We start from the raw sequence: 56,515 nt of genomic DNA on the forward strand, positions 1-56,515 counted from the left end.
GGTGTGGCTGCCATGGTCCAGCGACGGGCCTTCGTCGTACGGCTGCGGGCCGTGGCGCAGGATCTTCACCAGGTACCAGATGCCCCAGCCGAACACGAAGGCATAGCCGACCACATAGACACCCAGCGACAGCGCGGTCATCCACGCACTCTGCGGGCCAACGGCATCGGCGGTACGCAGCACGCCATAGACCACCCACGGCTGCCGCCCCATCTCGGTGACGAACCAGCCCGACAGCAGCGCGACGAAGCCGCTGGGCAGCATCCAGTTCCAGCCACGCAGCAGCCACGGCGAGGCCAGCAGCTTCTTCCGCCACAGCTGGAAGGCCGAGACCCAGGCCAGCACCAGCATCAGCGTGCCCAGCCCGACCATGATGCGGAAGGCGAAGAACACCGGCGTCACCGGCGGCCGTTCGCTGGCCGGCACCGACGTCAGCGGATCGAACGTACCGTCCAGGGTGTGGGTGAGGATCACGCTGCCGAGCTTGGGAATGGCCACCTCGAAATCGTTGCGCTCCTCCTTCTCGTTGGGCAGCGCGAACACAACCAGCGGCACGCCCTCGCCTTCCTTGGTCTCATGCCAGTGCGCTTCCATCGCTGCGATCTTCATCGGCTGGTGCTTGAGCGTGTTCAGGCCATGCATGTCGCCGACGAAGATCTGCACCGGCACGGTCAGCGCGGCGAACACGACGGCCGCGATCAGCATCCGCCGCCCCGCTTCCACATGCGTTCCCCTGCGCAGATACCACGCGCCCACACCACCGATCACGAAACAGGTGGTGATGAACGAACCCAGCGCCATGTGCGCCAGCCGGTACGGGAAGGACGGGTTGAACACCACCTGCCACCAGTCGACGGGATGCACGATACCGTTGACCATCTCGTAGCCGGCCGGCGTATGCAGCCAGCTGTTGGACGAGAGGATCCAGAAGGTAGAGAACAGCGTGCCCAGCGCCACCATGCAGGTGGACAGGAAATGCAGGCGCGGCGACACCCGGCCCCAGCCGAACATCATCACGCCGAGGAAGCTGGCTTCCAGGAAGAACGCGGTCAGCACTTCGTAGGTCAGCAGCGGGCCGATCACCGTACCGGCCACTTCGCTCAGCCGCGGCCAGTTGGTGCCGAACTGGAAGGCCATGACGATGCCGCTGACCACGCCCATGCCGAAGGACACCGCGAAGATCTTCTGCCAGAAGAAATACAGCTCGCGCCATACGGGCAATTTCGTGCGCAGCCAGCGCCACTCGATGAAGGCCAGCCAGCTGGCCGTACCGATGGTGAAGGCCGGGAACAGTACGTGGAAACTGATGACGAATCCGAACTGGATCCGCGACAACAACAACGCGTCCAAGGGACGCCTCCTGCCAGGTGCCGGTGGGATACCAGACCACTTTAGGGGGATATCGTTAAGCCGGGATGCGACCGGGTGACGCGCTGCTTCACTTTGTCGCAGGGTGCGTGGAAGCCGCCGGGCATGGCCCGGCGCTACACGTCATTTCATCATTGGTGGCTCCGGGCCATGCCCGGCGGGGTGCTGATTCACGCGGTAGCGCCGGGCCATGCCCGGCGGGGCGTTCACCGCCAGAAATACCAGACGCCCATCGCCAGCAACGCGCCCAGCAACACGATCTGCACCACCGCATAGCCCACGCTGCTGTCGCGCGACTCGGACGCAATCCGCTTCTGCAGCGCTTCGCTCACATCCGGCACCTCGTCCTGCCTTACCTGTTCATGCAAGGCCTGCGAGAGCGCACGCTCGTCGGGTTCGCGGGAATCGGTTGGTCGGCTCACAACAGTTCTCCGGCGGTGGCGTGCTTCACCAGCTCCTGTTTCAGGACATGGCGCGCACGGTGCAGGTGGCTCTTGATGGTACCCCGGGCCAGCCCGGTCACCTGCTCGATCTCGGCCAGATCAAAATCCTCCAGATAATGCAGGCCCACGATCAGGCGCTGCGGCGCACTCAATCGCTCCAACGCCGCGCCCAGTTGGCGGCCGGCCTGCAGCGCCTCGCTGAGTTCGGCCGGGCCCGGCCCTTCATCGCCGATACCCAGCTCTTCAGGTACCTCCACCGCCACCATCCACTGCGCTTCCAGCCGCCGCCGCCGCAGGTGCTGCAGTGCGGTGGTGTAGGCCACGCGCGAAATCCAGGTCCGCAACGAAGATTCAAAACGGAACCGGTGCAGCTGGCGGAACACGGCCAGGAAGGTTTCCTGCAGCAGATCGGCCACCTGGTCGCGGTCGCCGACCATGCGCCCGATCACATGCGCGCAGGTGCGCTGATGTGTTTCCACCAACTGCGCGAAGGCCGCTTGCGAGCCGTCGATGATCGCGCCCACCAGGGCACGGTCATCCTCCCACGCAGAGGGCTCCTCCGCGGGGACATTGCGCCGCCGCCCCCGCAGTGCGGCCAGTGCTCCCCCCAGAAGGCTCATGCGGGGGGCGCCCCTTGTGCCCGCAGCATGCGCCGGCTCAGCCCTTGCGCACAGCAGGGCGGGTGAAGTGCCAAGCCAGCAGCTGGCCCAGCCCTGCGCTGCCGACCAGCGCGGCAGCTGCGCCGAACGTCAGGTCGCGTGCACCGATGGCCTCCAGCAGCGCCATGGCCAGCGCCAGGCAGACCAGGCTGATGCCCCAGCGCAGGGCACCCTGGCGGCGGCGTTCCTCCTCCAGCACCGCCAGCGAGCGGATGACTTCCTCCGGCACGTGCGGTGCCACCAGCTTGCTGCGCGCACGCGCATCGGCGATGGCATGGATCGCATAGGCGATGCAGATGAAGAGGGTGATCGGGATGAGTTCCTGCATGTCGTGCTCCTGTCCGGTAGATGATGCGGGTTCAGGAGATTGGATGCGCGACCCTGCCGACCGGTTGCACCGCTTTGCCGATTCCGCTGCCATGACCTGTGGCCCCTGCCCGGGGCCGGGACGGCTGCTACGCTTGCCCGGTTTCCTCTTCTGGTGCCGTCCGCCCATGTCCCGAGTGCTGCCCCTGTCCCTCCTGCTGTCTGCCGTGCTGGCCGCTCCGGCCGCGCAGGCTGCGCCGACACCGATCACCATCGAACAGGCCATGGCCGACCCGGACTGGATCGGTCCGCCGGTGGAGAAGGCCTGGTGGTCGTGGAACAGCCAGCAGGTGGAGTACCAGCTCAAGCGCAACGGCAGCCCGGTGCGCGACACCTTCCGCCAGCCGATCGCCGGTGGCGTGGCCGCGCAGGTGGCCGATGACCAGCGCGGCAGCCTGGACGTGGCCGATCCGGTGTACGACCGCAGCCGCACGCGTAGCGCGTTCGTGCGCAACGGCGACGTGTTCGTGCGCGACCTGCGCAGCGGCGCACTGACCCAGCTGACCCGCAGCAACGAGCGCGCCAGCGGTGTGAACTTCGCCGCCGACAACGGCGTGATCTGGCGGGTCGGCCAGAACTGGTTCCACTGGACCGCCGCCAGCGGCGTGCAGCAGGTGGCCAGCCTGAAGGCCGAAAAGGATCCCAGCACGCCGCCGAAGGCCGACGTGCTGCGCGACCAGCAGCTGCGCACGCTGGAAACCCTGCGCCGCGACCGCGAACAGCGCGAGGCGCTGAAGGACCAGGACCAGCGCTGGCGCCAGGCCGACCCGACCCGCGCACCGGGTCCGGTGTTCCTGGGTGCCGACGTGGAGATCGTCGACAGCGTGCTGTCGCCGGACCTGGGCCACCTGATCGTGACCACCAAGCCGAAGGACTTCGATGACGGCCGCGGCGGCAAGATGCCGCTGTACGTGACCGAGTCGGGCTACGAAGAAACCGAGGACACCCGTCCCCGCGTTGGCCGCAGCGGCTTCGAGCCGCACACCCTGTGGTTCGTGGATGTACGCAGCGGCAAGGCCGAGAAGCTGTCGCTGTCCAGCCTGCCGGGCATCGGCACCGATCCGCTGGCCGAGCTGCGTCGCAAGGCCGGCAAGGACGCGCTGAAGGGCGACCGCAGCGTGCAGGTGATGAGCGACTTCATGGGCGGTGGCATCCGCTGGAGCGCTGACGGCCAGCAGGCCGCGGTGATGCTGCGCGCCAACGACAACAAGGACCGCTGGATCGTCAGCGTTGCTGCCGCCGACGGCCGCGTGCAGAACCGCCACCGGCTGACCGACAACGCCTGGATCAACTGGGGCTTCAACGATTTCGGCTGGATGGCCGATGGCCGCACGCTGTGGCTGCTGTCCGAGGAATCCGGCTTCTCGCACCTGTACACCCAGGCCGGTGGCGGCAAGCCGCAGGCGCTGACCAGCGGCAAGTGGGAAACCTCGGCGCCGGTGCTGTCGGCCGACGGCAAGGGCTTCTACTTCCTGTGCAACCAGCAGGCCCCGCATGACTACGAAGTCTGCGCGGTCGATACCGCTGCCCGCCAGGTGCGCGAGCTGACCAACCTCAATGGCGTGGAAGATTTCTCGCTGTCGCCGGACGGCCAGCAGCTGCTGGTGCGCTATTCCGGCGCCTACCTGCCGGCGCAGCTGGCAGTGGTGCCCAGTACCGGTGCCGGCCAGGCCCGCGTGCTGACCGATACCCGCACCGCCGACTACAAGGCGCGCCAGTGGATCCAGCCGAAGCTGGTGGCGGTGCCGTCCAAACATGGCGCCGGCGTGGTCTGGGCCAAGTACTACGAGCCGGAAAACAAGGAACCCGGCAAGAAGTACCCGGTCGTGATGTTCGTGCACGGTGCCGGCTACCTGCAGAACGTGCACCAGCGCTACCCGGCCTACTTCCGCGAGCAGATGTTCCACAACCTGCTGGTGCAGAAGGGTTACCTCGTGCTGGACATGGACTACCGCGGCAGCGAAGGCTATGGCCGCGACTGGCGCACGGCGATCTACCGCAACATGGGCCACCCGGAGCTGGAAGACTACAAGGACGGCCTGGACTGGCTGGTCGACACCCAGCAGGGTGACCGTGACCACGCCGGCATCTACGGCGGCTCCTACGGCGGCTTCATGACCTTCATGGCCCTGTTCCGTTCGCCGGGCACGTTCAAGGCCGGCGCCGCGCTGCGCCCGGTGGTCGACTGGCACCAGTACAACCACGGCTACACCAGCAACATCCTCAACACCCCGGACATCGATCCGGAGGCGTACCGCGTGTCGTCGCCGATCGAGTACGCACAGAACCTGCAGGACAACCTGCTGATCGCCCACGGCATGATGGACGACAACGTGTTCTTCCAGGATTCGGTGAACCTGACCCAGCGTCTGATCGAGCTGCACAAGGACAACTGGTCGATCGCGCCGTACCCGCTGGAGCGCCACGGCTACGTGCGTGCTGATTCCTGGCTGGACCAGTACAAGCGCATCCTCAAGCTGTTCGAGCAGAACCTGAAGTGAGTGCTGCCGCGGCCACGATCTACATCGTGGCCGCGGTCATCCTCGATGACCGTGGCCAGGCATTGGTCGTGCGCAAGCACGGTGCCAGCCGCTTCATGCAGCCGGGCGGCAAGCCCGAGCCGGGCGAGGCGCCCCTGCAGGCACTGGCACGCGAACTGGACGAGGAACTGGGTGTACAGCTGCACACCGCTTCGGCCATCGCACTCGGGAGTTTCGAGGACTGGGCGGTGAACGAGCCCGGCCATCGCGTGCAGGCGCAGGCCTGGCGGGTGTGGATCGAAGGTGAGCCGTGCGCGCGTGCGGAGATCGCCGAACTGGCCTGGGTACCGCTGCAGCCGCCGCACGGCCAGCCCTTGGCACCCTTGAGCGAACACCATATCCTGCCGGCGGTCGCTGCCCTGGCGACGGCCCGCTGACCCGGCGGGCATCGCTCACCCGGACAACGGATGTCAGCTTCGATTCCCTCGATTCCCGCACCCGCCCCACCCCCACCCAACAACTGGGTCGGCGCGGTGGCGCAGGGCTCGTTTTGGCTGAGCCTGCTGGTCACCCTCTATTTCCTCGCGCAGGCGCTGATGGCCGCGGTACTGGCCCGCACCGGGTTCTGGACCACGCTGGTGACACTGGCATGGGAACAGCAGCTCGACGGCAGCCTGTGGTGGATGCTGAAACACCCGGCGGCCACCTCGCTGCTGGTTGCCCTGCTCTGCCTGGTCTCGACCCTGGCCAGCTGGGGCCTGTGGCGCGAGCGACGCTGGGGCCTGTGGGCCTATGTGTGGATGCTGGGCCTGAGCGCGCTGGCCAACTTCGTGATCGCCTGGTGGATGGACCGCCTGCTGCTGGTGTTGATCGCGCTGCTCGCCAGCGACCCCACGGCGCAGCATGAGCTGCAGGTGCAGCGTGTGCTGTTCACCCTGACACTGGTCGGTACCTCGGTGCTGTTCGCGGGGCTGCAGGGCTGGCTGGTTTGGCGCCTGCTGCGACCGGACATCCGCTGCCGCTTCCGCTGACTCCCCTCCCGCGTTCCGCCTTCGACAAGGATGTCGCATGCCTGCCCTGCTCCGAATGCTTCTGGTCGTCACTGCGCTGCTGGCCACCCCGCCGGCGCCGGCCGCAGCCTCCGCTTCCACGCCCGCGCCGCTGCGATGTGGCCGGTACGTCAATGCGCAGAATGATGCCGCGCTGGTGATCGATTCACACAACCGGGGCCGTCGCCTGGCGACGGGCTTTGATCTCGAATCGCTGCAGATCGAACGCGATGGCAACGGCCTGGTGCTGGTCAACCTGGATGACGGCGTGGCAACAGCGCTCACTGCCAGTGCTGATGGCAGACGCATCAACGACACGCTGCAGGACTACCAGCTGCGTGCACCGGCGGTCTGCCAGCCGGTGGCCGTGAACGCCGCCGGCAGCTGCCTGGCCGATGCGAACCGCTGCATGGCTCGCCTGCACGCGGCGACGCCGCCGCAGCTGCTGACCGCCTGCCAACAGGGCGTGGGCGCGGCCTGCAGCGGCCTGTTGCTGGGCTACGTGGACGATGCGCTCCTCGCCGCCGCGTCTGCCAAGGGCGTAGCGCTGGCTACCGCCGCACCGGCGCCCTGCACCACCGATGCGGAGCGCGAGGAGGTACTGACCTGCCGTGATGCCCGTCGTGACGCGTTGGCCGCCGCCGTGGCACAGGCCAGCGGCCAGGCGTTCGCCCGTGGCATCGATCCAGCGTGGGTGGAACTGCCGGCGGCGCAGCGCGACCAGCTGCAGCAGCTGTGCCTGCAGCAGCGTGCTGGCCGCTTCTGCACCGAAGTGGCCGAGCAGCAGTTGAATGCGCGCGATCCGCGGGCGGCCGTGCAGGCGTTGCAGGTGGTCTGCGATAGCGGTCGCTACAGCGCATGCGAACGGGTCGAGCCCCTGCAGGCACTCGGTGCTGCATTGCGCCTGGTCGATGCGACCGAGTCGCCCTGTGGCCTGTACCGGGCCGACGGCGGCACCCTCGATGCGGTTGCGTTCGGTGACGATGGCTACGCGACGATCGGTGGCCAGCGCTCGCAAGTACGCCTGTTGGACGGTGCCATCCACCTGCGCAATGACCACGGCAGCGATCATGTGCTGCGCCTGCTGGCCAATGGCGACCTGCTGGGCATGGATGCCTGGACCGGCTACCAGCGTTACCAGCGCCAGCCGGGCACGACGCAATGCGCAGCCAGCGAGGGCCCGCGCACGTCCCTGCGGTAAAGTACGCGCCATGAACGAATTCGAGCGCGTTCGCGCCTACCTCACCGACCTGCAGGACCGCATCTGTGCGGCGATCGAGTCCGCCGATGGCCGGGCACGCTTCCAGGAAGACCTGTGGCAGCGTGCCGAGGGCGGCGGCGGTCGCACCCGCGTGCTGCGCGATGGCGCAGTGTTCGAGCAGGCCGGCATCGGCTTTTCCGATGTGGCCGGCAGCCGCCTGCCGCCCTCGGCCTCCGCCAACCGGCCAGAGTTGGCCGGTGCCTCATGGCGCGCCACCGGGGTGTCGCTGGTGTTCCACCCGCTCAATCCCTACGTGCCGACCACCCACGCCAACGTGCGTTTCTTCCAGGCACAGCGCGATGGCGAAGTTGTGGCCAGCTGGTTCGGCGGTGGCTTCGACCTGACCCCGTTCTACCCGTTCGACGAGGACGTGCAGCACTGGCATCGGGTGGCACGCGATCTGTGTGCACCGTTCGGTGAAGAGCGCTACGCGGCGCACAAGCGCTGGTGCGATGAGTATTTCTTCCTGCGCCACCGCAATGAGACGCGCGGTGTGGGTGGTCTGTTCTTCGATGATCTGCACGGCGATTTCGAACGCGATTTCGCCTACCTGCGTGCGGTCGGCGATGGCTTCCTCGATGCCTACCTGCCGATCGTGCAGCAGCGCAAGGACACGCCCTACGGCGAACGCGAGCGCGAGTTCCAGCTGTACCGCCGTGGCCGCTACGTGGAGTTCAACCTGGTCTACGACCGCGGCACGCTGTTCGGCCTGCAGAGCGGCGGCCGCAGCGAGAGCATCCTGATGAGCCTGCCCCCGCGCGTGCGCTGGGAGTACGGCTTCAGCCCGGAAGACGGCAGCGCCGAAGCACGCCTGGCCGATTACCTGGTGCCCCGCGACTGGCTGTAGGCGCTTCGGGCACGGGACGCTGCACGCGTTGCCGCTGCGCAATCCCGGCACCGCCGCCCGCGCGGCGGTGGCCCCGCTGCGGCGTGCTCCGCTTCATTCCCCCTCTTGTTTTGAATCAAGGAAGACCGTGATGCCCGTTGTTGTTTCCCTACGCCGCCGGATGACCACCTGGCGCGCCATGCTGCTGCTCGCGCTGGCCGTGCCCAGCCTGCCGGTGGCTGCGCAGTCGATGGCCTGCGGCACTTACCTGCAGGACGATGGCAACGCCAGCCTGACCATCGAAAGCGAAGCCCACGGCTTCCTTTCGGGCCCCTACCAGGCCACGGAACGGCTGCGGCTGGTACGCCAGGACAACCTGCTGGGCACCGGCAACCTGTCCACCGGCCGCCTGGAGAACTGGGAGTTCAGCGACAACGACCGCACGGTCACCGGCGGATACCACACGTTCCACCTGAAAGCAGCGGCCGCCTGCAAGCCGGTACCGGAGATGGTCGAAGGCAGCTGCATGGCCGACACCAGCGACTGCCTGGAGGCACTTCCCGAGGCCGCGCCCATGCAGCTGCACGCCTGGTGCAGCGAGGGCGTGGAGGCGGCCTGCACCCAACTGCAGGAGACCTACCAGCGCCAGGCCGAGGAGGCGCAGCCGCAGCGTGCCCAGGCCGAGCCGCAGATGCCGCCCTACTGCCGCGATGACGCATCGCCCGAGGAGGGAGAAGCCTGCATGGCCGTCATGAAGGCCATGGCCGGCGAACTGATGGGCAGGGCAGTGATGGGCCTGGAGCGGACGCTGGACGCACCGCTGCCAGGAGCGCAGCTGGACGAACTGGCGGCGCTGTGCGCGCAGCAGCAGGGCGAGTCGTTCTGCAGCAACGTGGCCGAGGCGCTGTGGAACGGCGGACGCCTGCAGCAGGCGCAGCAGGCCCTGCAGCGCTCCTGCACGCAGCGCGAGGGCAGTTACGCCTGTGGCCCGGCCAAGGGCTTGGCGATGCTGACCCCGCTGGCGCCGGCGGCGCTGACCCCGGTCGCGGCTACCGCGCTTCCCTGCGGCCGCTTCGAGGCCGAGCTTGGCCTGCTGTCGCCGCTGCGGTTCCTGGATGCCGGCCTGGTCGAAGTGGAGGGTGTCGGCACCCGCCTGCGCGCACGCGTGCAGGACGGCAGGATCCTGATCAGTCGTGACGTCGGCAGCGATTTCGTACTGCAGCCACTGAGCAACGGAACCCTGGCCGGGATGGACAAGGACAACCGCTACGGCTACTACCAGCGCATGGACAAGTCCGCGACGAGCTGCCAGCCGCCGCCGGCATTCGTGGAGATTCCGCAGCCGCTGGACTGCCCGATCCTGGCCCGCAAGGGCGGTGCCGCGTCATGCTGCAACGACGGCAAGCTGCTCGGCTGCAAGGTCGCGGGTGAGGAACTGCACAGCGCGGAGAAGTGGGCGCAGGCCCAGCCCTATTTCATCAAGCTGTGCAGCGCCGGCGTGCGCGATGGCTGCCTGGGGCTCGCCGCAGGCTATGCACATACTGCCGACCCCAAGGTACCGCAGACGATGGCGGCGATCTGCGCCAAGGACGGCAAGGGCACCCATGTAGCCTGCGATGTGGACGCCACACGTGACTGGGCGGGCATGAAGGCGCAGGCCGCGGAGCAATAGCAGCAAGCGCAGCGCCACGACGGCCCACCGCACCCGCTCACTCGTCCTTGCGCTTGGGAATGATGGTGATGTGGCCGTTGGTTTCCAGCAGCGCCAGTTCCACCTCTTCCACGCCGATGCAGCTCTGCTGGCGCATGGCGACCTCGAAATCGGCGCGGCTGACCAGCTCGCGCCGCAGCACACTGTCGAAGAGCTTGCCGTTGCGCGCGATCACCACCGGTTCGCCCTCGATCAGCCGTTCCATGCGGCGGCTGCGGGCGGTGATCCAGCCTACGCCATAGTTCAGCAGGATCAGCGTGGCGGCCAGCAGCAGGCCGCCGGCCAGCGAGGTGTCGGTGCCCAGCAGTGCGTTCTGCACCGCGTTGCCCAGCAGCACGATCAGCAGCACGTCGAACGGGGTGACCTGACCCAGCGCGCGCTTGCCGCTGAGCCGGACCATGCCCAGCACGACTGCGTAGACCACCACCGCGCGCAGGATGAATTCCCACCACGGCATCGCCAAGTCGAACAGATCGGGCATTGCGGGTTTCCCTGCTGGGCGGTGGCCCAGCGTGGCGCAGCAGCGCAGAAATAAAAAGCCCCGCTGACCAGGGGGAGGTCAACGGGGCCGGGGAACGGGCGCTTGGGGAGGAGCCCCCGTTCCGAGATCTGCTCCAGGGGATGGGAGAGATCCACGACAGGCATTGCGCCTGTCGGGAGTTATAGAAGCACTCCGAACACTAACGGTTCGTGAAGGGGCCCAATTTAATAAACACCCATCAGGGAAACATTCATGTTTGAGTCAGAAACATCATGCAAATGAACGAATTCACGGCGTTTTCGGCCTGAATGCGACTCAGTGCGCCTCATCCCAATTACTGCCAGTACCGGTATCGACCACCAATGGCACCCGCAATTGTGCCGCTTGCGACATGCGCTGCACGACATTGCTACGCAGTTCTTCGATGAAACCGGCTTCGGCTTCGAACACCAGTTCATCGTGCACCTGCAGGATCATCCGCGCCGGTGCGCCGCTGTCACGCAGCCATTTGTCCACATCGACCATGGCGCGCTTGATGATGTCGGCGGCGGTGCCCTGCATCGGTGCATTGATCGCCGCACGTTCAGCGCCAGCACGCAGGCCCTGGTTACGTGCATGAATGTCGTTCAGGTACAGCCGGCGACCGAACAGGGTCTCCACGTAGCCCTGCTCGCGGGCCTGCTCGCGCATGCGCTCCATGAAGTCACGCACGCCCGGATAGCGGCTGAAGTACAGCGCCACGTAATCCTGCGCTTGGCCGCGGTCGATGCCGAGGTTGCGGGCCAGTCCGAACGCGCTCATGCCGTACATCAGGCCGAAGTTGATCGCCTTGGCCGCGCGGCGCTCGTTGCTGGTCACTTCTTCCAGGGTGCGGCCGAACACCTCGGCGGCGGTGGCGCGATGCACGTCGGCGCCCTGCTCGAAGGCCCGCACCAGGCCCGGGTCTCCGGACAGGTGGGCCATGATCCGCAGCTCGATCTGCGAATAGTCGGCCGCCAGCAGCTGGAAGCCTTCCGGGGCGATGAACGCACGGCGGATGCGGCGGCCATCCTCGGTGCGGATCGGGATGTTCTGCAGGTTCGGATCGGACGAGGACAGGCGGCCGGTGGCGGCACCGGACTGGTGGTAGCTGGTGTGCACCCGGCCGGTTTCTGAGTTGACCATCTCCGGCAGCTTGTCGGTATAGGTGCTGCGCAGTTTGGCCAGGCCACGGTACTCGAGGATCACCCGCGGCAGCTCGTGCTGCTCGGCAATCGCCTCCAGCGCCTCTTCGTTGGTGCTGGGCTGGCCCTTGGGGGTCTTCACCACCGCCGGCAACTTCAGTTCGTCGAACAGCACCGCCTGCAGCTGCTTGGGCGAATCCAGGTTGAAGCTGCGCCCGGCCAGTTCGGTGGCCTTCTGCTGCGCGGCCAGCATGCGCGAGGACAGGTCCTGGCTCTGCCGGCGCAGTTCGTCGGTGTCGATCCGCACGCCATTGGCTTCGATGCTGGCCAGCACCGGCACCAGCGGCATCTCGATGCTGCGGTACACGCTGTCCAGGGTCGGTTCGGCCAGCAGCTGCGGCTGCAGCGCGTGGTGCAGGCGCAGGGTGATGTCGGCGTCTTCGGCGGCGTAGCGGCCGGCCTCGTCGATGCCTACCTGCGAGAACGAAATCTGCTTGGCGCCCTTGCCTGCCACGTCCTCGAACTTGATGGTGTTGTAGCCCAGGTAACGCAGGGCCAGCGAATCCATGTCGTGGCGGGTGGCGGTGGAATTGAGCACGAAGCTCTCAAGCATGGTGTCGTCGTGGTAGCCCTGCACGTCCACGCCATGGCGGCGCAGCACGTGCAGGTCGTACTTGCCATGCTGGCCCAGCTTCTTCTTCGCCGGGTCCTGCAGCACCGGCCGCAGCGCATCGAGCACCTGTGCCAGCGGCAACTGTGCCGGCGCGCCGGGATAATCGTGGCCGACCGGGATGTAGGCGGCCTTGCCCGGCTCCACCGCCAGGCTGATGCCGACCAGGCGCGCACGCATCGCATCCAGTGCGTCGGTCTCGGTGTCGAAGCTGATCAGGTCAGCCTGCTGCACGCGCGCAACCCAGGCCTGCAGCTGCTCGGTGGTCAGCACGGTCTCGTACTCGCCGGGCGCCGACAGCGCCGGATCGAGCTCGCCGACGGGCGGCGCTTCGGCGCTGCCACGGGCAAAGCCGGCCGCGGTGCCACGCAGGCTCGGCGTCGCATCGTTGGCCACTGCAGGCGCCGGTACCGGCCCGCCCAGCTCCTTCAATGCCTGGGTGAAGCCGTAACGCAGGTACAGCTCGCCCAGGGTGGGCACATCCGGATCGCGCAGGGCCAGCGTGGTCGGGCTGGCGTCCAGCGCGACGTCGGTGCGGATGGTCACCAGCTCCTTGTTCAGCGGCAGGCGCTCCAGCGCGGCGCGCAGGTTTTCGCCGATCTTGCCCTTCATGGTCGGCGCCGCTGCCATCACCCCGTCCAGATACTGGTATTCGGCCAGCCACTTGGCGGCCGTCTTCGGCCCGCACTTCTCCACGCCGGGCACGTTGTCCACGGTATCGCCCATCAGCGCCAGCAGGTCGACGATCTGGTCGGCGCGCACGCCGAACTTGTCCATCACCGCCGCGTCCGAATCCATGCGGCTGCCGGTCATGGTATTTACCAGTTCGATGCCCGGGCGCACCAGCTGGGCGAAGTCCTTGTCGCCGGTCGAGATGGTGACCTTCAGGTCCTGTGCCACGCCCTGCAGGGCGAGGGTGCCGATCACATCATCGGCCTCCACGCCGTCGATGCGCAGGATGCTGATGCCCAGCGCTTCGACGATGCGGCACATCGGCTCGACCTGGCTGCGCAGTTCATCGGGCATCGGCGGGCGGTTGGCCTTGTACTGGTCGTACAGGTCATCGCGGAAGGTCTTGCCGGGGGCATCGACGACGAAGGCGACGTAGGCCGGGCGCTCCTTCAGCGTCGAGCGCAGCATGTTGACCACGCCGAACAGCGCGCCGGTGGGCTCGCCCTGTGCATTGGACAGGGGCGGCAGCGCGTGGAACGCGCGGTACAGGTAACTGGACCCGTCGATCAGGACTAATCTGCTCATGCGACGATTCTACGCGCCCATGCCTGCACCGCGGCGACACGGCAGCGACGCGACGATGGGGCATAATCAAGGCTCTTTCCAGGCAAAGGCCCCGCCGATGAAGACCCTGATGCTGGCTTCCCTGCTCCTGCTTGCTGGCTGCGCCAGCATGGGCGGTGCGGGCGCTCCCCCGGTGGACGTCAAGGGCGCCGATGTCTCCAAGCGGACCATGGACAACGGCGACACCATCGAGGAATACCGGGTGTCCGGCCAGTTGCGCATGGTCAAGGTGACGCCGGCACGTGGCGCCCCGTTCTACATGTATGACAAGAACGGCGATGGCCGCTTCGACAATGACAAGGATGGCGTGTCGCCGGTGTACTGGAAGCTGTACAGCTGGTGATGTGGCCGGGGTCGGATCCCTTTCCACGGGAAAGGGCTCTGACCCCATCAAGGCAATCGGCACGGCCCATCCACGCATGGCGTGGATCTACTGGGCATTGCGATGGCCCCATCCGCGCATGGCGTGGACCTTTGACGGTGAACTGGAGTAGATCCACGCCATGCGTGGATGCTCTTCGGGCCGTATAAAAAACAACGCCGGCGCGCATCCTGCGGCCGGCGTCGGGTCCCCTCCCCGGGAACGCTTCCGTATCAGCGGATGACCAGCACCGGCAGCGTGCTGCGCGCCAGCACCTCGGCGGTCTGGCTGCCCAGCAGCACGCGGGTGACGCCGCGGCGGCCGTGCGAGGTCATTACGATCAGATCGCTGTTGCGCTGGCCCGCCGTCTCGATGATGCCGTCGGCCGCGTAGCGGTCCAGCACATGCACCGGATTCGCGGTGATGCCCTGCTCGGCCGCCTTGGCCAGGGCCGGCTGCAGCACCTTCTGCGCGCCTTCCTCGCGGTCGGCCTTGTACTCCGGGCTGTTCATGTAGCCCACGCTCCAGCCCATGGCGTCGTACATGCCGACGGCCCAAGGCTCGGAGACGGTGACGATGTCGACCTCGGCGTTGAGGTCCTTGGCCAGCTCCAGGCCCTTGGCCAGGCCCTTGTCGGCCAGCTCCGAGCCATCGGTGGCGATCAGGATGCGCTTGTACATGGTGGGGCTCCGCGGTGATCCAGCCAGTGGGAACGACACCATTACACAGCCTGTGTGGAGATCGTGCCTTGCGCAGGATCAATCCGGCAGCGCGCAGCGATGCCTGCGCAGCGGGCGTTGATCAGCCGATGCGCCGCCGGGCATCGCCCGGCGCGACGCGCCCAGGATCGACAGGCGACTGGAATGCTCCGGTAGCGCCGGGCCACGCCCGGCGGGCACTCAGGCCTGCACCGTCACCCGCCAGCCACCGTCGTGCGGCTGCCAATCGAATTCCACCGGCAGGAACTTCTCGATCAACCGCGCATTGCTGACCAGGTGATCGCTCAGCACGTGGGTGGTGAACGCGCCGCCGCCTGCCAGCGCCATCGGCAGCAGCAACTGGTCGGACAGGTACTCGCCAACAGCACCGGTCCCGTCCAGGTATTGCTTGACCTGCCCGGCCAGGCGCGCCCCGACCTGCTCGGCGGAGACACTGCGCTCGCCGTGGCCGCTGAACACCTCCACGTGATCACCATGACGCACGCGCACCAGGGCGACGTTGCCCGGTCCCAGCGCCGGCCGTATCGACTGCACGTTGCGCGGGTGCGGGTCCACGCCCAGCGTCTCGGCCAGTACCTGCAGTTCGCGCAGGCCGATGCCGCTGGACAGGCCGGACATCAGCACCTGTGCCTCGATCGCCTGCAACGGTGCACGCACCTCCAACGACGGCGGCTGCAACGCCGCGCACGGCTGCACCTGCACCTCCATCACGCCGCCACCGGCTGGATGGAAGCCGTGCTGTAGCAGCTGCATCGACGCCTGCACGCCCATCCGGCCCAGCGCCGGCAGATAGCTTTGCGCGATGAAATCCGCGCTGGGTGCCAGCGGGTTGTGGGTACCGCCTTCCAGGCGCAGCTGCGAGGGCCCCTGCGCGCGCCACAGCGCGGGCAGCACGGTCTGCAGCACCAGCGTTGCCGAGCCGGCGCTGCCGGTCGCGAAGTGGTAGGTGCCGGCGCTCACCCGCCCCGGCTCGAAGCGCAACGAGGTAGCGCCCAGTTCTGCACCGTGCACACAGGCGTTGCCGACCCGCGCCGCAGCGTTTACCGCGGTCAGGTGCTGGCGCATCAACCCCGGCTTGCGCCGGATCGCGCGGATGTTGTGCAGCGTGAAGCCGGTGCCGGTACACAGGCTCAGGGTCAGTGCCGAGCGCAGCAGCTGTCCGCCTCCGTGCCCGCCATCCAGTTCAATCATGTCCATCTGTCTGTTCCTCCGTGCCCGTTGTTCGATGCCGGGCCTTGCTGCCGTGCGCGGCGCAGTGTACGCCGCGCACGGGTTGCCTCATCCCTTCACGCACACCACCTGGCGCAGCGTGTGCACGATCTCGACCAGATCGCGCTGGGCCTCCATCACTGCCTCGATCGGCTTGTAGGCCGCCGGCGATTCATCCACCACCTCCGCATCCTTGCGGCACTCCACGTGCGCGGTGGCCTTGGCGTGGTCATCCACCGTGATCAGCTTGCGTGCCTGGGTACGGCTCATCACACGGCCGGCACCGTGGCTGCAGCTGTGGAAGCTGTCCTCGTTGCCGAGGCCACGCACGATGAAGCTCTTGGCCCCCATGCTGCCCGGAATGATGCCCAGTTCGCCCTTGCGCGCACTCACCGCACCCTTGCGGGTCAGCATCACTTCCTTGCCGAAGTGGGTCTCGCGGTTCACGTAGTTGTGGTGGCAGTTCACCGCCTCGGCCTCGGCCTCGAACGGCTTGCTGATCACCGTGCGCACCGCAGCCACCACGTTGCGCATCATCACCTCGCGGTTCATGCGTGCGAAACGCTGCGCCCAGTCCACCGCGAACACATAGTCGCCGTAGTGCTGGCTGCCCTCGGGCAGGTAGGCCAGGTCCTGGTCGGGCAGGTTGATCATCCAGCGGCGCATTTCCTGCTTGGCCAGCTCGATGAAGTAGGTGCCGATGGCATTGCCTACGCCACGCGAACCGGAGTGCAGCATGAACCACACGCGCTGCTCCTGGTCCAGGCAGACCTCGACGAAGTGGTTGCCGGTACCCAGCGTTCCCAGGTGCTTGAGGTTGTTGGTGTTCTTCAGGCGCGGGTGACGCTCGCAGATCAATGCGAAGTCATCCACCAGCTGCGCCCAGCCTTCCACCGCCAGTTCGGGCGGCGTGTCCCAACTGCCCTTGTCACGGCCCCCGCGGGTGACGCTGCGGCCGTGCGGCACCGCCCGCTCGATCGCGCTGCGCACCGCCGACAGGTTGTCCGGCAGGTCGCTGGCGACCAGCGTGGTGCGCACCGCGATCATGCCGCAGCCGATGTCCACGCCCACCGCTGCAGGAATGATCGCGCCGATGGTCGGCACTACCGAACCCACGGTCGCGCCCTTGCCCAGGTGCACGTCGGGCATCACCGAGATCCACTTGTGGATGAAGGGCAGCTTGGCGATGTTCTGCAGCTGCTCGCGCGCCTGGTCTTCCAGCGGCACGCCGCGGGTCCACAGCTTGATCGGTGCAGCGCCCGGCTGCTGGATCACGTCGTAATTGAGGGTGGTCATGGTGATGTTTCCTTTCATCCAAAGCAAAAACAAGGAAGGTGCGGTGACAAAGGGGGTGGAACATTCCGTCGTCCGCGTTGCCGCGGAGGACGGCCGGGACTTGAACCCGACCCCGAAGGGCTTCCGATGTAGTTCCACCTGCATTCCCCGCGCAACGAAAGCGAAGGTGCCGGCAACACGACAAGAATCTGGAGGAACATCCTGCTCTACCACTGAGCTACCGCCGCGTTACCGCGGCAGGCGGGAGTCGAACCCGCGACCTGGAGCTTAAGGGGCTGTAGTTCCTCCGGCATTCGCGCTGCCGGCATTGAAGCGGTGGCACCGTTGCCGGTGCCGTTAGAAAAGGTGCGGTGACAAGGGAGGTGGAACGTCTGCTTCCTCACGACAGGCAGGAAACGCGGGACTCGAACCCGACCCCGAAGGGACAACCAATGTAGTTCCACCAGCATTCACCGCAAAAACGAATTCCTGGCCCTGCCCGGCTGGCCCCATTGCCAGCCGGGCGGTCCGTGCGGCCTCCCTGCCGCCTTACAACGCCATGTCCTGGATGCGCTCGACCCAGCTGCTGCCGTCCTCGGCCGCAGCGGCGTACTGCGCCATCAGGTCGAACACCGCATCGCTGAACCCACCGATGTGCAGCACGTCACCGCGCTGCACGGTCTGGCTGCTGGCCACCGGCTGCAGGTCGATGCACACCAGCCGCGCCTGTGGGCAACGACGCTTGAGTGCATCCCACTGCAGCATCGTGGCCGTCTGGCCGCCCTGGCGGGTGTCACGCCAACTCTCGTTGTCCGACACCATCACCACCAGGTCCACCGGCTCGCGCCGCAGGTTGAGGTAGTGCAGCGGCGCGCTGACCGACGTACCACCGCCGTTGATCGCCAACTGGCGGGCCAACGTCATCACGCTGTCGCGCGGGTTCAGACGCACGTGGCGCACCTCGGTATCGAACGGCAATACCTTGGCCTGCGGCTGCCCGCGCAGCACGCAGGCTGCAACCAGCGCCGCCACGTCCACACAGCGCGCCGCCGTACTGGCACCCTTGCGATAGCCGGTCACCGGCGACTGCATGGAACCGGACACGTCCACCGCCACCACCACCCGCCCGGGCAATGCCGGGGTCGACGCCGTGGCGATCTCCATCGCGTCCTGCAACGCTTCCAGGATCGGCGCCGGCAAGCCACCGCCGGCGTGAAAGGCCATCAGCAGCTGGTAGGGCAGTACGCGGGCACGACGCACCTGCTGCGGATCACGCAGGCGCTCTGCGATCACCTGCACCATCGCCGGATCGTCGAACACGCCATTGCGGGCGAACGTGTTGAGGTTCATCCGCATCGACTGCCACGATGCATTGCGGGCCAGTGCCGACCACTGCGCCGCGTCCAGCGGCAGCGTGCTGTAGTACTGGAACGGCAGGTCCGGCGGCAGTCCGCGCGGGTCACGCTTGAACGCCTCGTACGCCTGCACCACTGCCGGCAGCTGCGCCTCGTCGTACGGACGACCGATGATCCATGCATACAGCGCCTTGCGCTCGGCGTTGGCCGGCTTCGGGTGCACCATGCGGATCAGGTCGGCCAGCGACGGCTGCTGGCCGATCGCCGCACGCACCAGCGTTTCCGGCGACGCCTGCTGGATCCACTCACGCACCCTGCGCTTGGGCAGCGAGCCCAGCGAACGACGCCCCACCTGGCCACTGCGCATGATCTGCACGAAGGTGCGCAGCTGGCGACCGTTGTCGATCACCCGCGGGAACGCCAGGGCGAACGCCTCCGGATCGCGCAGGCTCAGCACCGCCAGCAGCAGTGCCGGCATGTCCTTCATGTGCGCAACCTGGCGGGCGTACAGGGCCGTGCGGGCGATGAAGCGCGGCTCGACCTGCGCGGTCAGCGCCAGCACCTGCTGCAGCTGTGCCTCGGCGTCGCTGTAGAAGGTGTTGTTCAGGCACCCGGTGGCCGCATACAGCGCCAGCGCCGCACGCGGGTCGCGGCGGTAGGCCAGGCCACCGGCTTCATTGACGGTGTCTGCCTGCGGCGGCTGCGGCGTGCGCATCCAGGAGAAGAGCGAAAGGTTGGCCATGCTGATGTCCTCGGCGGGAACAGCCCGCGTCGTGTCTTGCCGGATATAGAGCAATGGCCGTGCCAACTTTTGCGAAACCATCGCATGCTATTGATTTTTAAGTGATTTCAATAGAAGAAGGCCATCCTACCCAGCGGGCATTGGCGAAAAGATATATATTTCCCGCGCATCTTTTATAGGAATGGATATGGCGCGTCGGCAGGTGGTATTCGGCATGCTGGGCACCCAGCTCGACGCAGGCGAGGGTCCGGGCCGCTGGCAGAAGTGGCGCCCGACCGTTTCGCTGGGCATGCATGAGGATTTCCTGCCTGACCGCATCGAGCTGCTGCTGGATGAGCGCCGCTACAGCAAGCTGGCGCGCGTGGTCTGCGAGGACCTGGCGCAGGCCGCGCCGGGCATCAGCGTGCAGCGTCACGACACCTACCTGGCCGATCCATGGGAATTCGAGGGGGTCTACGCCTCCCTGCACGACTTTCTCGCGCGCTACCCGTTCCAGCCGGAGGAGGAGGACTACTACGTCCACATCACCACCGGCACGCACGTGGCGCAGATCTGCTGGTTCCTGTTGACCGAGAGCCGTCATTTCCCCGGACGGCTGCTGCAGACCTCGCCACCGCGCAAGCAGGACGGTGCCGCCGGCACGTACGCGATCATCGACCTGGATCTGTCGCGCTACGACCACATCGCCCAGCGCTTCGCCCAGCAGCAGCTGCTGGATCGCGACCTGCTGAAGGGCGGCATCGCCACCCGCAACGCCGCCTTCAACCGGATGATCGAGCAGATCGAAACGGTGGCGACCCGCTCGCGCGCGCCGATGCTGCTGATGGGACCGACCGGCGCCGGCAAGAGCCAGCTGGCCAAGCGCGTGTTCGAGCTGAAGAAGCTCAAGCACCAGCTGCCCGGTCGCTTCGTCGAAGTGAACTGCGCCACGCTGCGCGGCGACGGTGCGATGAGCACCCTGTTCGGTCACACCAAAGGCGCCTATACCGGCGCTTCCAGCGACCGTGCCGGCCTGCTGCGCTCAGCGCACCAAGGGCTTCTGTTCCTGGACGAGATCGGCGAACTCGGCCAGGACGAACAGGCGATGCTGCTGCGGGCGCTGGAAGAGAAGCGCTTCCTGCCGGTCGGCAGTGACCGCGAAGTGGAGAGCGATTTCCAGCTGATCGCCGGCACCAACCGCGATCTGCAGCAGTCGGTGCTGGAAGGCCGCTTCCGCGAAGACCTGCTGGCGCGCCTCAACCTGTGGACGTACCACCTGCCCGGGCTGGCGCAGCGCATGGAAGACATCGAGCCGAACATCGAGTTCGAGCTGGAGCGCTGGTCGCTGGACCAGCATGCGCGGGTGCGCTTCAACACCGAGGCGCGCACGCGCTATCTCGCATTCGCCACCAGCCCGGAAGCGGCGTGGCGTGGCAACTTCCGCGACCTGGGCGCGTCGATCATGCGCCTGGCCACGTTGGCCAGCGCCGGGCGCATCCAGATCGAGGGTGTGGAAGACGAGATCGCGCGCCTGCGGGCACAGTGGCGCGGCGGCGATGCGCCGTCTCCGCTGGATGCCCTGCTGGGCGAGGCCGTGGACGCGCTGGACCGTTTCGACCGCGTGCAGCTGGAAGAAGTGGTGCGGGTCTGTGCACGCTCGAAGTCGCTGTCCGCCGCCGGGCGCGAGCTGTTTGCGGTCTCGCGCACCCAGCGCGCCAGCACCAACGACGCCGACCGCCTGCGCAAGTACCTGGCGAAGTTCGGGCTGGACTGGGAGCAGGTGCGGGGGCCGGCCCGGTAGCGCGACGGCCCGGCTTGCGCGTGCACCGGTCACGGCGCATGCTCCGGCTGCGACCCCCTACCTGAACGGAGATTTCCCATGCAGGACCGCCCCCGCTCGACTTCCAAAACCGGCCTGATCATCGTGCTGGCCTGTGTCGCTGCCTTCGTCCTGCTCGTGGGTGGCTACGAGTTCGGCAAATCACTGGCCAAGGCCGACAACGCTCAGCAGGCTGCGGCCGCCCAGCCAGCACGCTGACCCCGCTCCGGTAGTGCCGGCCGCTGGCCGGCAGCCGCCGCTATCCCGGCACCTGGAGCAGCCGGCCCGCTCCACCCGAAACCGCAGCTTCAGGCGATCTGCACCACGCGTGCGTTCTGGCACAGCGGGTAGCTGCCGACGAATTCAGCGATCGCATCACGCATCGCCTCGAACGACTGGCCGTACATGTACAGCGCGGTCTCGCTCGGGCCCTGCCACCAGCTGCAGATCTCGCCCAGGCCATCGATGCGCTCGGACAGCTGTTCGAACACGTGGTTCGAATCGCACTGCTCGTACACCTCGTCTGGCAGGGTCAGGCCATCCAGATAGATGCCCAGGCCTTCGGTCACGCCGAAGCTGCGGTCGGCCTCGCCTGCGCCCTGCACCTGCGAACCCTTCGGTGCCCCCAGCTGCTCCAGCAGGTCGACCAGCTTGGGCACGCCCGCGGCATCGACCAGTGCCACTTCGATATCGCCGTACTCGACTTCGCCCTCGTCGGACATCGCAGTACCGCCTCCGGTGATCCCGCCCAGATCGGCCGCCTGCAACAGCGCGTCCAGCGGATCCTCGAACAGCTCATGGCGATGCTCGGGCTGCAGCCTGGCGTTCAACTTCACGGTGACATGCAGCGTGGGTTCGGTCATGAGGGCGTTCCTGGGAGATGTGGACGCCATTGTAGAGCCGTGCCATGCCCGGCTGCTTTGCGGCGTCGGCGCGTCGTCCTTTCAGGCGATGTGCAAGCGATAATGCGCGGCGCAAGGACACCATTCCAACAGGGGGAATACATGAAGTCGATCATTACGCTGGCACTGCTGCTGTTGCTCACCGGCTGTGGCATCCGCACCGAAGTGGTGCGCGTGAACGTGCCGGACATCCGGGTGAACCCGGAGCAGGGCCCGGTGGTGGTGGTGGCCCCGGTGCGTGACAACCGCCCCCAGTACTTCCCGCAGGTGCAATCGGCCGCGCGTGCGAAGAACATCGGTGGTGTCATCCGTGCCGGCAATGGCGTGCTGGTGGAGCTCGAAACGTCCACAGCCCCGGACAAGGCACGCGAGATCATGATCCAAGCGCTGCGCAACATGGGTTACAGGACTGCCGACAAGTGCGAGGCATCGTGTACGCATCTGGACGCCACGCTGAACGATTTTTCGGTAAGTGCTCCGGTGAATGTTTGGCGCGCCGCGACGTACACCCAGCAGATGCTTGCAGACATCGCGGTACAGGTGACGGCACGCAAGGATGGCCAGACGCGCACCTTCACGACTACCGGCCATGGCGCAAACATCTTCCAGGTAGCCTCGCGGGAGAACTGGGAGATCGCCCTGGAACGCGCGGTGAAGAGCTTCAGCAGCAGCCTGCAGCAGTCCATGTCCGAACAGGACACGGCCGCGCAACCGCAGGCGCAGGACTGATCGCCGCCCGGGTCAGCGCAGGAACGGGATCACTTTGCGCTTGAGCAGTTCCACCAGCACCGGATCCATGTACTCGTAGTCATCGGGAATATCCAGGCAGATCACCCGCTTGCCGTTCAACCATGCCTTGTAGCGGCTGGAAAGCCGGTTGCGGTGCGCCCGCTCCATCACGAACACCAGATCGGCCCATTGCAGCAGCTCGGGGCTGAGCACTTCCTCAGCGTCGGCGAGCAACCCGGCCGAGGCGGTTTCGACGCTCGGCCAATCGGCGAACACCTGCTCGGCCGTCGGGCTGCGCAGACGGTTCTGGCTGCAGAGGAAGAGCACGTTGCGGGTCATCAGCACTCGCCTTTGTAGAGCCGAGCCCGTGCTCGGCTGCTTTCCATCGCGTCGGGGTCAGGGCCCTCCCTACGGGAGGGATCCGACCCCGGCGGTGATCAGATCACCGTCAGGTTGGCATACGCCATCACCAGCCACTTGCTGCCGGCGTCGGCGAACTCGATCTGCACGCGTGCGTGGGCACCGCTGCCTTCGTAGTCGGTCACCATGCCTTCGCCGAACTTGGGATGGTTGACCAGCGCACCCAGCTTGATCGGCGGCGCTTCGATGGCGGCATGTCCCATCACCCGGCTTGCGCCCATCGACGCCGGCCGCGAGACCTGCACCTTCGGCCGCACTTCGTGCAGCAGCTCGCGCGGGATCTCGCGCAGGAAACGCGAAGGAAGGCTGTAGTTGTCCTGGCCGTGGATGCGCCGCGATTCGGCGTAGCTGAGCACCAGCTTCTGCCGCGCGCGGGTGATGCCGACGTAGGCCAGCCGACGCTCTTCTTCCAGCCGCCCGCTTTCCTCCAGCGACCGTGCACTGGGGAACAACCCCTCTTCCACGCCGGCCAGGAACACCAGCGGGAATTCCAGGCCCTTGGCCGAGTGCAGCGTCATCAGCTGCACGCCTTCCTCGCCGGCCTGCGCCTGGCCCTCACCGGCCTCCAGCGCCGCGTAGGCCAGGAACGCGACCAGCTCGTCCATGTCCTCGCCCACTTCCTCGATGTCGTCGGCACGGCGCACGAAGCGCGAGGCCACCGACACCAGTTCGTCGAGGTTGTCGGTGCGCGATTCCGAATCCAGCGCGTTGCGGCTTTCCTTGCTCCAGTGCTCGCGCAGCTGCGAGCGCACCAGTACATGGTCCACGCGCTCGGCAAGGGTCATCTGCAGGGTCTGCGCCTGCAGTTCGTTGACCAGCACCAGGAAGCCGGCCAGCGCATTGCGCGCACGCGCCGCCAGTGCGCTGCCTTGGGTCACCAGCATGGTGGCTTCCCACAACGAGATGCCCTGGGCGCGGGCTTCGCGGCGCACTTCGTCCAGCGTGCGGTCACCGATGCCACGCGTGGGCGTGTTCACCGCGCGCTCGAATGCAGCGTCGTCGTTGCGGTTGGACAGCAGGCGCAGGTAGGCCAGCGCATCCTTCACTTCGGCGCGCTCGAAGAAGCGCATGCCGCCATACACGCGGTACGGCACCTGTTCGCTCAGCAGCGCTTCTTCCAGCGCGCGCGACTGCGCGTTGCTGCGGTAGAGCACGGCCACTTCGGTGTAGCTGCCGCCGTCGCGCACCCACTGCCGTGCGCGCTCGACGATGTAGCGCGCCTCGTCCATCTCGTTGTACGCCGCGTACAGATCGATCGGCTCGCCGTCACCACTGTCGGTCCACAGCTGCTTGCCGATGCGGTCCGGATTGTGCGCGATCACTGCGTTGGCGGCGCTGAGGATGTTGGCGGTGGAACGGTAGTTCTGCTCCAGACGGATGGTCTGCGCGCCCGGGAAATCGCGCAGGAAGCCCTGCACGTTCTCGACCTTGGCACCGCGCCAGCCGTAGATGGCCTGGTCATCATCACCGACCACGAACACGTGGCCCTCGTGCCCGGCCAGTACCCGCACGAAGGCGTACTGGATGGCGTTGGTATCCTGGAATTCGTCCACCAGGATCTCGCGGAACCGCGCGCGGTAGTGCGACAGCAACGGCGGATTGTCGCGCAGCAGTTCGTGCGCGCGCAGCAGCAACTCGGCGAAATCGACCAGGCCGGCACGGTCACACCGCGCCTGGTACTCGGCGTAGGCCTGGCGCATCGTTTCCAGCCACGCATCGTTCGGTTCGGGCTGGATGTGCTGCGGGCGGCGGCCCTCATCCTTCTGCGCGTTGATCCACCAGGCAATCTGCTTGGGCGGGTACTTGCCGTCATCCAGCTCCAGCGCCTGCACCACGCGCTTGACCAGCCGCAGCTGGTCGTCCGAATCCATCACCTGGAAGCTTTCAGGCAGCTTGGCGTCCTGCCAGTGCAGGCGCAGCAGGCGGTTGGCCAGGCCGTGGAAGGTGCCGATCCACATGCCGCGGCTGCCATGCGGCAGCTGCGCGTCGATGCGATGGCGCATCTCGCCGGCGGCCTTGTTGGTGAAGGTCACCGCGAAGATGCCGTGGGTCGGCACGCCTTCGACTTCATGCAGCCAGGCAATGCGGTGGGTGAGTACGCGCGTCTTGCCCGACCCGGCACCGGCCAGCACCAGGTGGTGACCGAGGGGAGCGGAGACGGCTTCGCGCTGGGCCGGGTTCAGGCCATCAAGCAAGTGGGAGACATCCATGCCTCCATTTTACGGCATCGACGTCGCAGCTCCTGCGACCACCTGCGTGGCCAGTGCCTGCGCCTGCTGACGCAGTTCAGGCACCGCCAGGCTTTCCCACAGGCTGCCGATGCGCAGGCTGCCGAGTACCCCCAGGCGCGCCTGTGGCTGGCCACCCGCTGCACACAACCGGTCGCCCGGCACGCTGCTGTCCAGGCCCAGCCCATGCGGGCCGGGGCGGGCCAGCCCATCGGCCTGCAGCTGCTGCAGCAAGGGATTGCGCAGTGCAGAGGCACGGGTTTCCACACCGGTGGCATTGACCACCGCAGCGATCGTCCACTGCACGTTGCCGCCGCCCGCCTCGCGGCCCGACAGCCGCAGGGTGTCGCCCTCGCGCCACACGCGTTGCAGGCGGGCGCGGTGAACGCGCAGCTGGCCGCTGGCCTGCAGCGCCTGCAACTGCTCGGCCACCGGTTCAGCAATGCGATGGCGGTGCACGTCCCAGTAGCGCACCACGTGGCGCAGGAAGCGGCGCTGATCGGCGGCGTCCAGGCTGCACCAGAGCGCTTGCCCATGCGGGCGGATGCGATCCATCACGCCTTGCCAGGGAATGCCGTCGGCCTGTGCCTGCCGCGCGTGCTGGCGCAGTGCACGCAGACGCCGGCGCAGGGTCATCGTCAGCAGCTCCTGCGGGTCGAACGCCGGCAGACCGCCGTGGGCGTGCGGCAACGGCAGCAGCCCGTGGCGCGAGATCACGTGCAGGGGCCCGCTATGGCCGCCGGCCACCAACGCCAGCACGGTGTCGGCCATGCTCAGCCCGGAGCCGACGATGGCCAGGGCATGGTCACTGGCCAGCGTGCGCACACCGTCATAATCCCAGGCTTCGACCACGTCATCGGCGGGCAGCGCATCGGCGCCGCCCACCGGCAGCGGCCGCATGCTGTTGCCGGTGGCGATCACCACCTGCGCTGCATGCAGCGTTTGGCCATCGCCCAGCTGCAGCTGGTAACCGTGGTCATCCGGCTGCATCGCCAGCACCGGTTGGGCGATGACCTGCAATCGCGCCGCGCTGGCCGCTTCGGCCTCGCGCAGGCGCTGCTGCAGGTAGGCAGCGAAGTAGTGGCGACACACATAGCGTTCGCCCAGCACCTCGCGTGCCTCGCCCGGGTAGGCGTTGGCGTCCTGCAGGAAATCGAGGAAGTCGCCGGGCTGGTCGGCAAAGGCGCTCATCTTCGCCGCCGGCACGTTCAGCAGGTGCTCCGGCCACGGCGTGGCATAGGCAATGCCCTGTGCCAGCTGCGAGGCCGGCTCGAAGATGGCCAGCGCCAGCGGCGCTCGGGCCTGGCGCAACACCTGGATCGCCACCAGCACCCCGGCCGCACCACCACCGATGATCGCCAGGTCCAGTTCGCCACTACGCGGTGAATCAGTCATGCGCCGATTGTAGGCCATCGGCCCTGCCCGGCTGGCGCTGGCCTACATCAAGGCATCGGCCAGGCGCGCGATGCCCTCGCGGCTGCGCAGCCACGCGGGACGCTTGCGCCACTGCTCCAGGTCCAGCAGGCGCGACTGGCGCAGGTAGTCGTCCTCGATGGCACACAACTGCGTGACCAGTTGCCGGTCGTAGCAGATCAGGCCGATTTCGGCATTCAGCGCGAACGAGCGGATATCCATGTTGATCGACCCGAGCACGGCGATGTCCTCATCCACGCTCATGTGCTTGGCATGCAGGAACTGCGGCTCGTACAGCGCGATCTGCACCCCGCAGCGCAGCAGCTCATCGTAGTAGGCCTCCTGCGCCCACGAGGTCAGCCGCTGGTTGTTGCTGGCCGACAGGATCAGCTGCACCTGCACGCCGGACAGCGCGGCGATGCGCAGTGCACTCAGCGTTGCTTCGTCGGGCACGAAGTAGGGCGTGACCATCACCAGCCGGCGCCGGGCAAGATGGATCAGCGCGGCCACCGCATCGCGCGCGTTGCTGTACGGGTAGGCCGGGCCACTGGGCAGCAGCTGGGTGGCGATGTCCTCGCTGCACACCGGCACGTCGGCGATGACCTCCAGGCGCTGCCCGGTTTCGATGTACCAGTCGCTGGCGAACACCGCTTCAAGGTGCGCCACCGCAGGCCCGCGCACGCGCGCCACCAGCTCGCGGTTGGGGTGGCCGGCAACGAATTCAGGGCGCGCCAGGTTCTGCGAACCGACATAGCCCACTTCGTTGTCGATCACCGCGATCTTGCGATGGTTGCGCAGGTCCATGCGTCCGCTGCGGCGCCAGCGCAGGCCGCCGGGCAGCATCGCGCGCACTTCAATGTCACGTGACCGCAGCCGCTTGCTGTATGCGCGCAGGCCCCGCTTGGCGCCGACCGCATCCAGCAGCACGCGGCACTGCACGCCGCGCGCTGCGGCACGCTGCAGGGCTTCGACGATGGCCTCGCCCACCGTGTCATCGAACATCAGGTAGTACAGCAGGTGCACCCGGTCCTGGGCCTGGTCGATGTCAGCGATCAGGGTGTGCAGTGATTCGTCATAGTCGGTCAGCAGGTCGATCGCGTTGCCGTGCACCGGCATGAAATCGCCTTGGCGCTGCACCAGCGGCACCACTTCGGCGCTGGCCGAATCGGGCTTGGGCGTCCAGCGCAGGCGGCGCTGCAGCGCCTGTTCTTCACGGATGACCTGCGAGGCCTCGGCCTGCCGGCGGATGCGCTCGCGCGACAGCCACGGATGCCCGAACAGCAGATAGAGCGGCAGGCCCAGCAGCGGCACGAAGCCGACCAGCAGCAGCCAGCTGCGCGCCGCGCCCGGCGTAGTGCGGGTGGGGATCCAGCACAGCGCCACCAGCCGGATCAGCCAGTCGATCAACAGCAGGTACGAGCCCAGCAGCCACTCGAACAGCATCGCGTCGCCCGTTGGGAGGTGTGGGGCCATTCTGCCCAGCGGGATGTGCAGAGTCGAGCAGCGCTGGGAACAGCGTGCCGACCAACGGGCGGCACCCACGGGGTCGGAACGTGTCGACCAAGGTCGACACCTACCGGGGGCGGGGGAGGCACAAAAAAACCCGCCACGAGGGCGGGTTTTTTCGGAAGCGACCCGCAATCCTTGCGGATTACTTGATCTTGCCTTCCTTGTACGGGACGTGCTTGCGCACGACCGGATCGTACTTGGAGAATTCCATCTTCCCCGGGGTGTTCTTCTTGTTCTTGTCGGTCGTGTAGAAGTGACCGGTACCGGCGGTCGAAATCATACGGACCTTATCGCGCTTGCCTGCCATGATCGTCTACTCCTCAGACCTTTTCGCCGCGCGCACGCAGCTCAGCCAGAACGGAATCGATACCGTTCTTGTCGATGGTGCGCAGTGCATGCGCGGAAACACGAAGCTTCACCCAGCGGTTCTCACTGGCGACCCAGAAGCGGCGCTCGTGCAGGTTGGGCAGGAAACGACGACGGGTCTTGTTGTTGGCGTGCGAGACGTTGTTACCCGTCTGCACTCGCTTGCCGGAAACCTGGCATACGCGGGACATTGCGCACCTCGATAGTAAGTTGTGTCTCCCCGTAGCCCGGGGGACGGCGGCCTCGATGGTTGCCCACCACACGTCAAGAGAATCAAAGGGTTACGCTGGCGTTGGGCGGCCGGGGACGTGCTCCCGGGGGCGCCGCCCGATAGAAAACCGGACACAGCGAGCCGCGCATTATGCACGCAATCAAGACCTTGCGCAACTTACCCACAGGCCATGCCTGAATGCGATGGCGATGCCTGCCCTCAGCGCAGGTGCGGCACCACCTGGGCCAGCAGGTGCGCATCCTTCAGTGCGCCATGCAGGCCGCGGGTGCCGGGAATACGCAGGCGCTGCAGTACATCGTCGAGCTTGTTGGGCATGCCCGGCCAACGGCTGCGGGCCAGCTTCAGGCTGCAGGTCACGCGGCAGTGCTGGGCCAGCCCTTCGGCGATGCCGGCCAGGCGCAACTCGTTGTCGAGGAAGCCGACGTCGAAGGTGGCGTTGTGCGCGACCATCTCGCTGCCACGCAGGAACTCCAGCAGCTCGGCGGCCTTGCTGGCGAACAATGGCTTGCCCACCAGCATGGCATCGCTGATGCCGTGCACGCGCTGCGCGCCCCAGTCCACCTTCCGCTGCGGCTGCAGGTAGGTGTGGAACTGGCGGCCGCTGAGTTGTCCATCGACCAGTTCCACCGCCCCGATTTCAATCACCCGGTGGCCCAGACGATGCGAGATACCGGTGGTTTCGGTGTCCAGTGCAACGACGCGGCTCACGGCGCACGCCGGTATGCAGCGGCCGGCATGCGGCAGACAAGGGAAGGTAGGGATGGCAGTGCGGTCATGCGGTGCTGGATCCTGTTGCGCGCGCCCCGTGCGGCGGGGGCAGATGAGGCGGGATTGTCCCACGCGGTGCGTCGGCAGGAGCGCGGACGAACACAGCGATGTCGGCATACTGGTGATTCACTGCGGAGGCTCCAATGCGACTGCTGGCCCTCACCTACGGCACCGAAGGCGATACGCGCCCGCTGGCCATGCTCTGCCATGGGCTGATCGCGGCCGGTCACGAGGTCATGCTGCTGGCCGACGGCGGCACCCTCGACAGCGCGAAGGCCTTGGGCGTTCCGCACGCCGCGCTGGAAGGCGACATCCACGACGAAGTGGTGGCGCTGGTCTCACGCGGCAATGGCGTGGCCGCCGCCAGCACCGGGCTGGCACGGATGGCGCTGCAACACGTCGCCGGTTGGATGCGCCAGGCCGATGCTGCAGCCGACGGCTACGATGCGATCCTGAATGGTGGCCTGGCTGCGTTCGTCGGCATGAGCGTGGGCGAACGCCACGGCATTCCGGTGATCGGCGCCGGCATGATTCCGCTGACGCCGACGCGCGCGTTCCGCTCGCCCTTCCTGCCGCCCGGACGCTCGCCGGGCTGGTTGAACCGGGCCAGTTATGGCCTGGTCAACGGCCTGATCTGGCGACAGTTCCGCGGCCCGATCAACACGGCCCGCCAGCACGCCGGGCAGCCGCCTCGACGCTCGCTCTGGACCGGCTTGCCAATGCTGTACGGCATCTCGCCGCAGCTGTTGTCACCGCCTTCGGACTGGCCGGCCGACCACCTCGTGTGCGGCCAATGGTCGGCCCCTGCTGCGCCGTGGCAACCGTCGTGCGAACTGCAGGCTTTCCTCGATGCAGGACCGCCGCCGGTCTATCTGGGCTTCGGCAGCATGACCGGCTTCGAGCGCGAACGTGTGCTGCCGGCGCTGTTGTCGGCGCTGGCGCCACGCCGCGTGCTGCTGTTTCCCGGTTGGGTCGGCGTGCCCGACATAACGCTGCCCGACTCGGTACGGGTGATCGGCCCGACCCCGCATGAAGCGTTGCTGCCGCGCTGCGCACTGGCGATCCACCACGGCGGCGGCGGCACCACGCATTCGGCCTGCCGCGCCGGCATACCGTCGATGGTGATGCCGTTCGCCGCCGACCAGTTCTTCTGGGCCGATCGCCTGCAGCACCTGGGCGTGGCACCGGCGCCACTGTCACCCAAGCGGTTGCAGCCGCAGGTGTTGGCCGATGCACTGGCGTTCGCCGAGCATGCGGATACACGCGCACGGGCGGCCGCGCTGGGCGCTGCAATGGCGAACGAGGATGGAGTGGCATGCGGCGTGGCCGCACTCGAGCGGTGGCTCAGCCCAACGTCTCCACCACCCAATCAATGAACACCCGCAGCCGCTGGCTCATGTGCCGGTTCGGCGGGAACATCACGTGCATCGGCATCGGCGGCAACTGCCAGTCGTGCAGCACCGGCAGCAGCTCGCCGCGCGCCACATGCGGTTCGGCCATGTAGCTGGGCAACGCGACCACGCCGAGGCCGGCCAGACCCGCCGCCAGATAGGCATTGCCATCATCGAAACCGATTGAATAGCGCCCCTGCACCTCGATGCGCTCGGCGCCACGCTGCGCGGTGAACACGCGTGCGCGGCCGCTGCGCGGGCTTAGAAAACCTACCGTGCAGTGGTCTGGCCCTTCGAGCGCGCGCGGGTGTTCCGGCACACCGAATTGCTGCACATAGCCAGGGCTGGCATGGAAGCCGATCGGCAGGCTCGCCAACGGCCGCGCCACCAGCGCCGGGTCGGCCGGGGTGCCACCGCGGATCACGCAATCGACGTTGTCGGCGATGACATCGACCTCGCGGTCACTCACGCCGATGTCCAGCTGGATCTCCGGATAGCGCGCCTGGAAGCCGGGCAGCGCCGGCACCAGCAACAGCCGCGCGAACGGGCCGGGAACGTCGATGCGCAGGCGCCCACGTGGCTGTGCGGCGGCATCACCCAGACCACCCTCGACCTCTTCCAGCTCGGCCAGCAGGCGCACGATGCGCGGGTAGTAAGCCGCGCCATCGGCTGTGACACTGACCCGGCGCGTGGTGCGGTTGAGCAGGCGCAGCTGTAGATGCGCCTCCAGCTGCTGCACCAGCTGGGTGACCGTGGTGCGGCTGAGCTGCAGCGTGTGCGCGGCGCGGGTGAAGCTGCCGGTCTCCACCACCCGGGCGAACGCGCGCATCGCTTCGAAACGGTCCATGGCCGTGGCTGTGATTGTTTGGAATATGCAATCAATCTAGACCGATCATCACGGTTTATCCAGACAGCGACAGCGGGGAGGATGGTCCGCTCCCGTCTGGAATCCGTCCCATGTCCCACCGTGATGTTGTCTTTCCCGCCGGCCGGCAGGCGCTGTACGAGCGCAACCGCTATTCGCCGGCGATCCGATCCAATGGCTTCCTGTTCGTTTCCGGCCAGGTCGGCAGCCGCGAGGATGGCTCGCCCGAACCGGACTTCGAGACCCAGGTCCGCCGCGCCTTCGACAATCTCAACGCGGTGCTGGCCGCGGCCGGCTGCACGTTCGATGACGTGATCGACGTCACCGTGTTCCTGGTCGACCCGGAAACCAACTTCGAAAAGGCCTGGGCGATCGTGCCCGAGTACTGGGGCCAAGCGCCGCACCCGACCCTGACCGGCATCGGCGTGACCTGGCTGTATGGCTTCCAGTTCGAGATCAAGGTGATCGCCAAGCTGCCCGCAGACCGGTAGTGCCGGCCGCTGGCCGGCAGCGCATTGCGCCAGCAGGGTTCATAGGGATTGCCGGCCAGCGGCCGGCACTACCCCCGGACACTCGCCTGAACGGAACACGCCGACAAATTCCCGAGGTGGCCATTGATATTGTATCCACCGAAAACCGCTTGCTAGCCTCCCCTCCATGCGCCGGATCGCCCGCCACCTTCGTTCGTACCTGCTGATGCTGCTGATGGCGGCATTCGTGGTCGTGCCGGTGGCCGATGTTCTGGCGTGTGCGGTGGAACCGCACGACAGCACGGTGGTGCATGTGGAAGCCGGTGCCGAAGATGCCGACGGTGACACTGACAACGACGGCAAGCACGCCGCTGCCTGCAGCCACAACCACTGCCACCACTCCAACCTGAGCCTGCCGGCGAGCACCTTCGCCGCCTTTGGCACGCCGCAACCGGCGCGCTGGACGAATGCAGGCGACGCGGCGACCTATGCGGTCGCCCAGGACGAACTGGCACGTCCCCCCCGGGCGTGAGTTGAGCGCGTCCCGCAATCGCGGGCTCCCGTTTCACTCACAACCGGAATCCCCCTATGTCGATCCTGACACGTCGGTCGCCGCGCGCGGCCGGGCTGGTCGTCGCCGTGCTGCTGGGCCTGATCCCCGCCGCACAGGTCGCCGCACAAGCCGCACCTTCGTACGACACCCTGCTTGAACGCCTGGACCAGCTGCCCGGCGCCCGCGTCGGCGCGGCATTGGCCGAGGCGGCCGACGCCCGCGCCGACCAGGCGAGGGCGCTGCCCAATCCATCCCTTTCCTGGTCCGCCGAAAACGCCTGGGGTACAGGCTCCTACGGCGGCATGGGCAGGGCCGACACCGTGCTTACCCTGTCCCAGCCTCTGGAGGTCTGGGGCCAGCGCGGCGCGCGCGTCCGCGCCGCCCGCGCCGAGGCACAGGCCGCTGCCCTGCGTGGTTCGCAGAGCCGCAGCGATGTCGCCAGCCAGTTGGCGGCGATCTACGCACAGGCGGAAAGCGCCCTGCGTCGCTACACGCTGGCCGAAGAAGCGCTGAGCCTCACCCGCGACGATGCGGCGGCGGTCACCGCGATGGTCAAGCATGGCCGCGAGCCGCAGTTGCGTGCCGTGCAGGCACAGAGTGAAGTGGCCAATGCCAGCGCCGCGCTGGATGAGGCGCAGGCCTTCCGCGACGCCGCGCTGGCCCGCCTGGCCGGTGCGGCCCTGCTGGATGCACCGGTGCAGACCATCGACAACAGTCTGCTCGATCGCGCACCGCCAGCACCGCGTGGCGCCACCGATGTGGCTCTGGCCGTGCGTGTGGCCGAAGCCGAAGTTGATGCGGCCGGTCGTCTGGTCGACGTCGAGCGCAAGCGTGCCCTGCCCGACCTCAGCGTTACCGCCGCGCAGACGCGTTTCCGCGAGGACCGCGAACAGGCCTACACGCTCGGCGTCAGTCTCTCGATCCCGTTGTTCGACCGCAATCGTGGTGGCATCCGCGCCGCCAGTGCCGAACAGCGCGCGGCCGAGGCGCGGTTGGACCAGCAGCGGCGCGACAGCGAAGCCGAACGCTTGTCGGCAGTGGCTGGCCTGAAGGCCGCCGGCAGCCGCACCCGCGCGGCCGACGAAAGCGTGGTCGCCGCCGAGGAAGCCTATCGACTGGCGCGCATCGGCTTCGACGCCGGGCGCATCTCGCAGCTGGAATTGCGCAGCACACGCAGTGCCCTCATCGCCGCCCGCGGCACCGCCGTGGATGCGCGCCTGTCGCGCGTCGGCGCGGAAATCGATCTCGCCCGCCTCGAAGGGCGCGCACCCTTTGTGGAGGCCCGATGAACCTGTCCCGTACTTTCCCGCTGGTTGGCGGCTTGTTGCTGACTGCATTGCTGGCCGGTTGTTCCGGCAACGCAGAGGCCCCGGCAGTCTCGGAGCCCGCCGGCAAGGCAACGGCCGACGATGGCCATGGCCACGCCGCCGACAGCACCGATGCCAAGGCCGAAACCGGCAACGCGGCAGATGCCGATGAAGGCGTGGTGCAGCTGACGCCAGAGCAGATCAAGGCATCCGGCATCGACGTGGTGGCCGTCGGCCGCGGCGGGGGTGGTTCGACGCGGCTGTCGGGCCGGGTGGAACCGTCGATCGGTGCACGTGCCTCGGTCGCTTCCACCGTGACCGGTCGCGTGGAGCGCGTGCTGGTCGCACCGGGCACGGCAGTGAAGCAGAACCAGACGCTGGCGATCGTGGTCAGTGGCGAGGCGGCAGTGTTCCGCGCCAATGCGGTTGCCGCCGCCGCGGAGGCCGAGGCGGCGCGCTTGGCCCACGGCCGCGACAAGGCACTGGTCGAACAGGGCGTGGTCGCCCGCCAGGATCTGGAAACGTCGCGTGCGCGATCGCTGGCGGCGCAGGCGCAGGCCGCTGCCGCGCAGGCACAGGCCGCCGCCAACGGTTCGCCCGACAGCAGCGGCCGCGTGCGCATCACCAGCCCGGTGGCCGGCATCGTCGGCAACGTGCAGGTCACGCCCGGCGGCGTGGTGGCGGCCGGCAGCCCGGTGGCCGACGTCGCCGATCCGTCGATGAACGAGCTGGTGTTCACCGCGCCACCGGCGCTGGCCGCGCAGGTCACGCCGGGCATGACGCTGGAAGTGACCGTGCCGGGCGGCAGCTTCAGTGCCACCGTCACCGGTTCGGCCGCCGATGTGCGCCAGCAGGGTGGCGTGGCGGTGATCCGTGCCATGCCGGTGGATGCCGCATTGCCGCCGGCCGGTTCGCCGGTGTCGGCGGTGGTGGTCACCGACGGCAAGGACGGCGCGTTGAGCGTGCCGGCTGATGCGGTACAGAACGTCGGCGGCAGCAGCGCGGTATTCGTCGCCGTCCAGGGCGGCTTCAAGGTGCAGCCGGTACTGGCCGGCCGACGTGCCGGTGACCGCATCGAGATTCTCGGCGGCTTGAACGGCGACGAACGCATCGTCGGCGCCAATGCGTTCCTGCTCAAGGCCGAACTGGCCAAGGGCGAAGCCGAGCACGGGCACTGAGGACCTTCCATGTTCAAGCTCATCATTGAAACCGCGGTACGCCACCGCTGGCTGGTCGTGGCCCTGGCTGCACTCGTTGCCGCCGTGGGCCTGTTCCAGCTCGGCAAGCTGCCGATCGATGCGGTACCGGACATCACCAACCGCCAGGTGCAGATCAACACCGTGGCACCGGCACTGACGCCCGAGCAGATCGAGCGGCAGGTGACCTATCCGCTGGAAACCGCGCTGGCCGGCATCCCCGGCCTGACCACCACCCGTTCGCTGTCGCGCAATGGTTTCTCGCAGGTCACCGCGATCTTCACCGATGCCACCGACATCTACTTCGCCCGCCAGCAGGTGGCCGAACGCATGCGCGAGGCCGCCGAAGCGCTGCCCGAGGGTGCCTCGCCAATGCTGTCGCCGGTCACCACCGGCCTCGGCGAGGTATTGATGTGGACGGTGGACTTCACCGCGTTCGACCCTGCGAAGCTGGCCAAGCCGGGCGAAGCAGGCTGGCAGGCCGGCGAGGTCTACCGCACGCCGGAAGGCAACCTGCTGCGCACGCCGGAAGAACGCGCCACCTACCTGCGCACCGTGCAGGACTGGATCATCGCGCCACAGATGCGCTCCAGCCCCGGGCTGGCGGGCGTGGACACCGTCGGTGGCTACGTGAAGGAATACGGCGTGCATCCGGACAGCGCGCGGTTGGCCGCGCATGGCCTGGGCCTGGCCGATCTGGTGACGGCCCTGCAGCGCTCCAACGTGCAGGCCGGTGCCGGCTTCGTGCAGCGCGCCGGCGAAGGCCTGGTGGTGCGTGCCGACGGTCTGGCACTGACCACCGACGATCTGGCACAGGCGCCGGTAGCCACCCGCAACGGCGTGGTGGTGCGGGTGGCCGATGTGGCCGATGTCGGCCTAAGCCGCGCACCGCGCCTGGGGGCGGCCAGCCGCAACGGCCATGAAGCCGTGCTCGGTACCGCGCTGATGATCGCCGGCGGCAACAGCCGCACCGTGGCCCAGGCGGCCGCCACACGGCTGCAGCAGGTGAATGCCTCGCTGCCGGCCGACATCGTGGCCGCGCCGGTGCTGGACCGCAGCGTGCTGGTCAATTCCACCATCAAGACCGTGGCCAAGAACCTCACCGAGGGCGCGCTGCTGGTGGTGGTGGTGCTGTTCCTGCTGCTCGGCAACCTGCGCGCGGCGACGATCACCGCACTGGTGATCCCGCTGTCGTTCCTGTTCGCGGTGATCGGCATGAACCGCTTCGGCATCAGTGGCAACCTGATGAGCCTGGGTGCGCTGGACTTCGGCATCCTGGTGGACGGCGCGGTGATCGTGATCGAGTCGACGCTGCTGATGCTGGGCCAGCGTCGTGCCGAACTGGGCCGCGCGTTGACCGCGATGGAACGCCTGCGTGTAGCGGCCGATTCGGCGCGAAAGATGGCACGCCCGGCAGCGTTCGGCCAGCTGATCATCCTGCTGGTGTTCGCACCGATCCTCACCCTGGAAGGTGTGGAGGGCAAGACGTTTCACCCGATGGCCGCCACGTTCATGCTGGCCCTGGTGGGTGCCTTCATCTTCTCCTTCACCTTCGTGCCGGCGATGGCCGCGCTGATGGTGCGCGAGCCGAAGCCGAAGGAAGGCGAGGCACACAGTGATGATGGCGAGCACGAAACGAAGCTGATCCGCGTGCTGCGTGGGCGCATCGAACCGATCATCCGCCAGGCCGTCGCGCGGCCGCGCGCAGTGATCGCCGGCGCAGCGCTGATGCTGCTGGTCGGCATTGGTTCGTTCGGCCTGCTCGGCCGCGAGTTCATGCCTACCCTGGATGAAGGCAACGTGGCGATGCAGGCACTGCGCGTGCCATCCACTTCGCTGGAGCAGTCGCTGGCGATGCAGCTGGCACTGGAGAAGGCCATCGCCCAGCAACCGGAAGTGGAAACGGTGTTTTCGCGTACCGGTACCGCCGAAGCGGCAATCGACCCGATGCCGACCAACATTTCCGACAGCGTGATCGTGCTCAAGCCACGTGCGGACTGGCCCGATCCGAAGCTGGGCAAGGAGGCGCTGGTGGCCCGCTTCGAAGAACTGGCCGGCCAGCAGCTGGGCAACAGCTTCGAGTTCAGCCAGCCTATCGAGCTGCGCTTCAACGAGCTGATTTCCGGCGTACGCACCGATCTGGCGGTGATGATCTTCGGCGATGACTTCAGCCAGCTGCAGAAGGTGGCCGACCAGGTGGCGCTGAAGCTGCGCGCGGTGGAGGGCGCGGCGGATGTGCGGGTGGAGCAGATTTCCGGCCTGCCCACGCTCAACGTCAAGATCGACCATGTAGCGGCAGCGCAGTACGGGCTGACCGCCGCCGACGTCAGCGATGCGCTGTCCACCGGCATCGGCGGCACGGCAGCCGGCAAGATCTTCGAGGGCGACCGTCGATTCGATGTGGTGGTGCGTCTGGATGACAGCGCACGCAACGACCCGGATCAGCTGGCCTCGCTGCCGATCGCCACGCCGGCCGGCGTGGTGATTCCGCTGTCCTCGGTGGCACGCATCAGCGTCAGCGAAGGGCCGAACCAGATCAGCCGCAACAACGGCAGCCGCCGGGTGGTGGTGCAGGCCAACGTGCGCGGCCGCGACCTCGGCGGATTCGTTGGCCAAGCACAGGCCGCCGTGGCCGACGTGGCGCTGCCGCCCGGTGCGTACCTGACCTGGGGTGGCCAGTTCGAGAACCTGCAGCGCGCGGAAAAGCGCCTGGCCACGGTGGTGCCAGTGGTATTCCTGCTGATCGGCAGCCTGCTGTTCATGGCCCTGCGCAGCGGCAAGGAAGCGGTGCTGGTGTTCAGCTGCGTACCGCTGGCGCTGGTCGGCGGCATCCTCGCCCTGCTGCTGCGCGGCATGCCGTTCTCGGTGTCGGCCGCGGTGGGCTTCATCGCCGTGTCCGGCGTGGCCACGCTCAACGGCCTGGTGCTGATGCAGGCGATCCGCGAGCGCCTGGACGCCGGTGACGTGCCGATGATGGCCGCGATCAACGGTGCATCCAGCCGTATCCGCGCGGTGCTGACCACCGCACTGGTGGCCATCGTCGGCTTCATTCCGATGGCGATCGCCAGTGGTTCCGGTGCGGAAGTGCAGAAGCCGCTGGCAACGGTGGTGATCGGTGGCTTGATCACCGCCACGGTGCTGACCCTGCTGGTGCTGCCAACCTTCGCTGCGCGGGTGGCCAAGCCAAGGGCGGTGGGGTGAAACATGACGGGGTCGGATCCTGCGATCCGACCCTGTTTTCCGATCCCCGGTAGTGCCGGCCGCTGGCCGGCAATGTCGAACGATTGCGGTGCGTGCAGGTTGCCGGCCAGCGGCCGGCACTACCTTGGAACGGTCAGGCCTTCTTGCGCTCGGCAATGTACGCCTGGATCTGCTGCTCCAGCACCGGCAACGGCACCGAACCCTGCTTCAGCAGCGTGTCGTGGAAGCCCTTGATGTCGAACTTGTCGCCCAGCTCCTTCTCGGCCTGCGCACGCAGGCGCACGATGGCGATCTCGCCGAGCTTGTAGCTCAACGCCTGCCCCGGCCAGGAAATGTAGCGATCCACTTCGGTGGTCACTTCGTGCTCACTCAGCGCCGTGTGGTCACGCAGGTAGGCCAGCGCCTGCTCGCGGCTCCAGCCCTTGCTGTGCACGCCAGTGTCGATCACCAGGCGCGTGGCGCGCCACATCTCGTAGGTCAGGCGACCGAAATCCTCGTACGGGGTTTCATAGATGCCCATTTCCACGCCCAGCTTCTCGCAGTACAGCGCCCAACCTTCGCCATAGGCGGAGATGTAGGCATTGCGGCGGAACTCCGGCAGGTTCTTCTGCTCGGCAGCGATGGCACCCTGCAGTGCATGGCCAGGGTCGGATTCGTGCAGGGTCAACGCCGGCAGGTTGTACAGCGGGCGCGACGGCAGGTTGTAGGTGTTGAGCCAATAGGTGCCCATGCCACCACGGCCGGCGGTCCAGAACGGCGCGATGTCTGGCGGCACCGGCACGATGGTGAAGCGCGCGCGCGGCAATGTCATGTACTTGCCGAGCTGGCCATCGGCGCGCTTGGAGATCCATGCGGCACGCGACAGCAGTTCTTCCGGCGTCTTGGCATAAAACTGCGGGTCGGTACGCAGGAAGGTCAGGAACTCGGCAAAGCTGCCCTTGAACTTCACCTGCTTGATGATGTCGTTCATTTCCTTCTGGATGCGTGCCACTTCCTCCAGGCCGATGCGGTGGATCTCGTCCGGCGACAGGTCCAGCGTGGTGTATTCGTGGATCTGCTGCTTGTAGTACGCCTTGCCGTCAGGCATCGCTTCGGCGGCCAGGGTAGTACGTGCCTGTGGCACGTATTCGTTGACGAAGAAGGTGCGCAGTTGCTGGAACGCCGGCACCACCTTGCCGCTGATCGCCGCGCGGGCCTGTGCCTGCAACTTGGCCTGCTCGGCAGCCGGGACGGTGTTGGGCAGCTTCTTGAACGGCGCATACAACGGCGATTCGGTCGGGTCCTTCAGTTCGGCGACGGTGGCGATGGACACCTCGCGGCCATCGAGCACCGCACGCGGCACGCTGAAGCCGCGCTTCAGGCCGGCACGCATGTTCCCGGTCTGCTGGTCGAAGTAGCGCGGCACATCATTCAGGCGCGCGATGTAGTTCTGGTAGTCCTGCACGGTCTTCATTTCGCGCCGGGCCATGAAGGACAGGTTGGACCAGAACGAGGAATCGGCGTTGAACGGCATCTCGTAGCCGCGCAGGCGCACTTCTTCGGCCAGGTTGAACACCTGGTCGCGGTAGATCGCGTAGTTGACCTGGTTGTCGGGCGAAAGGGTCTTCGGGTCGATCTTCTTCAGCGCGGCCAGGGTCTCGTCCCATACCTCCAGGCGTGCCTGCTGCGCGGCCGGGCCGACGTCGGGCATGCGGGTGGCATTGGCCGGCGCGTCTTCGTCCTCGCTGGCCTCGCCGCCGCCTTGCTGGCGCCACTTCCATTCCTTCTCGTACAGCGCGCGGAAGGCGGCATCGGCGGGCGACTCAGTGGCCACGCTGGCCGGCGCGGTGGCGGTGGGCGGTGCGGCCAGGGCCACGGCAGGGGCAGACAGGGCGATCAGCAGGGCTACGGCAAGACGGGTTTTCACGAGCAAAGGTTCCCGGGAAGGCAGACCCCGATCATGGCACCCCGCACCGCGCATGGCATGGGACGAAGGTCCTGCCTCAGTAGATCCACGCCATGCGTGGATGCTCCTGCCGCGGACGCATCGGGCCAACCAAGGTCGGCATCACCCGGGCACGGCGGCGCCTGCGTGGCCGCTCTGGTAGCTGCCAACCTTGGTTGGCACCCGGAGAAAACCAGCGCCGACCAAGGTCGGCATCTACCAGGGCGTCAGTGACTGGCCTTGTCCCGCTTCCAGCCGCGATGCTTGATGTCCAGCTGCAGGCTGTACAACGCGGTGAACGCCGGGAACAGGTTCTGCAGCACGCCCACCGAGTCCTGCTTGGCCGAGAACAGGAAGTAGCTCAGCGTCATCAGGCTGCCGACCACGCTCATGTACCAGAACAGGCGCGGGATCACCGGCTTGCCGGCGCGCTTGGAGGCGACGAACTGGACCAGCCAGCGGCCACCGAACATCAACGCGCCGGTGTAGCCGATCAGCTTCCAGCCGGTCACATGCAGGCCGGTCCAGTACAACCAGGTCAGCGGCTGGTCCAGCCAGTGCAGCTCCAGATCCATCAACGCTCCTCCACCGCGGTGCGCTTGCTGCGGGTGATCAGCCAGGCCACGCCACGCAGGTCGCGGATGCCGACCAGCGCGCGGCCGAGGTTGTTGTACTTGGACACGCCGGCCGTACGGTGGCGATGGTTGACCGGCACGCTGGTGGTCTTCCAGCCGGCACGCTGCATCAGCGCCGGCAGATAGCGATGCATGTGGTCGAAGTACGGCAGATCGAGGAAGGCGTTGCGCTCGAACAGCTTGATGCCGCAGCCGGTATCGGGAGTGTCATCGCGCAGCATGCGCGCGCGGATGGCATTGGCCCACTTGCTGGCCCAGCGCTTGCTGCCGCTGTCCTGGCGGTTGACGCGCCAGCCGGCGAACAGCTTCACCTGGGCATCGGCCGCATCACGGGCCTCCAGCAGCTTGGGGATGTCGGCCGGATCGTTCTGGCCATCACCGTCGAGGGTGGCGATCCACGGCGCACGCGCGTGCTTGACGCCGGTACGTACCGCGGTGCTCTGCCCGCTCTGCGAGACGTGGTGCAGCACGCGCAGCTCCGGCGTGGTGGCCTTCAGGCCCTGCAGCACGGCCAGGGTGTCATCGCGCGAATGATCGTCGATGTAGACGATCTCGAACGGCAGCCGCCCGCGCAATGCAGCGGTGATTTCGGCCACCAGGGGCGCGACGTTGTCGCGCTCGTTGAATACGGGGACAACGACGGACAGCTCGGGTTGGCTCATGGGGGGACTCGGCCAAGGAGGGACAAAGACCGCGCATTTTCCGAAGCCGAGGTTATCCGAAGATGAATCCGGCGGCGTGAGGATCGGTTTTCAGGCGCGATCAGCAAAATACTCGCGGCACCACTGCACCACCGGCGGCAGGCCCTGTTCGATCGGCATGACCGGTTCGTAGCCAAATGCGTCATGTGCGCGCCGGGTATCGGCCATCGTGCGCACCATGTCGCCCGGCTGCATCGGCTTGTAGACCTTCTGCGCGGGGCGACCGGCGGCCTGCTCGATCACGCCGATGAAGCGCTCCAGCTCGACCGGCGTGTGGTTGCCGAGGTTGAACACCCGGTGCGGCACCGGACCATCAGCCGGATGCGCGAGGGCGCCGAGAATACCGGCCACGATGTCGGAGACATGTGTGAAATCGCGCTGCATGCGGCCTTCGTTGAACACATCGATCGAACGGCCAGCCAGTACCGCGCGCGAGAACAGCAGCGGCGCCATGTCCGGCCGGCCCCACGGGCCATACACGGTGAAGAAGCGCAGGCCGGTGGCACGCAGGCCATGCAGCTGTGCGTAGGTGTAGGCCATCAGTTCATTGGCGGCCTTGGTAGCGGCGTACAGCGAGCGCGGCTGGTCCACGCGCTGGTCTTCGGAAAACGGCGGCGTGGCCGAATCGCCGTACACCGAACTGCTGGACGCATACACCAGATGCTGCACGCCACGGTGGCGGCACTGCTCGAGCATGTTGACGAAGCCGACCAGGTTGCTGTCGACGTAGGCGTGCGGGTTTTCCAGCGAATAGCGCACGCCGGCCTGCGCGGCCAGGTGGATCACCGCGGTCGGCTGTACTTCCTCGAACAGCGCGGCCAGGCCGTCGCGGTCGGTCAGGTCCAGCGTGCGCAGATCCAGCGTCGGGCACAGCGCGGCCACGCGGTCGCGCTTGATCTGTGGGTCGTAGTAATCGTTGAAGTTGTCCAGGCCGACCACCGACTGGCCCGCATCAAGCAGGGCACGAGCGGTGTAGGCACCGATGAAGCCGGCAGCGCCGGTGAGCAGGATGGTCATTGCGGTGAGCCTGGAATTCAACGGTCAATTCAGTAGTGATGGCGTCTGATGGTACGCGCAGGGCCTAGAACAGGCCGAAACGCTTCTTGGCCACATTGGTGCGCCCCGGCTGGATGACATCCTGGATGTTCTTCGCATCGAAGCGATCCAGCAGGGTTTCCGAGTCCTTTTTCAGCTTCAGGTCCATCTCTTCCGGGTACAGCGGCACGATCGCCATGAACTCGATGGTGGTGCCGTCTTCCAGCGCCAGCGTGCCGAAGTCGTCCGGGGTCGTGACCGGCGGCAGCACGATGGCCCCATCGAACCCCACGCCCGGTGCATAGGGCTCGGACGGATGGCCGTTGGGAATGGTGTGGCCGAAGCCCAGCCAGGTGTCGTACTCGTGCGGCAGCCGCGCCAGGGTCTTCAGCAGGCGCACCGGCCAGTAGTTGCGCTCATCCTCAAAGGCATCCTGGGTGATCGGCCAATCCGCCGGCAGGGTCACCATCAGTTCCATGTGCCGGGGGGCGTCCACCTCGTCGGGCACGGCCATCGGCAGGTCGCTCATGCCCGAGGTCACCAGCCGCAGGTACGGGCACTCGTCGGTGGCGGGCACCACATGCACGTCGATGTGCACGATATCGGAGATGATTTCATGGAAGACGCCGGAGATCGGGCCAAGATGGCGCGCGATGTGCGCGCTGATCTCCTCGATGTGCGACTCGCCCTGGGCCGGGGTGAAGTCCTTCTCGCGGCTGTGTACGAGAATCGGGCTGCCGCCCGGGCTGACGTCGTCTACTTCAATGGTCATGTCCTGCTCCCTGGATGAGCCACGGGGCGGAGCGGCCCACCTGCGGTGGACGACGCGGCCTCCGGCACGCGCGGCGGTGCGTTCCCTGCAATCGACGGCACACGGCAGGAACGGGCCGTGCGCCCATGAAGATGCGCCGGGGTCAGCCCTGGCGCGTGCGCAGCCGCTCCAGCACGCCATCGAGCGTGTCCAGGTTGGCGTAATGGATGATCAGCTTGCCCTTGCCGCCGCGGCCATGATTGATGGCAACCGAGGTACCCAGCACTTCGGACAGCTCGGTTTCCAGCGAGGCGATATCGGCCTGCTGCACCTTGGCCACCGGCTGCGGACGGTTGCTCGGCACCTTGCCGGCGGCAAACGCCTGCGCGCGGCGCTCGACCTCGCGCACCGACCAGCCTTCGTCGGCCGCTTCCTGGGCCAGCTTGCTGGCCAGTTCCGGGGCCAGCGTCAGCAGCGCGCGGGCGTGCCCCATCTCCAGCCGGCGCGTTTCCAGCAGCAGGCGGATGGCGATCGGCAGCTCCAGCAGGCGCAGCAGGTTGGACACCGCCGCGCGCGAGCGACCGACGGCCTCGGCGGCCTCGGCATGGGTCAGGGTGAATTCGCTGATGAGGCGCTGCAGCGCTTCGGCTTCTTCCAGCGGGTTGAGGTCTTCGCGCTGGATATTCTCGATCAGCGCCATCGCGATGACGGTGCGGTCTTCCAGCTCGCGCACCACCACCGGCACTTCGTCCAGGCCGGCCAGCTGCGAGGCGCGCCAGCGACGTTCACCGGCAACGATCTCGAAGTTGCCTGCCGGCAGCTGGCGCACCAGGATCGGCTGGATCACGCCCTGCGACTTGATCGAGTCGGCCAGTTCGGACAGCTTGCCCTGGTCCATCTCGCGACGCGGCTGGTACTTGCCCGGCTGCAGCTGGCCTACCGGCAGCTTGCGCAGCACTTCACCGGGCAGCGGCTCGATCACCGCCGTACTGGCCTGCACCTGGCTGACCGCGCCCTTCGGACCGAGCAGTGCGTCCAGGCCGCGGCCGAGGCCTCGCTTCTTGGCTGCAGGCTTGCTGCTGGTCATCAGACGGTCTCCACGGCCTTGGTGGCCTTGTTGCGTTCGTTGTTGCGACGGATGATCTCGCCGGCCAGGCCGAGGTAGGCCACGCCGCCGCGCGAAGCACGATCGTAGCCGACGATGCTCTGGCCATGGCTGGGCGCCTCGGCCAGGCGCACGTTGCGCGGCACGATGGTGCGGAACACCCGGTCGCCGAAGTGCTCGGTGAGCTCGGCCGACACGGCGTTGGCCAGGTTGTTGCGCACGTCGAACATGGTGCGCAGCACGCCTTCGATCTCCAGCGCCGGGTTGAGGTTGGCACGCAGCGCTTCGATGGTTTCCACCAGCGCGCTCAGGCCTTCCAGTGCGTAGTACTCGCACTGCATCGGCACGATCACCGAATCGGCGGCGGCCAGTGCGTTGAGGGTCAGCAGCGAGAGCGCCGGCGGGCAGTCGATCAGGATGTAGTCGTACTCATCGCGGATCGGTGCCAGTGCGCGCTTCAGGCGCTGCTCGCGCTCGCTCTGCGCCATCAGCTGGATCTCGGCCGCGGTCAGGTCGATGTTGCCCGGCAGCAGGTCGTAGCCTTCGGCGGTCTGCACGCGCACGTCGGCGGCGCTGGACTCGCCCAGCAGCAGGTCGTAGGTGGAGGAGACCAGCTCGCGCTTGTCCACGCCACTGCCCATGGTCGCGTTGCCCTGGGAATCCAGGTCGACCAACAGCACGCGCTTGGGTGCGTTGGCCAGGGAAGCGGCCAGGTTGACGGCGGTCGTGGTCTTGCCGACGCCACCCTTCTGGTTGGCGATGGCGATGATGCGGGCCATGCGGGTGTGCCTCGTCGACGTGTGCTGGGACCGGTCATTATGCGTACAACCGGGCCCGTGCGGAAATCGTGGATCGCCAACCGCTTGTTCCACAAGGGGCGGGCGGCGGGGTTCAGGGACCTGTGACGGTGACCAGATGGCGTTCACCGGCCAGGCCGGGCACGCTCAGCGGGACCACCTCGCGCACCTGCCAACCGGCCGGCAGCGCTGCGATCTCCTCATGCGGGTAGACGCCTTTCATGGCCAGCAACACGCCACCGGGGCGCAGCAGGTGGCCACCGACGCGGACGATGCCGGCCAGGGTGTCCATCGCGCGCGCGGTCAACTGGTCGTAGCTGCCCGGCTCGGCCAGCGCTTCGGCGCGCGACTCGGCCACGCGGGCATTGCCCAGGCCCAGCTGGCGCACGGCCTCGCGCATGAAGCGGGCCTTCTTGCCGTTGCTTTCCACCAGGGTGACCTGCAGGCCCGGGCAGGCGATCGCCAGCGGGATGCCCGGCAACCCGGGGCCGGTACCGAGGTCGGCCAGGCTGCCATCGGCCACGAACGGCTGCATCGCCAGTGAATCGAGCAGATGGCGGGTGACCATTTCCTGCGGATCGCGGATGGCGGTGAGGTTGTAGGTGCCGTTCCAGCGGTGCAGCAGCGCCAGGTAGCGCAGCAGCGGCGGGGCCAGCTCGGCGGCCAGGCCCATGCTGGCCAGGCCCTGCTGCAGCGTGGTCGCTACGCCGGCGGGAAGATCGTGTTCGCTCATGCCGGCATTATCGCCGGTTTTCGCTGTTGATTCGCCGATTCACTGCGGATACCAGGCCAATGCGGCGCGGAACTGGCCACTGGCCTGCCATTCGTGCAGGTGCCAGCGCGCGGCCTCGCCCAGCTCCGGGTCACACCAGCGCAGGTGCAGGGCACCATCGTCGGCCGGGGCCAGCTGCAGGCGGTGCAGGCCGAAGGAAATGCCCTGCCCGTGCGCCTTCAGCATCGCTTCCTTGGCACACCAGACGCGGAAGAACCAATGTTCGCGGTCGGCCTCGTCCAGGCCCTGCAGCCAAGCCACTTCGTCGGGATGGAAGAAGCGCTGGATGATTTCCAGCATGCGCGGGCGCGGCCGCAGCAGTTCCAGGTCCACGCCCAGCCGCACGCCCTCGCCCAGCGCTACCAGCAGCACCTCGCCGCTGTGGCTCCAGCCGGTGCCGTAGTGGGCGAGCGCGCCGCTCAGTTCCGGCCGGCCCTTGTCGTCGCGCACCAGCGGCAGCGCATCCGGCTCGCCCCCCAGGGCCTGTGCCAGCACCTGCCGGGCCTGCGGCTCACCGCGCTGGCCGGGGACATGCGGGCAGCGCCAGACGGTAACCGGACCAAACCGCCAGGGGCCCTCAAGGGTGGCTGGCAGGCTCATCCGCACGCGCCCGTCACAGGATTGCACAGCGGGTTCACGGCACTGCGCGTCAACTGGACTCGGTTATCCACCGGAGAGTCGATCATGGGCATCATCATCTGGCTGATCGTCGGCGGCATCGTCGGCTGGCTGGCAAGCATCATCATGAAGCGCGATGGCCAGCAGGGCATCATCCTCAACATCGTGGTGGGCATCGTCGGCGCACTGATTTCCGGCTGGCTGTTCGGCGGCGGCATCAATGAAGCGATCACCCTGCGCACGTTCCTGTTCTCGCTGATCGGCGCGGTGATCCTGCTGGCGATCGTCAACCTGTTCACCCGCAAGAGCATACGCTGACGGCGTGGTGGTGTCGGCCGCAAGCCGGCAAACGCATCAGGACGGGGCCCGGCATCGCCGGGCCTCGTTGTTTCAGCCCAGCTGTACCCACGCCGGTGCATGATCGCTGGGGCGTTCCCAGGTGCGCGGCTCGCGGTCGATGCCCGAGGCCACCGCACTGCCCTTCAGCGCATCGGAAACCAGGGTGAGGTCGATGCGCAGGCCGAGGTTGCGGCGGAAACCCGCTGCGCGGTAGTCCCACCAGCTGAAGGTGCCGGCCTCGTCATTGTGCAGGCGGAAGCCATCGTGCAGGCCCAGCTGCAGCAGCTTGTTCAGCGCGCCGCGCTCGGCAGTGGAGGTCAGGATGTGGTTGTCGTTCCACACCTCCGGGTCATGCACGTCGCGCGCATCGGGGGCGATGTTGAAGTCGCCCATCACGATCAGCTTCGGATGCCGCTGCAGTTCTTCGGCGATCCACGCGTGCACCGCCTCCAGCCAGCGCAGCTTGTACTCGTACTTGTCGGTGCCCACGTCCTGGCCGTTGACCACGTACAGGTTGATCACCCGCAGGTCGCCGAAGGTGCCGGCGATGACCCGCTTCTGCTCGTCCTCGAAGCCGGGAATGCCGATCTGCACGTCCTGCGCCGGCTCGCGCGACACCAGCGCCACGCCGTTGTAGGTCTTCTGCCCGGCGAACACGCTGCGGTAACCGGCGGCGACCAGCGCCGAGTCCGGGAACTTGTGGTCCTCCAGCTTGGTTTCCTGGATGCCGACGATGTCCGGGCCGAAGTCCTTGAGCCACTGCTCCAGGTGCGGCAGGCGGACATTAAGCGAATTGACGTTCCACGAGGCGATTTTCATGCGGGCATTCTACCCGGGTGGGCTTTGGTAGAGGCCGACCTTGGTCGGCGCCATGCTTCCCGCTGTTGCCTTCGTAGAGGCCGACCTTGGTCGGCGCTTGGGGTTCACGCGTGCCAACCAAGGTTGGCACCTACCAGAACGGGTCGCGCGGGTTGGCACCTACCGGTAGTGCCGGCCGCTGGCCGGCAGGTGCAGGTCCCCGCCGGAGGGTCATGAAGTTGCCGGCCAGCGGCCGGCACTACCACTGGGTGCACGCCCTGCCTGGATTCACCGCAGCAGCAGTTTCAACAACCCCGCAATCTTCGAATACGGCGGCCGCAGCCGATCACTGGCCGCCCAGCGCGACTGCCACAGCACCGGCAACAGCTTGCTCATCGCATCAAACCCGGCCCGCCCGTGGTACGCCCCCATACCACTGGCGCCCACCCCACCAAACGGCAAGCCATCGGCGGCGAAATGCAGCAGGGTGTCGTTGACCGTGACCCCGCCGGCCACCACCTGGCCGAGAATGCGCTCCACCGTGGCCGTGTCGTGGCTGAAGGGATACAGCGCCAACGGCCGGTCGCGGGCCGCGATGTCGGCCAGCGCCGCATCCAGGTCCGGATAGGCACGCACCGGCAGGATCGGGCCGAAGATCTCATCGCGCATCAGGTCCAGGTCATCCGGCGGGTCCAGCACCACGGTCGGCACCAGCAGCCGCTCGCGATCGGCGCGCGCGTCATCCACCTGCGCCAGCGCAATCACCGGCACGCCGCGTTCGCGGGCCTGCGCCAGATAGCCCTGCAGGCGCCGGTACTGGCCCTCATTGATGATCCGCGTATAGTCGTCGGCATCGCTGAAATCACCATAGCGCTCGCGCACCTGCTGCTGCAGCGCCTGCACGAACTCACGCTGGCGCACGCTGTCGATCAGCACGTAATCCGGCGCGATGCAGGTTTGGCCGGCGTTGAACCACTTGCCGGTGGCCAACCGCGCGGCGGCTTTGTCCAACGGGAAATCGCGGCAGACGATCGCCGGCGACTTGCCGCCCAGTTCCAGCGTCAGCGGCACCAGATGCTCGGCCGCCGCCGCCATCACCTTGCGGCCGACCGCGGTGGAACCGGTGAACACGAGGTGGTCCAGCGGTAGCGAAGACACCGCCGCAGCCACGTCCGCGTCACCCTGCACCACCGACACACGATCGGGCGGGAACACGCTGGCCAGCAGATTGGCCAGGAACGCGCTGGTGCGCGGGGTGTGCTCCGAAGGCTTCAACAGCACATGGTTGCCAGCGGCAATCGCGGTGGCCAGCGGCACCAACGCCAGCGTGACCGGATAATTCCACGGCGAGATCACCCCGATCACACCCAGCGGCATCGGCCGCAGCTGCGCGCGCGCCGGCCATAGTCGCCAGCCGGCGCCCACCCGCTGCGGCTTCGACCAGCGCCGCAGGTGGCGACGCAGATGGTCGATGGCCGACAGCACACTCATGCCGTCGGCCAGCTTCGATTCGACGTGGGCGCGATGGCCGAAGTCCTCGGCGATGGCTTGGGCCATTTCGTCCATGCGTAGCTTCAGCGCCTCGCGCAGGCGGCGCAGGTCATTCTCGCGCTGGTCCAGCGACGGGCGCTGCGACTGCCAGGCGCTGCGCAGGGTGTGCAGGATGGCGGGGAGGTCGGCTGGGGTGACGGTGCTCATGGGCCGATTGTAGGGTCGAGCCGTGCTCGACTCGCAGGCCAACTTTCACGCCGTGGCGCATGGCCTCATTCGGGAACCTCGCCACCAACGTGCATGCGTGCACCCTTCCCAATGAACGCGTCGATCACTGGGCCTTCTGCTGGTCGGTACGTTCTGCCGGGCATGACTGCGGTTCTGGCAATTCAAGCGGGATCTTGATCGGGTACTCGGGGCTGCCATAGGCGTAACAGGAGGTGGTGACCTGAATCTCATCGCAGGGCAGGAAATGCACGGTGATGCCACAGACGTCCTGGCCGGTGTAATCCGGGACGGGGACGACTTTGCTGTGCCTGCGCTTTTGCGCGAGGATTTTTTCTCTCCAAGCCTCAAACTTCAGCCGATCTCCAAATCCAGGAAAGTCAATTGTGCTTCCGGCACCCCTTTCCCAGTCAACCCGCACCGTCAGGCCGGGATGCCAGTGTTCTGGTGCGCCGTAGCAGCAGGCTCCACCCCCGCCTTGATATGGGCCAATGATGTCAATGGCTGAACGGCCATCGACACTGAACCGGTTGATCGCCCAATGGGTGTGGTTGACGCCGTAGATCGCACTGGCATCCACAGCGTCAGCAGATAAGAGCAGAGGTGGGCCAGCAAGAAATGCCAGTGCCACGCGCTTCAAAACAAACATCACTGAAACTCCGGAATGTATAGCCCTCATACTTTGTCCGAGGGAACGAATGCGCTACTCAGGTGCAAACTTCCGCCTCCAGTCACGCAGCATCTCGACCTCCCGCGCGATCAGTGCTGATTCTGCTGCGGGCGCGTCGGAGAACTGTTCGCCCGGCATTGGAATCCTCTTCAGGGAGACATTCCGATCACCTACGAAGAAGTGGGGCGTAAAGCAGGAGGCCTCATCGCCCGAATCCTTGGGCTGCTTCACCAACGTCGCAAAGATCGCATTCATCGGCATGCTCGGTTTGGCGACTGAACACCACGGATGCGACGAGACGATGTCCTGAATCCGCACGCCAGCCCGACGGAACTCCGTGGGACTGAAGACCTTTCCGAGAGAGACGCGATGTACCCGATAGGTGTCGTCTTCCGGCTGTGCCTCGACAAGCCATCCTGAGTTGTCATGCGACGTGCAACTGCAATCGCAGCTCACCAATGTTGCGTTTGGTACTGCGTCGTTCCAGGACAGCCAGACCGTCTCTGTCTCGCATAGTTGCTTGATTACGGGCGATCTTTCCTCGACTCGCAGCCTGCCCTGCGGCGTCACGCCGTCGGCAGCAGCGTGCATTTCTGCGTCGGCCGCTGACGCTGAGACAGTGATGATCACTGCCAGAAGTACGCTGCGCATGCCCGATCCGATTCGATGATTCACTCATGCTATGGGACGCACTGACGAATAGAGAAAATTCGGGCCATTTGCGTCAGAGGTTGGCAGTTCTGGATAGGAATTCCAGTTTTCCGTGGGGCTGGGTACGTCACATCACACCCGCACGATCGAGTACTGGGCTGATATGTAGATTCGTACTTGTTTCATTGCCGCAGGACGTCAGCGCGCTGAAGGTAGTGTCCCCCCCTCCAATAGCATGCGTAGATGCGACGCGTATTTGCACTTCTGACCGGATGTCTTCTCATGGCCGGAGTTTCCGATGCCTGCGAGCAGTCCATTGATGTCGCGGCAATCGGCCTGAACGCCGAGCACGGACACATCCCATTGTTGGGCGACACCCTGGCCACCGTCGTCGGCGAGCTCGAGGGCGACGCCACACCCGGTGCCAGTACTGGCAGGGTACTCGAGGCGCTTGCCGAGAGGCTCGAGCGTACTACCTGCCGTGTACAGATTCCCGTCAATGGCAGCTCACGTTCGTCCGGCGTGACCTGCGGCGGACCCGATGTAGACAGCCTCTTCCCGTACTACACTGCCCTGCGGCGGGCAGAGACACCCGCAGAGCACGATCGTCGAGGACGTCGCCTTCTGTATGCCTATGCGACATTGCTCAGGGATGCGCCGGATGTCGCCCTCACGCGACCAAGTGAGGATGAGGCGGCAGATGGATTGTTACACGTGCTCTTTCCGCTCTAGGCCTGGGACGAGAAGCTGAACATTCCACGCCATGACGTGCACTTCCCCTTTGTTCCCGTGTGCAACCTCGTTGCCGCTCGTGTTGCGCATTGCCCCGGCGCCGATCAGTTGCTCAATCGGATCAGACCAGCGGGCGATGAGAGTGAACAGCGAGCGTTCTGCATCAAGGAATTTTCAAGACGACAGCTGGAGCAGGAAGGCGAATGCACAGAGAGGGCCGCCGCGAGCCCCTGATGCCCGTGGCGTCTTCCTCGCTTGCAAATGACAGTTTCCGAGAGGATGAATATGTTGAGCCTTGTCTTCACTTTGCTCGCATCACTGGCTTCACCGGTGGACGCAAAAGCTGGTAACGAGAAGTGGACACATGCTGGCAGTGACATCACGCTGCGGTATGACGGTGAGGAGAACGGTCGCTACCGGAACGTGTCGGTCATGAGGCATGGCAAGCTGGTGCGTCGGATAGAGCTGAGTGAGCGCTCTTACTCTCTGTTCGAACACGATGCCGATCCGGCGACGTCTCCTGACGGCCGGTATGTGCTTGTCACTGACGTGGAATCCGGTGAGGTCGCTTCTCCGGATGGAGACCGCTTCATGCATGAGGTTCCGTACTGTGGGTTCATGAACACGCGCAGCGGTTGCATGGTTACGCGACAGACAGGCCAGTTCTGTGGCGGGTCATTCAATGACATTGGCAACTGGGCACCTCCCGGCCTCCCACCTGTCACCCTCACCGAAGAAGGTGCTACCGCAGAGGATTATGCGTCAGGTCACCGGAGTCCATCGGATGCGCCCGATGGTTCCCTCGACAATCTGCTTCGTTGCGACCCGCCGGGTCCACGCAACAGAGACCACTACAGGAAGCTGATCGACGCGGGGATCTTTGACGTCACTCCCTCGCAGAGGCAAGCGCTGTACGGCGGTTAGCATCGATCGTTGGTCGACCGCTCTCGGCTCTACCTCGCACTGCCTCTGGAGGTAGAGGTCAGAGCCCTTTCGCGTGCGAAAGGGATCCGACCCCAGGCCCGGCCCCACAAACAGAAAGGCCGCGGTCTGCACCGCGGCCTCTCCTTCATTCGATGAACATCATTCTTACTTGGTGATGTCCACGTTCTTCGTCTCGCGCAGGAACAGGCCGCCAATCACCACCGACATCAGCGCGATGATGATCGGGTACCACAACCCGTAGTACAGGTTGCCGGTACCGGCCACCAGCGCGAACGAGATCGCCGGCAGGAAGCCACCGAACCAGCCGTTGCCGATGTGGTACGGCAGCGACATCGAGGTGTAGCGGATGCGGGTCGGGAACAGTTCGACCAGGTAGGCGGCGATCGGGCCGTAGACCATGGTCACGTACAGCACCAGCAACCACAGCATCAGGATCGTGCCTGCGTAGTTGATGCGCGAACCATCGGCCTTGGCGGGATAGCCGGCACCGGTCAGCGCAGTCTTCAGCTCGGCACCGAATGCATCGGCCTTGGCCTTGCCTTCTTCCTTGGTCAGGCCGGCGGCCTCGTACGAGGTGACGCTGGCGCTGCCCACGTTGACCATCGCCAGCGAACCGGCAGCGGCCGGCTGCACGTCATACGGCACACCGGCCTTGGTCAACGCAGCGGTAGCCACGTCACAGGAGCTGGTGAACTTGCGCAGGCCAACCGGATCGAACTGGAACGAGCAGGTGGTCGGGTCGGCCACGACCAGCGCCGGCGAGCTGCTGCGGGCTTCTTCGATGGCCGGGTTGGCGAAGTGGGTCAGGCCCTTGAAGATCGGGATGTAGGTGATGGCGGCCAGCAGGCAGCCGGCCAGGATGATCTTCTTGCGGCCGATACGGTCGGACAGCCAGCCGAAGAAGATGAAGAACGGCACGCCCAGCGCCAGCGCGGCGGCGATCAGCAGGTAGGAGGTGGTGGCATCGACCTTCAGCATGCTGCTGAGGAAGAACAGCGCGTAGAACTGGCCGCCATACCAGACCACCGCCTGGCCCGCTGCGGCGCCGAGCAGCACCAGCAGCATCAGCTTCAGGTTGCCGCCCTTCAGGCTGTCACGGAACGGCGTCTTGGAACCCTTGCCCTCGGACTTCATCTGCTGGAACAGCGGCGACTCGCTCAGTTGCAGGCGGATCCACACCGACACGCCCAGCAGCACGATCGAGACCAGGAACGGAATGCGCCAGCCCCAGGCTTCGAACGCTTCGTTGCCGAGGAAGTAGCGGCAGGCGAGGATGATCAGCAGCGACATGAACAGGCCGAGGGTGGCCGTGCACTGGATGAAGCTGGTGTACAGGCCACGCTTGTCGTCCGGCGCGTGTTCGGCCACGTAGGTCGCCGCACCACCGTACTCGCCGCCCATGGCCAGGCCCTGGGCCAGGCGCAGGATGATCAGGATCACCGGCGCGGCGAAGCCGATCGAGGCGTAGTTGGGCAGCACGCCGACCAGGAAGGTCGAGATGCCCATGATCAGGATGGTGACCAGGAAGGTGTACTTGCGGCCGATGCGATCGCCGAGGCTGCCGAAGAAGGCCGCACCGAACGGGCGCACGAAGAAGCCGGCCGCGAAGGCCAGCAGGGCAAAGATCATGCCCGTGGTTTCATTGACGCCACTGAAGAACTGCTTGGCGATGATCGCGGCAAGCGAGCCATACAGGAAGAAGTCGTACCACTCGAAAACGGTGCCCAGGCTGGACGCGAAGATGACCTTCTTGTGTCCCTGGGTTAGTTGGGCTTTCGCCGGTGCAGGTGTTGTGGACATGAGAAGCTTTCCCTCTGTAGGTGCCGACCTCGGTCGGCACGCAGTCTAGGTAGGTGCCGACACCGTTGGTCGGCACTCATTCTTGGTAGGTGCCGACCTTGGTCGGCGCTCCTTTAGAAGCTGTACTTCGTAGTGAACTGCAGACGGGTGATATCGCCCTTGTTGCCGTTCTCGATCTCGCGCTTGCCGTACATCAGCTCGGCACCGACATCGACCTTGGGCAGCGGCGAGTAGAAGATGTTGCCGCGGATGCTCTGCACGCTCTTGGTCACCAGCGGGCCGAGGATGCTGTCGTTGTCGTAGTCGCTGCGCGCATAGATCAGGTTGGTGCGCAGCTTCGGCGAGAACGCATGGCGCCAACCGACATAGCCGGCGATCACACCGGTCGGGTTGAGCTCGTCACGGGCCACGTCATAGGCCGAATCCGCAGTAATGCCCAGGCCGATGTAACGGGCGATGCCCTCGCCACCGGTGAACTGGTAGTGCAGCGAATCGCTGTCACCCATCACCCACTTGCCGCCCAGGGTCAGGCCACCGGCCACCTTGTCGGCCTTTGCGCCGGTGGCCTGGTTGTCGACCTTCAGCTGACGGACGATACCGCCAACACCGAACGTGCCCCAGTCACCCTTCCAGCCATAACGCAGGGTCAGGTCCGGTAGGCTGCCGCGATCGGAATTGGCGCTGGCATTGGTCCAGGCGCCGGTGACCGGATTGCGCGTACCGGTGAGGGTGGTCGTTTCCGGATTCTCCAGCGCGACGCTGAAGCCGCCCTGGGTGTAGCGCACCTGCGCCTGGCGCACGAAGATCACGCCATCGGTGGGACCGACGAAGTCGACCGCTTCCGGCAACGACGCCGCATCCATGAAGTTCGACCAGGTCTGGCCGGCCATCCAGTTGTTCCAGTACATGTACGCATGGCGCAGGGTCACGCCATAGGTGTTGGTGGCGGTCTGGTTGCCCAGCGAGTTGCCGAAGAAATCCATCTCGAAGAACGCGCCGGCCTTGTTGCCCGACTCGCTGACGTTGTCGATGCCCAGGTTGAAGCGCGAGAACTTGGCGTGGGCGTTGTAGTCCACGTCCGAGCGCTTGCCGCTGCCGCCGGCGCCTTCCACCGGGGTCTGCCCGGGCAGGTATAGCGAGCGGCCGGTGGCATCGTCGGCCAGCTGGCCATCGCTGGTCTGGGTGGCCAGGAAATCGGCCTTGATGAAACCGCCGATCTTGACCGTGGTGCCCGGCGCCGCGCCGGGGGTGATGGTGGTGACCTGGATCGGCTGCTTACCCGCAGGCACCGCCGGCTTCTGTTCGGCCTGCAGCGTGCGGACGTCGGTGACCGCCTGCTGGGTCTGCACGATCTGGGTCTGTTGCTGCTGCTGCGACGCCAGCAGCGCCTGCACCTGCCGCTCCAGTTCGGCGACGCGTGACTCCAGTGCCTTCTCTTTGGCGGTCTCGGCGAACGCCATGCCCGGTGCGACCAGGGCGACCAACAGGCAGGCCGCCAAAGGTGTGCGCACGGCTTTCAACGTACGGTGGCTCATGTTGCCCTCTCTCCCAAGTGGCAAGGTGATGCCGCGCGTGGGGCACGGTCGAGCCGAGACTGCGGGGCGTTTGCACGCACCGGCTATTGGCCATTGGTCGAACCCGGGCCTGCAGGGGCCCGACTTTCGACCAAGGTCTAACCGAAGTGGTGACGCGACCGGGGGTGGATGGGGCAAACTGAGGGGGAACGGCTGCTGCAATGCTGCGG

Annotated in this window: 53 protein-coding genes (1 of these 53 running past the window's edge); 19 read left to right on the plus strand and 34 right to left on the minus strand. The window is 66.7% G+C overall.

All coding sequences use genetic code 11. From position 1 onward, the window contains the following. The 4 genes from AC07UW_RS11240 to AC07UW_RS11255 form a co-directional block, all read right to left on the minus strand. A protein-coding gene (locus tag AC07UW_RS11240) for a cytochrome ubiquinol oxidase subunit I (RefSeq protein ID WP_495212068.1) crosses the window boundary here: on the minus strand, positions 1 to 1,350 show its 5' portion. 48 nt of this gene lie to the left of the window's left edge; the window shows 1,350 of its 1,398 coding nt (coding positions 1-1,350); its start codon is at positions 1,348 to 1,350; its stop codon lies off the left edge, out of view. A 224-nt stretch (positions 1,351 to 1,574) separates the two neighbouring features. Then, a complete protein-coding gene (locus AC07UW_RS11245) occupies positions 1,575 to 1,790 on the minus strand; it encodes a membrane protein (RefSeq protein WP_032976798.1) in 216 nt (71 codons plus the stop codon). Beyond that, on the minus strand, positions 1,787 to 2,431 hold the full coding sequence (locus AC07UW_RS11250) for an RNA polymerase sigma factor (protein ID WP_313250345.1): 645 nt from the start codon (positions 2,429 to 2,431) through the stop codon (positions 1,787 to 1,789). The genes AC07UW_RS11245 and AC07UW_RS11250 overlap by 4 nt, the downstream gene beginning before the upstream one ends. A gap of 37 nt (positions 2,432 to 2,468) precedes the next feature. Beyond that, positions 2,469 to 2,798, minus strand: coding sequence for a hypothetical protein (locus tag AC07UW_RS11255; protein WP_099844143.1), 330 nt, complete (start codon positions 2,796 to 2,798; stop codon positions 2,469 to 2,471). A gap of 166 nt (positions 2,799 to 2,964) precedes the next feature. Between AC07UW_RS11255 and AC07UW_RS11260 the strand changes: the two genes are divergently transcribed. The 6 genes from AC07UW_RS11260 (at position 2,965) to AC07UW_RS11285 (ending at position 10,124) form a co-directional block, all read left to right on the plus strand. Beyond that, on the plus strand, positions 2,965 to 5,337 hold the full coding sequence (locus AC07UW_RS11260) for a S9 family peptidase (protein WP_495212069.1): 2,373 nt from the start codon (positions 2,965 to 2,967) through the stop codon (positions 5,335 to 5,337). Continuing rightward, the gene (locus AC07UW_RS11265) at positions 5,334 to 5,753 is read left to right on the plus strand and encodes an NUDIX hydrolase (protein WP_495212070.1); all 420 of its coding nucleotides are present in this window, start codon (positions 5,334 to 5,336) and stop codon (positions 5,751 to 5,753) included. Before AC07UW_RS11260 ends, AC07UW_RS11265 begins: the two co-directional genes overlap by 4 nt. A gap of 30 nt (positions 5,754 to 5,783) precedes the next feature. After that, positions 5,784 to 6,347 carry a hypothetical protein gene (locus AC07UW_RS11270; RefSeq protein ID WP_336022622.1) on the plus strand — a complete coding sequence of 188 codons (564 nt, stop codon included), beginning with the start codon at positions 5,784 to 5,786 and terminating at the stop codon, positions 6,345 to 6,347. Between the two features lie 37 nt (positions 6,348 to 6,384). Next, positions 6,385 to 7,566 carry a hypothetical protein gene (locus AC07UW_RS11275; protein WP_495212071.1) on the plus strand — a complete coding sequence of 394 codons (1,182 nt, stop codon included), beginning with the start codon at positions 6,385 to 6,387 and terminating at the stop codon, positions 7,564 to 7,566. Positions 7,567 to 7,576: 10 nt separating this feature from the next. Then, a complete protein-coding gene (gene hemF, locus AC07UW_RS11280) occupies positions 7,577 to 8,473 on the plus strand; it encodes an oxygen-dependent coproporphyrinogen oxidase (protein ID WP_312788025.1) in 897 nt (298 codons plus the stop codon). Between the two features lie 130 nt (positions 8,474 to 8,603). After that, a complete protein-coding gene (locus AC07UW_RS11285; RefSeq protein WP_495212072.1) occupies positions 8,604 to 10,124 on the plus strand; it encodes a hypothetical protein in 1,521 nt (506 codons plus the stop codon). A 37-nt stretch (positions 10,125 to 10,161) separates the two neighbouring features. Here AC07UW_RS11285 and AC07UW_RS11290 read toward each other — a convergent pair whose 3' ends face one another. Both AC07UW_RS11290 and polA read right to left on the minus strand, forming a co-directional pair. Next, complete coding sequence (locus AC07UW_RS11290) at positions 10,162 to 10,644, minus strand: DUF421 domain-containing protein (RefSeq protein ID WP_312109265.1); 483 nt, start codon at positions 10,642 to 10,644, stop codon at positions 10,162 to 10,164. Positions 10,645 to 10,959: 315 nt separating this feature from the next. Further along, on the minus strand, positions 10,960 to 13,734 hold the full coding sequence (polA, locus tag AC07UW_RS11295) for a DNA polymerase I (RefSeq protein ID WP_495212073.1): 2,775 nt from the start codon (positions 13,732 to 13,734) through the stop codon (positions 10,960 to 10,962). A 97-nt stretch (positions 13,735 to 13,831) separates the two neighbouring features. Here polA and AC07UW_RS11300 point away from each other — a divergent pair, with 97 nt between their 5' ends. Next, positions 13,832 to 14,116, plus strand: a complete 285-nt coding sequence (locus tag AC07UW_RS11300; RefSeq protein ID WP_025878043.1) for a DUF2782 domain-containing protein — start codon at positions 13,832 to 13,834, stop codon at positions 14,114 to 14,116. A gap of 251 nt (positions 14,117 to 14,367) precedes the next feature. On the opposite strand, the gene AC07UW_RS11305 is transcribed toward AC07UW_RS11300, so the two are convergent. The 4 genes from AC07UW_RS11305 to AC07UW_RS11320 all read right to left on the minus strand — a co-directional run bounded on the left by AC07UW_RS11305 (position 14,368) and on the right by AC07UW_RS11320 (position 19,434). Then, complete coding sequence (locus AC07UW_RS11305) at positions 14,368 to 14,814, minus strand: universal stress protein (protein WP_025878044.1); 447 nt, start codon at positions 14,812 to 14,814, stop codon at positions 14,368 to 14,370. 219 nt (positions 14,815 to 15,033) lie between these two features. Beyond that, entirely contained in the window at positions 15,034 to 16,050 is a 1,017-nt protein-coding gene (rtcA, locus tag AC07UW_RS11310) for an RNA 3'-terminal phosphate cyclase (protein ID WP_025878045.1), read from the minus strand. A gap of 81 nt (positions 16,051 to 16,131) precedes the next feature. Then, positions 16,132 to 17,358, minus strand: a complete 1,227-nt coding sequence (locus AC07UW_RS11315; RefSeq protein WP_134833270.1) for an RtcB family protein — start codon at positions 17,356 to 17,358, stop codon at positions 16,132 to 16,134. A 528-nt stretch (positions 17,359 to 17,886) separates the two neighbouring features. Next, positions 17,887 to 19,434, minus strand: coding sequence for an RNA-binding protein (locus AC07UW_RS11320; protein ID WP_495212074.1), 1,548 nt, complete (start codon positions 19,432 to 19,434; stop codon positions 17,887 to 17,889). Between the two features lie 187 nt (positions 19,435 to 19,621). Here AC07UW_RS11320 and rtcR point away from each other — a divergent pair, with 187 nt between their 5' ends. Next, a complete protein-coding gene (gene rtcR, locus AC07UW_RS11325; protein WP_025878051.1) occupies positions 19,622 to 21,214 on the plus strand; it encodes an RNA repair transcriptional activator RtcR in 1,593 nt (530 codons plus the stop codon). Between the two features lie 78 nt (positions 21,215 to 21,292). After that, positions 21,293 to 21,451, plus strand: a complete 159-nt coding sequence (locus AC07UW_RS11330) for a hypothetical protein (protein WP_495212075.1) — start codon at positions 21,293 to 21,295, stop codon at positions 21,449 to 21,451. 89 nt (positions 21,452 to 21,540) lie between these two features. On the opposite strand, the gene AC07UW_RS11335 is transcribed toward AC07UW_RS11330, so the two are convergent. Next, the gene (locus AC07UW_RS11335) at positions 21,541 to 22,095 is read right to left on the minus strand and encodes a hypothetical protein (RefSeq protein WP_099844155.1); all 555 of its coding nucleotides are present in this window, start codon (positions 22,093 to 22,095) and stop codon (positions 21,541 to 21,543) included. 141 nt (positions 22,096 to 22,236) lie between these two features. Here AC07UW_RS11335 and AC07UW_RS11340 point away from each other — a divergent pair, with 141 nt between their 5' ends. Next, positions 22,237 to 22,863 (plus strand): hypothetical protein, encoded by a 627-nt coding sequence (locus AC07UW_RS11340; RefSeq protein ID WP_080149560.1) that lies wholly within the window; start codon positions 22,237 to 22,239, stop codon positions 22,861 to 22,863. Positions 22,864 to 22,875: 12 nt separating this feature from the next. Here AC07UW_RS11340 and AC07UW_RS11345 read toward each other — a convergent pair whose 3' ends face one another. The 7 genes from AC07UW_RS11345 to dnaQ all read right to left on the minus strand — a co-directional run bounded on the left by AC07UW_RS11345 (position 22,876) and on the right by dnaQ (position 29,739). Next, positions 22,876 to 23,202, minus strand: a complete 327-nt coding sequence (locus AC07UW_RS11345) for a low molecular weight protein tyrosine phosphatase family protein (RefSeq protein ID WP_495212076.1) — start codon at positions 23,200 to 23,202, stop codon at positions 22,876 to 22,878. Between the two features lie 98 nt (positions 23,203 to 23,300). Next, positions 23,301 to 25,493, minus strand: coding sequence for a DNA helicase II (gene uvrD, locus AC07UW_RS11350; protein ID WP_495212077.1), 2,193 nt, complete (start codon positions 25,491 to 25,493; stop codon positions 23,301 to 23,303). A 9-nt stretch (positions 25,494 to 25,502) separates the two neighbouring features. Further along, positions 25,503 to 26,924, minus strand: a complete 1,422-nt coding sequence (locus tag AC07UW_RS11355) for an FAD/NAD(P)-binding protein (RefSeq protein ID WP_495212078.1) — start codon at positions 26,922 to 26,924, stop codon at positions 25,503 to 25,505. Between the two features lie 24 nt (positions 26,925 to 26,948). After that, positions 26,949 to 28,367 carry a cardiolipin synthase gene (gene cls / locus AC07UW_RS11360; protein WP_032976786.1) on the minus strand — a complete coding sequence of 473 codons (1,419 nt, stop codon included), beginning with the start codon at positions 28,365 to 28,367 and terminating at the stop codon, positions 26,949 to 26,951. A gap of 208 nt (positions 28,368 to 28,575) precedes the next feature. Then, complete coding sequence (gene rpmG, locus AC07UW_RS11365) at positions 28,576 to 28,743, minus strand: 50S ribosomal protein L33 (RefSeq protein WP_170272460.1); 168 nt, start codon at positions 28,741 to 28,743, stop codon at positions 28,576 to 28,578. 10 nt (positions 28,744 to 28,753) lie between these two features. Next, complete coding sequence (rpmB, locus tag AC07UW_RS11370) at positions 28,754 to 28,990, minus strand: 50S ribosomal protein L28 (protein WP_005411638.1); 237 nt, start codon at positions 28,988 to 28,990, stop codon at positions 28,754 to 28,756. Between the two features lie 239 nt (positions 28,991 to 29,229). After that, positions 29,230 to 29,739, minus strand: a complete 510-nt coding sequence (gene dnaQ / locus AC07UW_RS11375) for a DNA polymerase III subunit epsilon (RefSeq protein ID WP_100437082.1) — start codon at positions 29,737 to 29,739, stop codon at positions 29,230 to 29,232. 203 nt (positions 29,740 to 29,942) lie between these two features. Here dnaQ and AC07UW_RS11380 point away from each other — a divergent pair, with 203 nt between their 5' ends. Then, the gene (locus tag AC07UW_RS11380; RefSeq protein WP_495212079.1) at positions 29,943 to 31,175 is read left to right on the plus strand and encodes a nucleotide disphospho-sugar-binding domain-containing protein; all 1,233 of its coding nucleotides are present in this window, start codon (positions 29,943 to 29,945) and stop codon (positions 31,173 to 31,175) included. On the opposite strand, the gene AC07UW_RS11385 is transcribed toward AC07UW_RS11380, so the two are convergent. Beyond that, the gene (locus tag AC07UW_RS11385) at positions 31,144 to 32,037 is read right to left on the minus strand and encodes a LysR family transcriptional regulator (protein ID WP_313250333.1); all 894 of its coding nucleotides are present in this window, start codon (positions 32,035 to 32,037) and stop codon (positions 31,144 to 31,146) included. The two genes, AC07UW_RS11380 and AC07UW_RS11385, sit on opposite strands and share 32 nt — an antisense overlap. A gap of 110 nt (positions 32,038 to 32,147) precedes the next feature. On the opposite strand from AC07UW_RS11385, the gene AC07UW_RS11390 reads away from it, so the two are divergent. The 5 genes from AC07UW_RS11390 to AC07UW_RS11410 all read left to right on the plus strand — a co-directional run bounded on the left by AC07UW_RS11390 (position 32,148) and on the right by AC07UW_RS11410 (position 38,782). Next, complete coding sequence (locus tag AC07UW_RS11390; protein WP_059065633.1) at positions 32,148 to 32,546, plus strand: RidA family protein; 399 nt, start codon at positions 32,148 to 32,150, stop codon at positions 32,544 to 32,546. A gap of 166 nt (positions 32,547 to 32,712) precedes the next feature. Further along, positions 32,713 to 33,057 (plus strand): hypothetical protein, encoded by a 345-nt coding sequence (locus AC07UW_RS11395; RefSeq protein ID WP_394196962.1) that lies wholly within the window; start codon positions 32,713 to 32,715, stop codon positions 33,055 to 33,057. Between the two features lie 56 nt (positions 33,058 to 33,113). Beyond that, the gene (locus tag AC07UW_RS11400) at positions 33,114 to 34,367 is read left to right on the plus strand and encodes a TolC family protein (RefSeq protein WP_059065635.1); all 1,254 of its coding nucleotides are present in this window, start codon (positions 33,114 to 33,116) and stop codon (positions 34,365 to 34,367) included. Beyond that, positions 34,364 to 35,563 carry an efflux RND transporter periplasmic adaptor subunit gene (locus tag AC07UW_RS11405; protein WP_495212080.1) on the plus strand — a complete coding sequence of 400 codons (1,200 nt, stop codon included), beginning with the start codon at positions 34,364 to 34,366 and terminating at the stop codon, positions 35,561 to 35,563. Before AC07UW_RS11400 ends, AC07UW_RS11405 begins: the two co-directional genes overlap by 4 nt. Before the next feature lie 9 nt (positions 35,564 to 35,572). Then, positions 35,573 to 38,782, plus strand: coding sequence for an efflux RND transporter permease subunit (locus tag AC07UW_RS11410; protein ID WP_428703757.1), 3,210 nt, complete (start codon positions 35,573 to 35,575; stop codon positions 38,780 to 38,782). A 133-nt stretch (positions 38,783 to 38,915) separates the two neighbouring features. Here the strand turns inward: AC07UW_RS11410 and AC07UW_RS11415 are convergent, their stop codons facing one another. The 9 genes from AC07UW_RS11415 to AC07UW_RS11455 all read right to left on the minus strand — a co-directional run bounded on the left by AC07UW_RS11415 (position 38,916) and on the right by AC07UW_RS11455 (position 47,102). Next, positions 38,916 to 40,688: a DUF885 domain-containing protein gene (locus AC07UW_RS11415; protein ID WP_495212081.1), complete on the minus strand. Its 1,773-nt coding sequence runs from the start codon at positions 40,686 to 40,688 to the stop codon at positions 38,916 to 38,918. A gap of 245 nt (positions 40,689 to 40,933) precedes the next feature. After that, positions 40,934 to 41,281, minus strand: coding sequence for a lipid-A-disaccharide synthase N-terminal domain-containing protein (locus AC07UW_RS11420; protein WP_025878793.1), 348 nt, complete (start codon positions 41,279 to 41,281; stop codon positions 40,934 to 40,936). Beyond that, the gene (locus AC07UW_RS11425; protein ID WP_049465064.1) at positions 41,281 to 42,003 is read right to left on the minus strand and encodes a glycosyltransferase family 2 protein; all 723 of its coding nucleotides are present in this window, start codon (positions 42,001 to 42,003) and stop codon (positions 41,281 to 41,283) included. Before AC07UW_RS11425 ends, AC07UW_RS11420 begins: the two co-directional genes overlap by 1 nt. A gap of 90 nt (positions 42,004 to 42,093) precedes the next feature. Further along, positions 42,094 to 43,059, minus strand: a complete 966-nt coding sequence (locus AC07UW_RS11430) for an NAD-dependent epimerase/dehydratase family protein (protein ID WP_495212082.1) — start codon at positions 43,057 to 43,059, stop codon at positions 42,094 to 42,096. A 64-nt stretch (positions 43,060 to 43,123) separates the two neighbouring features. Further along, entirely contained in the window at positions 43,124 to 43,849 is a 726-nt protein-coding gene (locus tag AC07UW_RS11435) for a suppressor of fused domain protein (protein ID WP_495212083.1), read from the minus strand. 142 nt (positions 43,850 to 43,991) lie between these two features. Continuing rightward, positions 43,992 to 44,915, minus strand: coding sequence for a ParB/RepB/Spo0J family partition protein (locus AC07UW_RS11440; RefSeq protein ID WP_025878789.1), 924 nt, complete (start codon positions 44,913 to 44,915; stop codon positions 43,992 to 43,994). Next, positions 44,915 to 45,712: a ParA family protein gene (locus tag AC07UW_RS11445; protein ID WP_025878788.1), complete on the minus strand. Its 798-nt coding sequence runs from the start codon at positions 45,710 to 45,712 to the stop codon at positions 44,915 to 44,917. Before AC07UW_RS11445 ends, AC07UW_RS11440 begins: the two co-directional genes overlap by 1 nt. 112 nt (positions 45,713 to 45,824) lie before the next feature. Next, on the minus strand, positions 45,825 to 46,463 hold the full coding sequence (rsmG, locus tag AC07UW_RS11450) for a 16S rRNA (guanine(527)-N(7))-methyltransferase RsmG (RefSeq protein ID WP_033832551.1): 639 nt from the start codon (positions 46,461 to 46,463) through the stop codon (positions 45,825 to 45,827). Between the two features lie 39 nt (positions 46,464 to 46,502). Continuing rightward, on the minus strand, positions 46,503 to 47,102 hold the full coding sequence (locus tag AC07UW_RS11455) for a 4'-phosphopantetheinyl transferase family protein (RefSeq protein ID WP_032976775.1): 600 nt from the start codon (positions 47,100 to 47,102) through the stop codon (positions 46,503 to 46,505). Positions 47,103 to 47,186: 84 nt separating this feature from the next. Between AC07UW_RS11455 and AC07UW_RS11460 the strand changes: the two genes are divergently transcribed. Then, positions 47,187 to 47,438 (plus strand): GlsB/YeaQ/YmgE family stress response membrane protein, encoded by a 252-nt coding sequence (locus AC07UW_RS11460; protein ID WP_025878785.1) that lies wholly within the window; start codon positions 47,187 to 47,189, stop codon positions 47,436 to 47,438. A 72-nt stretch (positions 47,439 to 47,510) separates the two neighbouring features. On the opposite strand, the gene xth is transcribed toward AC07UW_RS11460, so the two are convergent. From xth to AC07UW_RS11480, 4 genes are all read right to left on the minus strand, one after another. Then, positions 47,511 to 48,278, minus strand: a complete 768-nt coding sequence (xth, locus tag AC07UW_RS11465) for an exodeoxyribonuclease III (protein WP_280884351.1) — start codon at positions 48,276 to 48,278, stop codon at positions 47,511 to 47,513. 267 nt (positions 48,279 to 48,545) lie between these two features. Then, positions 48,546 to 49,955, minus strand: a complete 1,410-nt coding sequence (locus AC07UW_RS11470) for a coniferyl aldehyde dehydrogenase (protein ID WP_495212084.1) — start codon at positions 49,953 to 49,955, stop codon at positions 48,546 to 48,548. Positions 49,956 to 50,079: 124 nt separating this feature from the next. Then, positions 50,080 to 50,622, minus strand: coding sequence for a Tli1a family immunity protein (tli1a, locus tag AC07UW_RS11475; protein WP_495212085.1), 543 nt, complete (start codon positions 50,620 to 50,622; stop codon positions 50,080 to 50,082). Between the two features lie 54 nt (positions 50,623 to 50,676). Further along, complete coding sequence (locus AC07UW_RS11480; protein WP_495212086.1) at positions 50,677 to 51,294, minus strand: hypothetical protein; 618 nt, start codon at positions 51,292 to 51,294, stop codon at positions 50,677 to 50,679. A 282-nt stretch (positions 51,295 to 51,576) separates the two neighbouring features. Between AC07UW_RS11480 and AC07UW_RS11485 the strand changes: the two genes are divergently transcribed. Further along, positions 51,577 to 52,026 carry a hypothetical protein gene (locus AC07UW_RS11485; protein WP_495212087.1) on the plus strand — a complete coding sequence of 150 codons (450 nt, stop codon included), beginning with the start codon at positions 51,577 to 51,579 and terminating at the stop codon, positions 52,024 to 52,026. Positions 52,027 to 52,314: 288 nt separating this feature from the next. Beyond that, positions 52,315 to 52,950: a hypothetical protein gene (locus AC07UW_RS11490; protein ID WP_495212088.1), complete on the plus strand. Its 636-nt coding sequence runs from the start codon at positions 52,315 to 52,317 to the stop codon at positions 52,948 to 52,950. A gap of 165 nt (positions 52,951 to 53,115) precedes the next feature. Here AC07UW_RS11490 and AC07UW_RS11495 read toward each other — a convergent pair whose 3' ends face one another. Continuing rightward, entirely contained in the window at positions 53,116 to 54,771 is a 1,656-nt protein-coding gene (locus tag AC07UW_RS11495; RefSeq protein WP_025878778.1) for an MFS transporter, read from the minus strand. A gap of 113 nt (positions 54,772 to 54,884) precedes the next feature. Beyond that, positions 54,885 to 56,306: a DcaP family trimeric outer membrane transporter gene (locus AC07UW_RS11500; RefSeq protein ID WP_025878777.1), complete on the minus strand. Its 1,422-nt coding sequence runs from the start codon at positions 56,304 to 56,306 to the stop codon at positions 54,885 to 54,887. Positions 56,307 to 56,515 lie beyond the last annotated feature (209 nt).

Source organism: Stenotrophomonas sp. GW821-FHT02D01, assembly GCF_059421765.1.

Coding starts and splice junctions, on each gene's coding strand:
- AC07UW_RS11250 (WP_313250345.1), bottom strand. CDS start 2,431: ATGAGCCTTCTGGGGGGAGCACTGGCCGCACTGCGGGGGCGGCGGCGC.
- AC07UW_RS11255 (WP_099844143.1), bottom strand. CDS start 2,798: ATGCAGGAACTCATCCCGATCACCCTCTTCATCTGCATCGCCTATGCG.
- AC07UW_RS11260 (WP_495212069.1), top strand. CDS start 2,965: ATGTCCCGAGTGCTGCCCCTGTCCCTCCTGCTGTCTGCCGTGCTGGCC.
- AC07UW_RS11270 (WP_336022622.1), top strand. CDS start 5,784: ATGTCAGCTTCGATTCCCTCGATTCCCGCACCCGCCCCACCCCCACCC.
- AC07UW_RS11275 (WP_495212071.1), top strand. CDS start 6,385: ATGCCTGCCCTGCTCCGAATGCTTCTGGTCGTCACTGCGCTGCTGGCC.
- hemF (WP_312788025.1), top strand. CDS start 7,577: ATGAACGAATTCGAGCGCGTTCGCGCCTACCTCACCGACCTGCAGGAC.
- AC07UW_RS11285 (WP_495212072.1), top strand. CDS start 8,604: ATGCCCGTTGTTGTTTCCCTACGCCGCCGGATGACCACCTGGCGCGCC.
- AC07UW_RS11290 (WP_312109265.1), bottom strand. CDS start 10,644: ATGCCCGATCTGTTCGACTTGGCGATGCCGTGGTGGGAATTCATCCTG.
- polA (WP_495212073.1), bottom strand. CDS start 13,734: ATGAGCAGATTAGTCCTGATCGACGGGTCCAGTTACCTGTACCGCGCG.
- AC07UW_RS11300 (WP_025878043.1), top strand. CDS start 13,832: ATGAAGACCCTGATGCTGGCTTCCCTGCTCCTGCTTGCTGGCTGCGCC.
- AC07UW_RS11305 (WP_025878044.1), bottom strand. CDS start 14,814: ATGTACAAGCGCATCCTGATCGCCACCGATGGCTCGGAGCTGGCCGAC.
- rtcA (WP_025878045.1), bottom strand. CDS start 16,050: ATGGACATGATTGAACTGGATGGCGGGCACGGAGGCGGACAGCTGCTG.
- AC07UW_RS11315 (WP_134833270.1), bottom strand. CDS start 17,358: ATGACCACCCTCAATTACGACGTGATCCAGCAGCCGGGCGCTGCACCG.
- AC07UW_RS11320 (WP_495212074.1), bottom strand. CDS start 19,434: ATGGCCAACCTTTCGCTCTTCTCCTGGATGCGCACGCCGCAGCCGCCG.
- rtcR (WP_025878051.1), top strand. CDS start 19,622: ATGGCGCGTCGGCAGGTGGTATTCGGCATGCTGGGCACCCAGCTCGAC.
- AC07UW_RS11330 (WP_495212075.1), top strand. CDS start 21,293: ATGCAGGACCGCCCCCGCTCGACTTCCAAAACCGGCCTGATCATCGTG.
- AC07UW_RS11335 (WP_099844155.1), bottom strand. CDS start 22,095: ATGACCGAACCCACGCTGCATGTCACCGTGAAGTTGAACGCCAGGCTG.
- AC07UW_RS11340 (WP_080149560.1), top strand. CDS start 22,237: ATGAAGTCGATCATTACGCTGGCACTGCTGCTGTTGCTCACCGGCTGT.
- AC07UW_RS11345 (WP_495212076.1), bottom strand. CDS start 23,202: ATGACCCGCAACGTGCTCTTCCTCTGCAGCCAGAACCGTCTGCGCAGC.
- uvrD (WP_495212077.1), bottom strand. CDS start 25,493: ATGGATGTCTCCCACTTGCTTGATGGCCTGAACCCGGCCCAGCGCGAA.
- AC07UW_RS11355 (WP_495212078.1), bottom strand. CDS start 26,924: ATGGCCTACAATCGGCGCATGACTGATTCACCGCGTAGTGGCGAACTG.
- cls (WP_032976786.1), bottom strand. CDS start 28,367: ATGCTGTTCGAGTGGCTGCTGGGCTCGTACCTGCTGTTGATCGACTGG.
- rpmB (WP_005411638.1), bottom strand. CDS start 28,990: ATGTCCCGCGTATGCCAGGTTTCCGGCAAGCGAGTGCAGACGGGTAAC.
- AC07UW_RS11380 (WP_495212079.1), top strand. CDS start 29,943: ATGCGACTGCTGGCCCTCACCTACGGCACCGAAGGCGATACGCGCCCG.
- AC07UW_RS11385 (WP_313250333.1), bottom strand. CDS start 32,037: ATGGACCGTTTCGAAGCGATGCGCGCGTTCGCCCGGGTGGTGGAGACC.
- AC07UW_RS11390 (WP_059065633.1), top strand. CDS start 32,148: ATGTCCCACCGTGATGTTGTCTTTCCCGCCGGCCGGCAGGCGCTGTAC.
- AC07UW_RS11395 (WP_394196962.1), top strand. CDS start 32,713: ATGCGCCGGATCGCCCGCCACCTTCGTTCGTACCTGCTGATGCTGCTG.
- AC07UW_RS11400 (WP_059065635.1), top strand. CDS start 33,114: ATGTCGATCCTGACACGTCGGTCGCCGCGCGCGGCCGGGCTGGTCGTC.
- AC07UW_RS11405 (WP_495212080.1), top strand. CDS start 34,364: ATGAACCTGTCCCGTACTTTCCCGCTGGTTGGCGGCTTGTTGCTGACT.
- AC07UW_RS11410 (WP_428703757.1), top strand. CDS start 35,573: ATGTTCAAGCTCATCATTGAAACCGCGGTACGCCACCGCTGGCTGGTC.
- AC07UW_RS11420 (WP_025878793.1), bottom strand. CDS start 41,281: ATGGATCTGGAGCTGCACTGGCTGGACCAGCCGCTGACCTGGTTGTAC.
- AC07UW_RS11425 (WP_049465064.1), bottom strand. CDS start 42,003: ATGAGCCAACCCGAGCTGTCCGTCGTTGTCCCCGTATTCAACGAGCGC.
- AC07UW_RS11430 (WP_495212082.1), bottom strand. CDS start 43,059: ATGACCATCCTGCTCACCGGCGCTGCCGGCTTCATCGGTGCCTACACC.
- AC07UW_RS11435 (WP_495212083.1), bottom strand. CDS start 43,849: ATGACCATTGAAGTAGACGACGTCAGCCCGGGCGGCAGCCCGATTCTC.
- AC07UW_RS11440 (WP_025878789.1), bottom strand. CDS start 44,915: ATGACCAGCAGCAAGCCTGCAGCCAAGAAGCGAGGCCTCGGCCGCGGC.
- AC07UW_RS11445 (WP_025878788.1), bottom strand. CDS start 45,712: ATGGCCCGCATCATCGCCATCGCCAACCAGAAGGGTGGCGTCGGCAAG.
- rsmG (WP_033832551.1), bottom strand. CDS start 46,463: ATGAGCGAACACGATCTTCCCGCCGGCGTAGCGACCACGCTGCAGCAG.
- AC07UW_RS11455 (WP_032976775.1), bottom strand. CDS start 47,102: ATGAGCCTGCCAGCCACCCTTGAGGGCCCCTGGCGGTTTGGTCCGGTT.
- AC07UW_RS11460 (WP_025878785.1), top strand. CDS start 47,187: ATGGGCATCATCATCTGGCTGATCGTCGGCGGCATCGTCGGCTGGCTG.
- xth (WP_280884351.1), bottom strand. CDS start 48,278: ATGAAAATCGCCTCGTGGAACGTCAATTCGCTTAATGTCCGCCTGCCG.
- AC07UW_RS11470 (WP_495212084.1), bottom strand. CDS start 49,955: ATGAGCACCGTCACCCCAGCCGACCTCCCCGCCATCCTGCACACCCTG.
- tli1a (WP_495212085.1), bottom strand. CDS start 50,622: ATGTTTGTTTTGAAGCGCGTGGCACTGGCATTTCTTGCTGGCCCACCT.
- AC07UW_RS11480 (WP_495212086.1), bottom strand. CDS start 51,294: ATGCGCAGCGTACTTCTGGCAGTGATCATCACTGTCTCAGCGTCAGCG.
- AC07UW_RS11485 (WP_495212087.1), top strand. CDS start 51,577: ATGGCCGGAGTTTCCGATGCCTGCGAGCAGTCCATTGATGTCGCGGCA.
- AC07UW_RS11495 (WP_025878778.1), bottom strand. CDS start 54,771: ATGTCCACAACACCTGCACCGGCGAAAGCCCAACTAACCCAGGGACAC.
- AC07UW_RS11500 (WP_025878777.1), bottom strand. CDS start 56,306: ATGAGCCACCGTACGTTGAAAGCCGTGCGCACACCTTTGGCGGCCTGC.